The sequence below is a fragment of the Centipeda flueggei ATCC 43531 genome (assembly GCF_000160695.1).
GTDB classification, from domain to species: Bacteria; Bacillota; Negativicutes; order Selenomonadales; family Selenomonadaceae; genus Centipeda; species Centipeda flueggei.
Window position 1 is genome coordinate 200,329 of the sequence record NZ_GG694006.1, and the last position, 57,671, is coordinate 257,999.

Genomic DNA, 57,671 nt, shown 5'->3' on the forward strand with positions numbered 1-57,671 from the left:
AAGCTGGATGGCGATCATCAGATAGCCCTGATCCTCATCAGGGACAAACGTCGACGGGAGGTTGCGGTAGATGATAGCAATCAGACCGCAGACGATGAGCAGGAACACGACGGCAATACGCGCCTTGCGGATGAATCTTGAGACAATACCTACATAGCCCTTGCGCGTACGGTCAAAGACACGGTTAAACCAAGCAAAGAAGCGGTCGAGTACGCCCCCTGAATTGCTCTCCTTCTTTGGCTTCAGCATCATCGCACAGAGTGCGGGCGTCAGTGTCAGGGCAACGAAGGCAGAGAGTGCCATCGCGATCGCAATGGTTAGAGCGAACTGCTTATAGAGCACGCCCATCATGCCGCCCAGGAATGCGACGGGGACAAAGACAGCCGCAAGGACGAAGGCAATCGCCACAACCGGCCCCTGCACCTCCGCCATGGCACGCTCCGTTGCGTCCACAGGCGAGAGTCCACTCTCCATGTGATGCTCTACGTTCTCGATAACGACAATGGCATCATCGACGACGAGGCCGATGGCAAGCACCATCGCAAAGAGCGTCAGGGTATTGATGGAAAAATCCAATAGGACGAATGTGCCGAATGTACCGATGAGCGAGACCGGCACGGCGAGCAGCGGGATAATCGTTGCTCGCCAGCTCTGCAAAAAGACGAAGATGACGAGCACAACGAGCAGCAGTGCTTCGACGAAAGTGTGAACCACCTCTTTGATGGAGGCATTGATGTAGTCCGTACTGTCAAAGACAGACTGCATCTTGAGTCCGGGCGGGAAACTCTTCTCTGCCTCCGCGAGCACCTTGCGCACCTCGGCGAGGGTAATCATTGCATTCGCATCCGAGGTGAGCTGTATGCCGAAGCCGACAGCAGGATAGCCGTTGAACTTCGCAACGATGTTATTGTTGCGCGCTCCCGTCTCGATGCGTGCAACATCCTTCAGGCGGACAAACGAGCCGTCCTTGCCCGAGGCGATGATAACATTGCCGAACTCCTCAGGCGTTGTAAGACGTCCCTGCACCTTGCCCGTAAACTGTTTTTCCTGCCCGTTGACCGTGGGCATGCCGCCCACGGTACCGGCAGGAGCCTGTACGTTCTGCTCCTTGATCGCCGCCGTGATGTCTGCGACGGTCAGACCGAGCTCTGCAAGGCGGTCGGGATTCAGCCAGACGCGCATCGCATAGTCTGAGCCAAAGACCTGCACGTCGCCGACACCGTTGATGCGCTTTATCGCATCGAGGAAGTAGAGCGTCGCATAGTTCTTCATAAAGGTGCGGTCATACGTGCCGTCCTCGGAGTACATCGAGACAAAGTAGGCCATCTGCCCCGATGACTTACGCGTTGTGACCCCCGCAGACTGCACTGAGGAGGGCAGGCTTGCGTTGGCTCCGGCGGCATTGTTCTGCACCTTGACTGCGTCCATATCGCCGTCCGTACCGACATCAAAGGTGACAGAGAGACTGTAGCGTCCGGTATCATCGGAGGTGGAGCTCATGTAGTCCATTCCCTGCGTACCGTTGATCTGTTCCTCGATGACCTGTGCAACCGTCTCATTGACAACGGCAGCACTCGCGCCCGTATAGGATGCCGACACCGAAACCGTTGGCGGAGAAATCTGCGGATACTGCGCAATTGGCAGCGAAAACCCGGCCAGCGTTCCGACGATAACAATGATCAGTGCGATAACAATCGCAAAGATCGGTCGGTGAATGAAAAATTTTGCCAACGGATTTCCTCCTTACTGCGCGGGCGTCGGTGCGCTCGCATTAAAGTCAGAGGAATCTCCCTCAAGCGTGAATCCCATATCGTCCGACGTCACCATCGTCACCGCGAGATCGCCGCCCTCCTGGAGCGTCGTGAGCCCTTCGACGACGACCGTGTCCGAGGCATCCAGACCGTCCTTCACGACATAGTAGCTGCCGATCTTGTCCCCGAGGGTGATCGTGCGAGCTTCTGCCTTGTTGTTTGCGCCGACGACCATCACAAAGGATTTGCCGAGGAGCTGCTGCACGGCACGCTCTGGAACGAGGAGTGCATTCGGAATCGTATCGCCGATCAGCGTGACGCGCGCGAACATACCCGGCAGGAGGAGTCCGTCCGGATTGTCAAAGAGTGCCTTGACCGTCAGCGTGCCCGTCTGTGCCGTCAGTGCGCGGTCAGACGTAACGATATGCCCTGTGATCGGATACTTCGAGCCGTTCGAGAGAGTCAGCGTCACTACGACAGAGCCGATACCGCCCTGCTGTACCGCCTGCTCAACAAAATTCAGGTACTCGTTCTCTGAGAGACTAAACTTCGCATAGATGGGGTTCGACGTGCCCATGGAGACCAGCGTTGTCGAACCTGCCGACACAAAGGTGCCGACGGCAACATCATCGACGGAGAGCTGCCCCGACATCGGTGCGTAGATCGTCGTATCGTCGAGGTTCTCCTGCGCCTGCTGCACCATTGCCTGGTGCGCCGCAACTGCAGCCTCGTAGGCATTCACCTGCGCCTGCTGGTTGCTCACGGTCTGCTCTGAGATCGCCGCGTTCGCATAGAGCTGTTGGTAACGGTCGAGATCCATACGCGCATTGGCAAGGGTAGCCTCCGCCTGCGCGAGGTTCGCCTTTGCCTGCAGAAGTGCACTCTCATACTGGCGCGAGTCGATGCGATAGAGTGCCTGTCCCGCATGCACAGGCTGCCCGCCCGTCACGTATTTCTCGACGATATTGCCGGAGACACGCGACTGTATCTTTACCTCATCTGTACCCATGATCTGTCCGGCGTAGACGTGTGTCAGCGGCGCATCCTGCCGCAGAACATTCATCGCCTTGACGGCAGTGGGACGTGCGCCACCCTGCTTTTCCCCGCCGCAGCCTGTGAATACCACGCTGAGTGCCAATGCAGCGGCAGCAAGTGCGCCAAGTCCTTTCCTCGTCTCAAACAAATCAATAACCTCCTCTTCCCATTTTCCGTAACAGGAGATAATTGTCAAAATGCTCCCATAGAAGAAGGGCAGGTATCCATATAGTCGGAATCCCTGCCATAGTATGTTTATCTTATCGAAATGCATGGCAAAAGTCAAGAAATGATACATGGCTTCGCCGCATTTTTACCTCGTCCCCAAACGTGCAAGTGCCGCTGCAGCAGCGTGCTGCTCCGCCTCTTTTTTGCTGCGTCCTATTCCTTCGCCCAGGACCTCCATCCCAATGCGAACGCGCATGGTAAACCGCTTATCATGGTCGGGACCACTCTCAGCGACCTGCTCGTAGGCAATACATTCATGCCTGTGACCTTGTACGTATTCCTGTAACATCGTCTTGTAGTCCTGTACAGCGTGTTCCTGTCTCAGGCGCGTCACTTCTTCGGTGAACTGCCGCTGCACATAGCTATACGCCGCATCCCATCCTCGATCGAGATAAACCGCTCCGATCACAGCCTCAAAGACATTCTCGAGGTTGTTCTGCCGCTCTGCTCCGCCGCCGAGCATCTCGCCGCGCCCCATGCGCAGATGTGCTCCGAGGTGCAGCCGGCGCGCCAGCCGTGCGAGTGTCTCACTCTGCACGAGGCTCGCGCGCATCTTCGTCAGCTCTCCCTCCGAGCAATGTGGATAGGCAACGTAGAGATATGTACTGATGGCAAGCTCGAGGACGGCATCACCCAAGAACTCCAAACGCTCGTTATGTGTCGCACGTTCTCGCGCCTCATTAACATAGGAGGGATGTGTCAATGCCTCTTCGAGGAGGGAGAGATCGGCAAAGTCCACGTCAAGAAAGGCCGAAAGACGCACGAGTTCCGCGCGCCTTGTTTCCGTCATGTGATGACTCATAATTCCTTCGCATATTTCTTGACGACGAGGCAGGCATTGTGTCCGCCGAAGCCAAACGAGTTGGAGATCGCCGCACGCACGGTCTTAGCACGTGCCTTGTTTGGCACATAGTCCAAATCAAGCCCCTCATCCGGCGTCTCATAGTTAATCGTCGGGGGGAGCATATCGTTCTCCACAGAAAGGGCACTTGCAATCAGCTCTACGCTGCCCGCCGCACCAAGGAGATGCCCTGTCATAGACTTGATTGAGGAAACAGCGACATTCTTTGCCGCCTCACCCCAGACTGTCTTGATTGCCTCAGTCTCGCAGAGGTCGTTCATATGGGTTGACGTACCATGTGCGTTGATGTAGTCGACCTCCTCCGGGCGCAATCCTGCATCATCGAGCGCCAGCTTCATGCACTTTGCCTGATATTCACCATGTGGTGCCGGACTCGTAATATGATAGCCGTCCGAGTTCGAGCCGTAGCCGACGAGCTCCGCATAGATATGCGCGCCACGTTTCTCGGCGTGTTCAAGCGTCTCGAGCACAACCAGTCCTGCCCCCTCACCCATAACGAAGCCCGAACGGTTCTTGTCAAAGGGGCGCGAAGCGTGCGCAGGATCATCGTTATGATCCGTACAGAGGGCTTTCATCGCCGCAAATCCCGCGCTCGCCGCCTCGGAGATGCTTGCCTCTGTGCCGCCCGCGACCATGATGTCCGCCTCTCCGCGCTGCATAACGCGATATGCGTCACCGACACAATTCGCACCCGTAGCGCACGCCGTAACAATACAGGACACAGGACCATGGAGGCCGTAGCTGATCGCGACCTGCCCCGCTGCCATATTGGCAATCATCATGGGAATGAAAAAGGGACTGACGCGCTCCGGTCCTTTTTCAAAGAGACGTTCATAGGTGCTGTGCATCGTCTCAATGCCGCCGATACCCGCGCCGACATAGGCCCCGATACGGTCGCGGTTCTCCTTGTCGAGATCGAGCCCCGCATCCTTGAGTGCCATGCCTGCTGAAACGACGGCAAACTGCGCATAGCGATCCATGCGCTTGGCTTCCTTCTTGTCGATATAACCATCAATGGAAAAGTCCTTGACCTCGCCGGCAATCTGCGCGGCATAGCGTGTCGCGTCGAAGCGGGTAATATGACCGATGCCGTTTTTTCCTGCGAGAAGCGCATCCCAGAACGCTTTTTTGCCAATGCCGATCGGTGTGATCGGGCCGACCCCCGTAACGACAATCCTCTGTTTCAAACCAACCGACTCCTTTCCGCTAGTCCGCTGCTGCGAGCTGCTGTTTCAGCTCCTCAAATATCTCATGAACACTCATAATCCGATCGATACGCGGCATAAACTCACCGGTAAAGACAAGCCCCGTCTCCACATCCCCCTGCTGTGCGCGTGAGAGTGCACGGATGATGCAGAAGTGGTGATCGCACTGCTTGAGGCAGTGGTCGCAGACCTTTGGCGGTACGGGTCCCGCCATAATCCGTGCGGAGAACGGGGTTCGCACAGCACGCCCAGGAAGTCCCACGGGACTATGGATGATAACTACATCTTCCTTCTTCGTCTTCAAATAGTATTCTTTCAGCGATGGTGCCGCATTGGATTCGACGCTTGCGGCAAAGCGCGAGCCGAGCTGTACGCCATCCGCGCCCATTTTATGCAAATCGGCGATATCTTGTCCCGTCAGAACGCCGCCAGCAGCAAACACAGGAATTTTTACCGCCGCACGCACATCAGAGATAATGCTGCGCACCGACTGGTCTGTACCGAGATGTCCGCCAGCCTCCTTGCCCTCGACCACGACGGCAGCTGCACCGAGTTTTTCGGAAATCTTCGCCAGTTTTGCCGAGGAGACGATCGGAACGATCGGGGTCCCCGATTCCTTGCCGTACTGGAACATATCGCGGGAGAATCCCGCACCAGCAACGACGAGATCGATGCCCTCGTCGATGGCAATTTTAACGGCATCGGCAAAGTCATTCGCCGCGACCATTTCGTTGATGCCGATAATACCATGGGGAGAAAGTGAGCGTGCAAGCCGGATCTCATAGCGAAGCTCCTTCGGCTTCATGCCGGATGCTGCGATAAGCCCGATCCCTCCCTCGTTTGCAGCGGCAGCAGCGAGACGCGCCGTCGTAATACGAATCGCCATGCCGCCCTGAATGATGGGGATCGTAGCCACTTTCTTGCCGATCCTCACCTCGGGTAGTCTCATATAAGCCCTCCAATCGGGAAAGTGCACTGCCTCCGGCAGGTCTCTCCGTAGAAGTTTTGGCTCCCCCCTCCACCCATTGTTCTTCACTGTTCCGCCGGATGGAAGTCGGATCTATTCATGCAGGGAACACAGAAGCCCTGGTTTTATGCAAAGTGAATTGAGCCTTTTGAGAAAAATCCCGTGCGCCTCAGCTGTCACGGGATTTCCCAAAAAGACCGATATGGTACAGAACCGCAATACGGCCGCTGTCCATTACTTGTTCTGGTCGATGTAATTGACGACATCCTGAACTGTCTTGATCTTTTCAGCAGCCTCGTCAGGGATCTCTACGTTAAATTCTTCCTCAAAAGCCATGATGAGCTCAACGATGTCGAGTGAATCAGCACCAAGATCGTCAATAAACGTCGACTCCAAGGTGACCTCATCAGCCTCCGAGCCAAGCTGCTCTACGACAATGTCGCGAACCTTGTCAAACGTTGCCATGTGTTTTCACCTCCTTTAAATAGAATATTTTATATGCTACATCACCATGCCGCCATCTACGTTGAGTACCTGGCCGGTAATATACGATGCCGCATCGCTTACAAGAAAGAGAACGGCATCGGCAACATGCTCTGGTTTGCCAAGCGCACCGAGAGGAACTTCCTCAATGAGCTTCTCACGTATGCTGTCCTTCAGGACAGCCGTCATATCAGTATCGATGAAGCCCGGTGCAACAACGTTGACCGTCACATTCCGTGAAGCAAACTCCTTCGCCGCCGCCTTCGAAAAACCGATAACGCCTGCCTTAGCAGCAGCGTAGTTCGTTTGACCGACGTTTCCGATCTCACCGACAACGGAGGAAAGATTCACGATACGCCCGCTACGTTGCTTTGTCATGAACTTTGCAGCAGCCTTGGTGCAGGCGTATATGCCTTTAAGGTTCGTGTTGATGACCGCATCAAAGTCCTCGTCCTTCATACGAAGGAGAAGTGTATCACGCGTAATGCCCGCATTGTTGACGAGGATGTCCAAGCCGCCGAGTTCCTCATGCACATGTGCAACCATCTCGGTTGCAGCCGCACTGTCGGAGACATCGGTTTGGACGATCATCGCTGTGCCGCCGTGCTGCTCGATGATCGCCTTGACCTCCTCGGCAGCAGTCTGATTGCCTGCATAGTTGACGGCGACTTTCGCTCCCTCTTCGGCTAGACGAAGTGCGATGGCACGTCCGATCCCGCGGGATCCGCCCGTGACAAGAGCAATTTTCCCATCAAGAAGCATGAAAGCCCTCCTTCATAACGAATTTATTTAATCATTACTTGTTAAGTGTGTCAAGTGTTTTTTGCAGAGATGCATCATCCTCGACATTCAGGCTCGTCAGAGTCTTGTCAATGCGCTTGTTAAACCCCGCAAGCGTCTTACCTGGGCCACACTCGATGTATATGTCTGCACCAAAGTCACGCATCGCAGAAACACACGCAATCCAACGTACGGGATGATCCGCCTGTGCGACAAGATTCGCCTTGATCTCCGCCGCCGTCTGCTGCAGTCCGCCCGTATAATTCGAGACGACGGGGAACGCCGCGTCATGGAGAGCTACCTTGTCGAGCTCTGCAGCGAGTTTCTTGGCTGCTGGAGCCATGAGCGTCGAGTGGAACGGTGCAGAGACGGGGAGAATGACCGCCTTCTTTGCCCCCTTTTCTTTGAGCAGTTCCACCGCTGTGGAAACGCCCTTCTCTGCCCCTGCGATGACCGTCTGTCCCGGGCAGTTAAAGTTGACCGCCTGTACCGCCCCCTGTGCACTTGCCGCAGCACAGGCATCAATGATTGTCGCATCATCCAGACCAATGATTGCCGCCATCGCTCCCTCGCCCACGGGCACAGCCTCCTGCATATAGGCACCGCGCTTATGCACGAGCACGACGGCGTCACGGAAGGAAAGTGCCCCCGCAAGAACGAGCGCCGCATACTCGCCGAGGCTGTGTCCGCCGGCGATTGCAGGGGCAACACCGCGTGCCTGCAGCAACTGTGCCGCAATCACAGAGACAGTAAGGATAGCAGGCTGAGTATTCTCCGTCAGCTGAAGCTGATCTGCAGGTCCCTCAAAGCAGAGTTTGCTGATGGAGTAGCCGAGTGCATCATCTGCCTCGGCAAAACGATCCTTCGCAAGGTCATAGGCATCATAGAAATCTCTGCCCATGCCGACAATTTGTGCGCCCTGTCCCGGGAACAAAAATGCAAGTTTTCCCATTGTGGTACTCCTTAGTCGCAGATCTTACGTGCAGCATCCATCGCACCCGGCAGATCCCGCACAATGTCCTCGATGATCTCCTTGACCGACTTGATATCCGAGAGCATGCCCGAAATCTCACCGATCATGACAGAACCGTTCTCAACATCGCCTTCATGTGTGGCGCGGTGCAGACTGCCGACACCAAGCTGTTCGAGCTCCTCATGCGACGCACCCGCAGCCTCCATCTCCTCGTACTTGCGCGAGAGCTTGTTGTGGAGGACGCGCGCGGGATGCCCAAGCGAGCGACCCGTGACGACCGTCGAGCGGTCCTTTGCCTTGAGAACGGCATTCTTGTAGTTGGGATGAGCAATACACTCCGTGCTCAGGACGAAGCGCGACCCCATCTGGATCGCCTGTGCCCCAAGGGCAAATGCTGCCGCCATACCGCGTGCATCGCCGATGCCGCCTGCCCCAATGACGGGAACGTGGAGTGCATCTACCACCTGCGGCAGAAGTGCCATGGTCGTAATTTCGCCGATGTGACCGCCGGACTCCGTTCCCTCAGCGATCACGGCATCAACGCCCGTGCGCTCCAGGCGGCGTGCGAGTGCCACGGAAGCGACGACGGGGATGACCTTCGAGCCGATTTCCTTGAGTGCAGGGACGTATTCACCGGGATTGCCTGCGCCCGTCGTGATGACCGGCACGCGCTCCTCAAGGACGACCTGCATGACCTCTTTCACAAACGGACTCATAAGCATCACATTGACACCAAAGGGCTTATCCGTCCATCCCTTGACCTTATGGATCTCGGCGCGGAGTGCGTCGGGCGGCATGTGACCTGCGCCGATGAGCCCAAGCCCGCCGGCATTGGAGACGGCAGAGGCAAGCTCCGCTGTGCCGATCCACGCCATGCCGCCCTGAAAAATAGGATACTTGATGCCAAGCATCTGACAGATCGGATTATGTTCAAACATTAACCGTTCTCCTCCTTCGCCCACTTCATAATACACGATGCCCATGTGAGTCCCGCACCGAACCCCGCGAGGGCAATATTGTCTCCCTTTTTAAATTGATGTGCGTGCGCCGCCTCCGCGAGGGCGACAGGGATGGACGCGGCAGACATATTGCCGTAATGATGAATATTTATAATAACTTTTTCCATCGGCATCGCCAGTCGCTTGGCTGCCGCCTGGATAATACGGATATTCGCCTGATGCGGAACGAGATAGTCCAGCGCCTCCCGCTCCATCCCTGCACGATGCAGCGATGTCTCGACGGTCTTTCCCATAACCTTGGCGGCAAAGCGGAACACCGCCTTGCCGTCCATGTGAACGAAGTTGAGTCGCTGCGCAATCGTCTCCGGGGTGACAGGGCAAAGGCTGCCGCTCGACGGGATATCGAGTGCATCCGCACCTGAACCGTCGCTGCCAAGGTCGAACGCGCACATGCCGTAGCCATCCTCAACCGCACCGAACACTGCCGCCCCCGCCCCGTCGCCAAAGAGAATACAGGTGTTGCGGTCCGTCCAGTCAATAACCTTCGAGAGTGTCTCACCGCCGATCACGAGGACGTGACGATAGACACTGCTCTCGATGAACTGCGCTGCTATCGACGCAGCATAGACGAATCCGGAGCACGCCGCCGATAGATCAAATGCCGCCGCATGCTTCGCACCGAGGCGATCCTGCAGGACGCACGCCGTCGATGGAATGATGCGGTCGGAGGTGAGCGTCGCCATGATGATGAGATCGAGGTCCTCTGCCGCAACACCGGCATCGGCGAGTGCCATCTCTGCAGCGCGCTGTGCGAGAACTGAAACCGGTTCATCCGCAGCAGCGATGCGCCTCTCGTGAATTCCCGTTCGTTCGACGATCCAGGCATCATTCGTCTGCACCATCTTCTCCAGATCAAAGTTCGTCAGCACCCTCTCGGGGACATAGTACCCTGTTCCGAGGATGCCTGCACTAAGCTTAGACACGACCTGTTTCCTCCTCCTCCTTTGCAAGAGCATCACGAATCTGATCGAGCACCTTGCCGTTGACATAGCTGACAGTCACGCCGATCGCACTCGCAATGGATTTTGCGTCCGAAGAACCATGCCCGATCACGCAGCAGCCGTTCACGCCGAGGAGCGGTGCACCGCCGTACTCCCGGACATCAAGCCGCTTCCCCAGATGGCGCAGCGTCGGCATGAGGAGCAGCGCGCCGAGTTTTGCCATCAGGCCTGCACCGCGAATCTCCTCGCGGATCAGCCCCAGTATTGTCTTGGCAAGCCCCTCGGCGAACTTCAAAACGACATTTCCAACGAAGCCGTCGCAGACAACCACATCAAAATTCCCCTTCGGAACATCGCGCCCCTCGGCATTACCACAAAAATATATATTTGGATCCGTCTTCAAAAGAGGATAAGTTTCCTTTGCCTGTTCATTTCCCTTTGTCTCCTCCTCGCCGATATTGAGCAGGCCGACGCGTGGACGCTCGATACCGAAGACATACTGGGCGTAGAGCGAGCCCATCACCGCACTCTGTACCAGATGCTCAGGCTTAGAGTCTACATTGGCGCCAGAGTCCAGCATCAGAGTCACACCATCTGGTGTCGGCATCGGTGTCGCGATCGTGGGTCGACTGACTCCACGAATGCGATGAAGGATGAGCTGTGCCGCTGCGACTGCAGCGCCCGTCGATCCAGCAGAGAAAACCGCGTCACAGGTTCCTTCCTTCACCATTCGCGTAGCAACGACGATCGATGCCTCCTTTTTGGAGCGTACTGCCTCCGCCGGAGCCTCGTTCATGCCGATGACATCCGCCGCGTGGACGATGGAGATATGCAATGTGTCCATATCCGCACCGCCCAGCTCCGCACGAATTTTCCTCTCATCACCGACCAGTACAATCTCACAGTCGTATTTCTTCGCTGCATCAATTGCCCCGCGGACAATCTCTTTCGGCGCGAAATCTCCACCCATCGCATCAATCGCTATACGCATCCTGCACTCCCTTCTCCCCTGTCGTCACAATTCTCATTTCCCGAGAGAAACTACGATGAATTTGGCACGGAAAACCTCCTGCCCATCACGGTAGGTCTTGACCCAGACAAAAATTTTATTGCCGCGTACCTTCACGATCTCCGCCTGTGCAATAACTGTATCCCCCTTGTAGATTGGTGTTTTATATTTGACGTTGGCGACCCCAGTAATCGCCAGCGGTGCATCGACAATTGCAAGAGCGAGTGAGTTCGCCTGTGAAAAGAGTGCCGTCCCGCGCGCGATATCCGAATCAGCAAAGAGGTGATCGTCCATCACCTTCAGTGCTGACGTACCACGTATGCCAAGCTCGAGTGAGAGCAGATCACCGACTACCTCTGCATGGGGAATAGCGCGCACTTTCTCACGCGCATTCTCAGCAAGTGTCCGCACACGTGCACGCAGCTCCGGAATCCCCAACTCCGTCCGATCAAGCCGCACCGTCTGCACACTCACAGCAAGTTTTCGCGCCAGCGCTTCATCAGTGAGGAACGGTTCCTTACGTACAGCAAGAACAAGTGTCTCTTGACGCCGTCGCTTCTTTTCCGTCATCGTGCCGTTCCCTCCTCTCACACGGCTGTCACGCGAATCACGCCGATAACCTTTTTAGCACCTACTGCTATCAGTATGGGAGTATTATACTAGGTGCTAAAAAAAAAGCAAGAGAAAACAGAAAAAAGAGCCGTTGCAAAAGATCAAAAGATTTCTTGCAACGACTCAGATAATTCTCATTCAGCTGCCTCGGCTACAGGTTTTCCGTCATAGTAGCCGCATTCCATGCATACATGGTGCGGAAGCTTCGGCTCATGACACTGCGGGCACGATACATAGTGCGGCGCTTCGAGCTTCCAGTTCGCGCGACGACGATCGCGGCGTGCTTTCGAGGTTTTTCTCTTTGGTACTGCCACTTTGGTTACACCTCCTTAATCATTCTTACGCAGGCTCTCTAAAGCCGCCAGTCGGGGATCCGGAACGAACGTATCGCAACCGCATGTCCCTTCATTCAGGTTATACCCACAGACTGGGCATAAACCCTTACAGTCAGACTTACAAAGCTCACGCAGCGGCTCAGCCATAAGGAGGGTATCGCGCACAAGATCGTCAAGAACGATGGTTTCACCATCACAACTTCCCGTCCCATCTGCTTCCCCCGGGGTCTTCGCATAGTCCTCAGAAAAATCACACGTACTCTCCCGTTTGCCTTCAGCAAGACAACGGTCACAGATGAAATTGCGAACTGCCCATATTGTACCGATAACACGGTAAACGGCTCCCGTATCCACAACAGCACCTTCAACCCGAACTTTTCCACGATAAGAGGAAATATCTTCCCCCAAATCCAAGCTGTCCGCTGTGACTGTGAATGAAAACTTCCGAGCCTCTCCAGGCAATAAATCCGCCGAAGCGACATCAATCATCATCATGACGCATGACCTTTCACATTATAACGGCGGTTTACAACATTGTCAAGGATGGTTTTCACTCGGGGGCTTAGAGTTCCTGCTCCTCCCCCTGAGGCGCATTCATCTGTGCCTTTGCTGTACGCAGGACGTTCAATGCTTGATTTAGCCCCGCCTCTGCCTGTTGAACCCCCTTGAACGTACTGCCGACATGAGCAATCAACTGCTCGAACACCTGATTCGCATAAGCATCTGCATCCCCTTGAAGGCGCGCTGCATTTGCCTGGGACTGCTCCATCAATTCACGAGATTGTTCCTGCGCCTGCTGCATAATCGTCCGTGCACGCTCTTTTGCCTGAATGACAATCTCGCTCTCCTCAAGCAACTGATTGGCACGCAGCTCTGCAGCATCGACAATATTTTTCGCCTGTTCGTTAGCACGCGTGATGATGCTATCCTGCTCCTTCACGATCTCTGCCGCACGACCAAGCTCCTTGGGGAGATCCATGCGCAGCTCCTCCACGAGGTGCACAATCTCATCATCATTCACCAGTGCCTTATCGCTAAAAGGAAGATGCGAGGCATCCGCAACGAGGTCTTCCAATTTCTTCAGTGTATCCGTTACCGCCATAAATCTAACTCCTTTTTCTGCGCACCATATAACATATTATCCCCGATGGGGTTTTTCATACAGTTTCAAAATTGCCTGCTCTACAGGCAACGGAACAATCCCCTTCACCGGCCCGCGAAAACGGATCAGTTCGCGCACACCCGAGGAACTGATAAACGTCAGATCCGGGCGCGTGAGCAAAAAAATCGTGTCGCTCTCAGGCATGAGGTGACGCACCATTGCCGCATGATTCTCCTCATATTCGAAATCCTTCACCGAGCGCAGGCCACGCACAACAACGTTAGCCTTCTTCTGCTTCATATAGTCCGTGAGCAGACCAGAGAAAACATCTACTCGCACATTCGGCACATGCGCCGTCGCCTCACGAAGGAAGTCAATGCGCTGCTGCAGTGGGAAGCACCCTTCTTTGCATACATTGTGGAAAATGCAGACAATGAGTTCATCAAACATGGACGCTGCGCGCTCTACGATGTCAATGTGTCCCGTCGTTACGGGATCGAAACTCCCGGCAAAAATCGCCCGTCTCATCCCTGCTCCTCCTGTGTATAAAGGCATACACGCGCTGCACCATAGCGTCGTTCACGTTGTAAATGAAGCGCTCCAACCTGCAGAAGGACCTCCTCCCCCGCCCCCTGTTCAAGCACGAAGATACCATTCTCGGCAAGCAGGGCACCACGATCCACCGCCGTCAGCACACGAGCGTTATCGCCATGTGCATAGGGGGGATCGGCAAAGATGAGGTCAAAGCGCTGTCCTTCGTGCGAAAGTGCTGCCGCTGTAGCATAGACATCACTACAACGGATTTCTGCCTGCGCTGCGAGTTTTGTGCGCACTGCATTCTCCATGATAATCGTTTGTGTCATACAGTCAACGAGCACAGCAGATGCCGCCCCACGTGAAAGTGCCTCAAGGGCAAGAGCTCCCGTACCCGCAAAAAGATCAAGTACGCACGCATCGATCACGCGGTTTCCGAGCATACTGAAGAGTGCCTCACGAGTACGGTCAGCAGTCGGACGCGTCCTGTCTCCCAGAGGAGACTTCAGACGTGTGCCGCGCGCACTACCCGTAATGATCCGCATCACATTCCTCCCACCCTGCCATTTAGACCTTCCTATTCTACCACAATTCACATTCGCATTTCAAGGAATCACTGATAAAATGAAGTTCTGAGAAAATTATTCTTGCAATCCACCAAAGTTCAGAGAAAAGACGCGGTTTAGTGTATCTGTGGCATGATGGCGATATCGTTCTTTGCCCCAACCTCTTCGACACATCCACTGTAGCTATGCATGTACCACGCAGCAAGATTCAATTCATGAGTAGGGAACCCAAGTTAAATTACAAATCATTCACAAAAAAGCACGAATCGCACTGTTTACCCTTCCACTCCCTGCGAGGCGCCTATCTTGCAAGACAGGCAATGACAGCGTAAGTTTCAATCCACGCGCCCCATGCGGGGCGCGACAAAATCCGCGAGCTTCTTCCGATTACGATTGCCGTTTCAATCCACGCGCCCCATACGGGGCGCGACCCTGTGCGGTCATGTCAATCACCTTCCTTATTTGTGTTTCAATCCACGCGCCCCGTGTGGGGCGCGACCCGCTTGCATCAGACACGAACAACCAAGACGGGCTGTTTCAATCCACGCGCCCCGTGTGGGGCGCGACATGTGCTGGCGGCAGATGGCGAGCACTTTATCTGTTTCAATCCACGCGCCCCGTGTGGGGCGCGACTGTACGCCAATGCCTTTATCTATCCGCAGTTTGGCGTTTCAATCCACGCGCCCCGTGTGGGGCGCGACATTTCTGGTGTTGGGATTGCGTTCTCAGACAGATGTTTCAATCCACGCGCCCCGTGTGGGGCGCGACATACTATATCACAGGTCATATAGGCAATTCTAGGCGTTTCAATCCACGCGCCCCGTGTGGGGCGCGACCGTGGCAACATCATCAAGTACGCATCGCGGTGCGGTTTCAATCCACGCGCCCCGTGTGGGGCGCGACTTGCAGCGTTACTTCATGGAGTGGTTCAGGAAGGGTTTCAATCCACGCGCCCCGTGTGGGGCGCGACGAGGAAGTACGTTATCTTGCGGGCACCATGGAAGGTTTCAATCCACGCGCCCCGTGTGGGGCGCGACTCACGGTCACGCTCCGCATCGTCGCTGCCGGAATGTTTCAATCCACGCGCCCCGTGTGGGGCGCGACGGAGGCGTGCTGATGGTTGTATGCGAGCGAGGCGTTTCAATCCACGCGCCCCGTGTGGGGCGCGACACATCGAGATAGATCGCACGGATAAGGTCGTAATCGTTTCAATCCACGCGCCCCGTGTGGGGCGCGACGTGGACGGGACGAAATTCCCGAACCTCGTCCTCATGTTTCAATCCACGCGCCCCGTGTGGGGCGCGACTCCCACGCCTTCGCGTCCATTTCACAGCGACAATGTTTCAATCCACGCGCCCCGTGTGGGGCGCGACTACACAGGGATTGGACGCGCGGCTCTTGACGGCGGTTTCAATCCACGCGCCCCGTGTGGGGCGCGACCCAAGGCTGCTCTCTATCGCTTCGTCGTCACAGGTTTCAATCCACGCGCCCCGTGTGGGGCGCGACTCCCACGGATAGACGTGGTTGCGGTCGGCTTCGACGTTTCAATCCACGCGCCCCGTGTGGGGCGCGACCATTCAGAATCTCCAATGCAGTCTCTTGTTGATCGTTTCAATCCACGCGCCCCGTGTGGGGCGCGACTCACGAATGTTATGCGTGCGGTGATATTTGACAAGTTTCAATCCACGCGCCCCGTGTGGGGCGCGACAGTACGTCCAAGAGTATGTTGATCTGTGCATTGAGTTTCAATCCACGCGCCCCGTGTGGGGCGCGACCATTCAGAATCTCCAATGCAGTCTCTTGTTGATCGTTTCAATCCACGCGCCCCGTGTGGGGCGCGACTCTGATTGGTCTTGGAAGAGACTCTTATACAGATGTTTCAATCCACGCGCCCCGTGTGGGGCGCGACTCGTTGGTCTTGGCGCAACTGTATGGGAGGAGATGTTTCAATCCACGCGCCCCGTGTGGGGCGCGACTCCGAATAAGTATGCCAACGAGCGGTTTACGTCATGTTTCAATCCACGCGCCCCGTGTGGGGCGCGACCTATAGACAGCTCTCCTTTCCAGCCCTTTTCGTGTTTCAATCCACGCGCCCCGTGTGGGGCGCGACGACGTTGTAATGCTTCAAAACATCCGCCCCGTCGTTTCAATCCACGCGCCCCGTGTGGGGCGCGACATCGTCGCATCCGAGCCCGCATAGCCCATGATGTTGTTTCAATCCACGCGCCCCGTGTGGGGCGCGACCAAGGCTGCCAACGCTGCCGTAGAGCACGCTTGCGTTTCAATCCACGCGCCCCGTGTGGGGCGCGACTTCTCCCGTAAAGCCTGCGTCCAAAGAAAAACCGTTTCAATCCACGCGCCCCGTGTGGGGCGCGACACGTTGGGATCGGATGCGGTCTCGGCAACATCCAGTTTCAATCCACGCGCCCCGTGTGGGGCGCGACCGTGTACAGCTACGATCTGCGTCCCGGTGCAGACGTTTCAATCCACGCGCCCCGTGTGAGGCGCGACACATAAGGCGTGGTGACGTGTCACGAAAAATCATGTTTCAATCCACGCGCCCCGTGTGGGGCGCGACGAAGCCGACAGGCGTTACTACAGCTAAGACAAACGTTTCAATCCACGCGCCCCGTGTGGGGCGCGACTTCGTCGTCACAGGAAACTTTCGGGCATGGTATGTTTCAATCCACGCGCCCCGTGTGGGGCGCGACACATCTATCCAGACTATTCACTCTATGGGGACACGTTTCAATCCACGCGCCCCGTGTGGGGCGCGACTACGCTCCTTGCGGGGTTCGTGGACAACACGGGGTTTCAATCCACGCGCCCCGTGTGGGGCGCGACACACATCGGCGCGGAGATACCCGAATGCCGACCAGTTTCAATCCACGCGCCCCGTGTGGGGCGCGACGGCGAACTATTCGACGCTCAAATCCTGCTGGAAGGTTTCAATCCACGCGCCCCGTGTGGGGCGCGACCACTCGATTTCCATGAGGGCGACGTTGTGCAGGCGTTTCAATCCACGCGCCCCGTGTGGGGCGCGACACTTCCTGCGTGACCGAATCAACACGTAGAGGTAGTTTCAATCCACGCGCCCCGTGTGGGGCGCGACATTCCCGTCTTTAACGACAATCCCGCCTTGTGTGTTTCAATCCACGCGCCCCGTGTGGGGCGCGACCTGCGCCGCAGGAGTGCCAACCCCCTCTTTGTTCTGTTTCAATCCACGCGCCCCGTGTGGGGCGCGACCATCAGTTTTGCCGACTACCTCGACATTTGGTATGTTTCAATCCACGCGCCCCGTGTGGGGCGCGACTGCCCCCTCCTTACTCCACCGTGCACTTGACGGGTTTCAATCCACGCGCCCCGTGTGGGGCGCGACGCCCGTGCCCCGCACTCTGCGGATGCACTAGGAGTTTCAATCCACGCGCCCCGTGTGGGGCGCGACTTCGCCTCCTGCGCCATGCGAAGCGGCAAAATGTTTCAATCCACGCGCCCCGTGTGGGGCGCGACCTCAACATTGATGGAAATAACGTCTATGTGTTGGGTTTCAATCCACGCGCCCCGTGTGGGGCGCGACCAGCGCAGGGCTATCAGACCACCGCCGAAATGACGTTTCAATCCACGCGCCCCGTGTGGGGCGCGACGTGCTGTCATTCCCGGGGCGCAGCTGATCGAGCGGTTTCAATCCACGCGCCCCGTGTGGGGCGCGACGAGATGGATTTGAAATGGATAACGCAGATGGCAGTTTCAATCCACGCGCCCCGTGTGGGGCGCGACTGGCGCATGAAAGGAGCGTGCTGAGATGGGGCTTGTTTCAATCCACGCGCCCCGTGTGGGGCGCGACGGCAAAAGAGGTCACGACTTCCCTCCTCTGCCACGTATTTATGGGTATTCCCCTCCACAAATACGATTTTCTCGGCACCTAAGCCCCACGCCCCTCCTGCGGCATGATTCTCGCACCTATATTTTTACATTCTATTTTCTGTTCACTTCACCTTCGCACTCAGTAATAAATGCTCAGATGATGATGACCGCCTCCAAGTCATAGGACTCTTTAACACCATAATGTGTTACTTTCGGGCCTTTATCCTTTCCAAGGTAGTAAAATCGCAGGCTGTCTTCCTGCAAGTCAATGATATCCAGCAGCGCAAGTTCCAATTGCTTGCATTGGGTTGGATTCACCTTACACTCAAAGACAGAGTTCTGCACGCGCTGACCATAGGCTCTGCATTTTCGTGCGACCTGGCGCAGCCTCCTGCGCCCATCAGCGTCAACTGTACTGATATCATAGGTGATCAAAACATACATAGCAAGTACCTACTTCCACAAAAATGGCGGGTAGGCATCAAGATCCCCACGCAGATGGCGTGCAAGCAACATTGCCTGCACATGAGGAACAAGCCCCCATTTGATTTTTTCCTCCAAAAAAGGATGTGTCATCATCCCCTCTTTGTGTGCATGCCATGCCTCCAGAATCTTTTTACGCCCATCATCGGTCAGATATACGGCGCCGCCCTCTTCTAGGCGAAAATCCTTGCCGCTGATCTTCTTGGTATTAACCATGGAAAATGCCGTACGATCCGCCATTGGGCGCAGTTCCTCCATGAGATCAAGTGCGAGTGACTGTCTGCCCGGGCGATCACGATGCAGAAAACCGACATAGGAGTCCAATCCCACCCCTTCAAGTGCCGCCCCTACATCATTCATGAGGAGGGCATAGAGGAAAGATAAGAGACAGTTCATATTGTCGAGCGGTGGTCTGCGATTACGCTCAGTAAAAAAGAACTCTCCTTTTTGTTTGAGTATCATATCATCAAACACAGAGAAATAGCTGACGGCAGCCTTACCCTCGACGCCGCGGAGTTCCTCCAAATCAGATGCACACGTTGCCTCATGACAGGATGTCTGGAGGAAGTCACTGACACTCTGAAATTCCTCCTCATCAATTCGCATGGCATAGTCTCTGCGCGTCCGCTCGATTATCCAGCGCGCATTATAGATCTTGCCAAGGATGAAGTTCTTCGCAAGTGCAAGACTGGCAGTCTCATCATCTGCACGACGATACTGCTCCCTGCGCAGGAGGACATTGCCGTTCATCTTACCGATAACGCGCGCCTGAAATCTTCCCTCCGGACTCATAAAGGTCAGTGCAATATTCTCCTCAGCGCATTTCCGCATGAGAGCGGGGCTCGCTCCCGTGTAGCCAAAGGTTGTAATCTGCTCAAAGTTATGAAGCGGAAAACGAGCTAGTTCCTTCTCCTCCCGAACGACCACGACATTGCCGCCGTCCAACGCCAAGTACGCCTCATCCTTATTGACAAAAAGTGTGTTCAAAAGAGGCTTCATCCCTCTGCCAGCCTCCTCTCAAGATAATGTTTGGCAGATCCGAGCCGATTCAATTTCGGCATACAGATATTGTTGAGAGAGCAGTTCTTGCAGCCTTTTCGGCGCTTCACGCGCGGGGTATGTCCACTCCGGATATACTGCCGCATTTCCTGCACCAGAACCGGGATCCGCGCTTTCAGTTCGTCCGAAAATATGAACTTAACCCGACGGCGAATCTCCCCATAATACAAATAGCCGAAGGGAATATCTGTCATGAGCATATCCTCGAGGCAGAGTGCCTGCAGGGTCAGTTGGAGTACATCCTCCGCCCCCTCCTTGGGCCTTCCTCTCTTATACTCTATTGGGACGACGCGATAACTGCCCTGATAGGAGGGAATACTTACTCCTGTAGGATCCGCCTGGAATTCGACAACATCGCAGGCCCCGGAAATTCCAATCCGAGGGGATGCTACGCGCATTCCACGTACAATGATCTTATTGCCGCGCTTCTCCTTGATGTTCTCATCGTGCGCCCTTTCGTGCAGGGCATTCCCCTCGACGGTCAGAATATTTTCCTGCCAATGCTGCTCGAGATGAATCAGCCCCCATTGACGAGGACAAAAGACATAGTGCTGAATCTCCGAGAGCATGAGATACTCTTCCTCAGCATACCCCATATCAATCGACCAAGCTTCCCTCAACATATTTCTCAATGTGAATGCCGTCAATAGCGTAGAGCGCACTATCGTCAATGATGTAGTCATCCAAATGTGATGGTGTCTCTACTCCATCCTTTTTCTGTGCCGAAACGCTGCGGTGGATCTTCGCACTCGGTGCGCAGCCGGTTTTATTGGCATGCTCAATCCAATAGAAACGGCTCATCTCCATGCTTCCCTCAGGGCGGGCGGACGATGCATCATTCTCGAAAATTGTATAGAGAGCCTCCTTGATCTTTTCGGCATCCCCCTCGCTGAACCCCGTCTTTTCCGCCAGCTGGACGTTAATACTGCCCTGGAATTTATACACGCCAAAGTCTACGCGATACTTCATGCCCATCGTATCCGAGCCTTTCTTATCGCCTGGCTCATTGTTGACACTCTTCGTGATCTGTATACCCGTGATGGTTACAGGATCGAGGCTGACTGCCGTATGGAGAGTTACGGGGCCCCGCACGCCGACGGATACGCCATCAGTATCTGTTGATTCAGATTCCTCTTCTTTGTTTTTTCTCTTATCCTGCTTTTTTAACGCAAAAACCTGACCAAAAGTTCGAACATCTATCCATGCTCTGCATACTTCTCTTTCAAATTCCAGCCGCATTTCTCTTTTGTTTTCCACACCTTGACCTTTTCCTTTGCCCTTATTCATCTGCGCCAATATCAATCCAACTTTTGGATGTTTTTCTACACGAGAACGAATACTATCACAGCCATCGTCAGAACGTTCATCTGCCTGGATAAGAATTCTCTCTCCTGCATCCTGCAGGCGATTCCGTATTTTACGCTTAATGCATACATCGGACATTTCCCCATAGCCATCGTAGTCTGTACGAGGCTGATTCCCATTCAACGGATCTCCATTCGGATTCGAGTGATCCACAATGATAAATCCAATAAAATCAATTTTCTTTTCCAAAGTAGCCATCATTTATTCTCCTCTCTCATTGCATCCTTCTTATTCTCTTCTCGCTCTTTTCTCAACGCATGACGTTGGCAGGATAATCCCAAAAGGAATTCAACCTCTAACGGTGCATTCGAGCAAAAGTCCCCATCATCAAACATAGAGATAATTTCATCGATAAGCGCTATTTCTTTTCCTCCATACTTTTCCCGTTTTGCCTGATAAGGAAGAAGCTTTTTTTGTATGGTTTCCCATGTCGAAACCGGCCGCGAGGAAAAGATATTCATATAACGCATTGCGTTGGTGATACGACTCCCCTTTTCCTCTGCAGTGAATGTTTCACGCTCCATCTGATCGGCAACAGCCAACAGCCTGCCAAACAGATATGATCGATTCGTCTTTCTCTCATTCAATGCCACAGTATATACCTCCTTTTTACGATTCAACCGATTGCAGATAATAGAGCAAGCAGGTTCTAAAATCAGATGCTCCCATTTTTCCAATGGATCACATATTGCCCTTTTTACCACTCGGCTAAACGCCATTCGCTCCATATCTGCAGGCAATGGAACGCCTTGGACAATAGAGAAGAATATTCTATGAAGTTCCATCTTCATCTGCTTATCACTGATGTTATCACCACGATATGCATAAACCAGCTTTCGTGGACTAGGAACTCCAAAGTAAGGTGGATACCAACCTGGATTTTTCTTGTCCCTTGTATCTTGATTTCGCTGATACCACTGACCAGCTGTATGCCATTTTTCGATTCGTTCGATAAAGTCCTCGCCCGCCATCTCGCCGTAATAGCAGATAGAAAGCCGCCCCTTATCAGTCACTGCGTCTAGGATTATGACATTAACCTGACTCGTCTTTGCACGCCGAAAATCATGCCGATAGCCATCCAACGCTTTATGCAGATTCTGAGCCCACATTTTCAGAGTATCCGGCTGCGCCGCCTCCATAGGTCTGCGCTTGTGTATCAATCCCTCCGTATCATCAAAGACCGAAGGAATCGACACGGAGTTTCTACCCCATACAAGGAACACACGCCCATCAACGTTTTTTCCTTGATTCTCAACAAGCCATCGCAATGCATTCATAGACTTTTGAACGGTTTCTTCTCCAATTGAAAGACATTCCTTTCCTAAAACAAACCGTCCACGAAAAGTAAAATTATCTTCATCATTGGAAGAAATAAGCCTTGTCCCATCTCCATGCGTTCGAATTCCTCTGGTATCAGGTTTCTCAATAGTTACCATCATCTTGCCTGATCCATAACAAAGAGACTTGGATGCATTCTCATAGAATAAACTACTATATATTTTTTTATAGGAGTCTTGTACCTCTTTGTCTCGCCAAGGATCAATACGCCCCTCTATCCTAAAACGAACGACCGATGATAACTTTGATGTTATTTTTCCTTTTGTCGCAATCTTCCTTTCAAGCAAATCATGAATTAGGTCATGCTGACTGATATATGCATAAACTGCTCGCACAATCAATGGAGAATCTTCTTGCTGCACCCACTTTGTGAGAAGCTTTTTATATGCCCTATAAGACTCCATATCTTTCTTTTTTGGGTTTTCAATAAATTTATGGTAATCTTTAGATACATATGCTATTTTATCAAATAACGGATGCGGCACTGCTTTTGATGTTCTTGGGTATGGCGTACAAGGCATAGGGGTCGCCCGTTCTTCCTTAGGAAGTTCAAATGCATCAATAAATTCTCCGTTTTCTCTCAATACTACTTCGAGCCATGCATCATGTATGCTATACCCTATCGGAGATAAAGCAACCTTCATACCCTCAACATCATCCCTGCCGGCAAAGCGCTCGTTCTCATCATAGGTCTGCACCAGCTGTTCCATCCAGCTCATAATCTCCCCCCTTCCAATTCCTCCCATTCATCTGCAGCAAAGGTAACGCTGTTCTTATCGAAGAGCTTGCTCTTCACCTTGCGAATGTCGCGCACAAGACGGCATTCCTCCGGGCGCGGGAAACGAATCACACCGTCTTCCATTACCGGCTGCCAAAGGCGCACCTGTAGCATATTTCCACCCGTTTCATCAACGTAGTTGAATCCGTGGAACATCGTGCCGAGCGGCATCTCACCTGCTTTATCGTAGTATCCGACGCCCTCTCCGTAGTTCACAGGCTCGACATAGCCCTGACACTCGCGCGTGCCGAGGAAGATGTCGCGCCGTCCGCCGCGTTCCACCATCCTCTTTGCGATATTGTGATGCTTATGCTCATCCCTGTCCGCTGCCAGCTCCTTTCGATGCAGATTGAACTCGAAATGCGCACGCACCTGATAGCACACATCACTCAGATATGTATAGATGGAGAGTTCGTTGCGACCACCGCTATACTTCATCGGCTTCACACCACGCGACTGCGTTGTGATTCGATTCATGACACGCACCTCGTCAACCACCCAATATATTGTGGGTTTCCAGTAGATGCTTTCGGTAATCCCCTTCAGTACCTGATACGTCGGCACAGAATAGGAGGACCGCTCGCCACCAATCTTCGTAATCGGATCGGTAAAAAGTGCCATCCTCCCATAGACCTGAAACTCAATCGTATTTCTCATATGTTCACCTCCTTAAATCATGCAGTAAGCATTCCCCTGCTCTTCTGTCTGCACACCGAATGCCTCATTGTAGTATTCCTCGCGCAGTGCCATCACCCCGCTCTCCGTCCGCCAGACTGCACCAAGTCCTGCGAGTTCTTTTATCTCATACGAAAAGAGGTTAACCATATATTGCTGCGCTGATTTCATCTGCTTTCCGATTGATTTCCTGTCGAAAATCCTGTCATCAAACGCGACAATCATATCCTTCCCGCCCGCATAGGGAACAAGTACGGCTTCGCTATGTGAATCAATGACAGTAAAGGAACGCCCCGCATCCCGAAATGCCTGCCTAAAATAAGAAGAGATCCTATCCCCGCGCCCCATACGAGCCTGCACACCTGCGCTATTGCCGCTTAATAAGTCAAATATTGTATTTTGAGTGCTCAGAGGATATCTCATTTCTTTCCCAGTACGTCCAGCATAAAACCTGCGAAAGTACTCCTGCATGATTGAGGGGCTTAAAATTGTATTTGCCGCTCGATCATAAAGCATAACGCGGGCAATATTTTTCCCGTGACGAATGTCTTTCAAGTGATCAAGATTTTCATCGGCACATTCAAAAACCCGAACTATCCCCTTCTCCATTTCCCCGTGCCGATTACACCGCCCTGCAGCCTGCGCGATGGAGGAGAATCCTGCCAATGCACGATAAACCACGGGAAAAGACACATCAACCCCCGCTTCAATCAGCTGTGTACTGATGCAAACAAGTCTTTTCTCCGGATGATTTTTACGCTCAGCAAGCGCCCTTCGAAGTTCTTTTAAGGTTGCTTTACGATGTGCCGAGCACATCTTCGTGCTAAGGTGCACAATTTGTATCTCTTTATCTGAAAGCTGTATCTTTTCCGAAACAGCCTGATAGATTTCCTTCGCTTTTTTCGTGAGATTCACAATACAGAGTACATCCCCGATTTCTTCCACGCTTTTGCAGATTTCTGAGGCAATCTCCTCCGCAGACCACCCACCATCACGATAACAATTTTCAACATCTACCCTTTCGAATCCTTCAAATGTCTTTTCAATATCCGAGGTCATGGCTGCGTTGTCACTGAGATTGATTGAAACATCTAGCTTCTCCAAAGGTGGCTGGGTTGCCGTACACAGAACCGCTGTAATGCGGCAGAAATCTTTAAGAAAATTCATAGCTGCATTGAAAAGAAAAGTACATCGTACAGGAAGAGTCTGTATCTCGTCAAAGATTACAATGCTGTCCTGCAGAGAATTCATCCTGCGAATGGAACTGTTCCCGCCAGCAAAAAGTGTGTTGAGAAACTGCACCTGTGTTGTAAAGATGATGGGCACATCCCATCGTTCTGTCAGGATACGACGCCAGTCCATACTCTCTGTGTCTTCTCCGTCCGCCTCGGTAATGACATTGGAATGATGCTCCAGAATTGCTTCATCCACGCGGAAAATATCGCGAATTTCTTTGACGTTCTGGTCGATGATCGAGGTGTAGGGTATGACGACAATGATTCGTTTCTTTTGATATCTCTGTGCATGCTGTAGGGCAAAACGCATGCTTGCCAGCGTTTTCCCTCCGCCCGTGGGAACACAAAGCCTGAAAATTCCCGGTTCCTCCTCCGCAGCTTTCAAACAATCATCGCTGATTTTTTTGCGCAGCTGTGCAATCTTCTTTGCTTTTGGTTCCTTCGGCAGAGAAAACCCCGCAAGTTTACACTCCAATTTATCAGAGAAACTCGCCCATATCTCAGCAGTTTCCCATTCATCCGTCAGTGGTCTATCCAACTCAAATTCCGCGCTGTCCAGGCGATCTGCGTCAATCAGCATACTAAGCAGGAGTTTGTGTACCATGCCCCAGTAAAAACAATATGCTTCACTCATCTCGTCATCCGAACAATGTACGGCACACGCAATTTTCGCATCCAAATCGACAATCTCATAAATCGACTGTTCAAATATTCTATTAAGTTCTTCCTCCGCAATCACTTCACTGAAAAAATATTTGAGATCGACCCGAGAGAGTATATCCGCCTTATCGTTACGGCGAAGAAAATCAGAAGATTCATCTTTTCCATCTTGTCCATAATAATTCAGTAAGCCAGTATGATGTGAAAAAATCACAAGCGATGCGATTTCTGCAACAAACCTATAATCTGCATTCTTTCTTCCATACTGTACCAACAGCAACTGTCCGCCCGCCGTCGCGTGGTCGACCTCACCCCTGCGGCTGTAATCTCCCGGATGCTTACGGCACCAGTCAAGATACTCTGCAAACTCCGCCGTACACTTGCCGAGATCATGCAGCACGCCGATCAGATAAGCAAGCGACGAGAGTCCGAGCCTCGCCGCATCTTCTTTCATTAAATTGCCCACACGAAGAAGATGATCCTCCATCGACTGTTCTTTCGAGCCATCGCGCCGAATATGTGCAAGATACTGTTTCATCTTCATCTCACTCCTAAGGTCATAATTCTATTTTATTTTATTAATTCCTTTAACTATTTATTCTAATCAAAAAATTTTATACCCTTTCATGTATAGACATGACATTAAAAAATCCCCTCGTCCGAAAATCATCAGATGAGAGGATATATTGTTCATTTGGTGGCGGCACAGAGATTTGAACTCCGGACACTGCGGGTATGAACCGCATGCTCTAGCCAACTGAGCTATGCCGCCGATGGTGGGCAGGGATGGATTCGAACCATCGTAATCCGAAGATGACAGATTTACAGTCTGTTGCCTTTAACCACTCGGCCACCTACCCAAAAACTTTGACAAGTATATGCGATAAGGCGCTCCTTTGTCAAGGAGTTTTTCCCGTTATTCAGCAAGCGGTTTCATCGTCGGGAACAGCAGCACATCGCGGATGGACGGGCTGTCCGTCAGGAGCATGACGAGGCGGTCGATGCCGATGCCAAGTCCGCCTGTCGGCGGAAGTCCGTACTCAAGTGCCGTCACATAGTCATGATCCATGACATGTGCCTCGGCATCCCCTGCCTCGCGCTGTGCGAGCTGATCCAGGAAGCGCTGTTCCTGATCGATGGGATCGTTCAGCTCCGTAAAGCCATTGGCGAGCTCACGCCCATAGATGAAGAACTCAAAGCGATCTGTGATGCGCGGGTCGTCCGCGTTGCGCTTGGCGAGCGGCGAGATCTCCGTCGGATGTCCCGTAATGAAGGTCGGCTGCATCAGAGACTCCTCGACCTTCTCCTCAAATGCCGCATTGAGAATTCCGCCGATGCCATGACGCTCCTCGAACGGGACGTGAATCTCGCGCGCCATGGCGCGTGCCTCGTCCACTGTACGGCAGGAGAGGAAGTCCTTCCCCGTCGCCTCACGGACAGCATCATTCATACTGATGGTACGCACCTGTCCAAGGTCGATCTCAACCCCCTGATACGTGATCTTCGTCGTCCCCAGTACATCCTCTGCCGCCTGACGGACAATACCCTCCGTGATCGCCATGAGATCGTAATGATCAGCAAATGCCTGATAGATCTCAATGGAGGTAAACTCAGGGTTATGCCGTACGTCCATCCCCTCGTTGCGGAAGACGCGCCCCATCTCGTAGACGCGATCCAGTCCGCCGACGATCAGACGCTTTAGACTGAGCTCGGTCGCAATACGCAGATAGAGGTCGATGTCGAGCGCGTTGTGATGTGTGACAAAGGGACGCGCCGCTGCCCCACCCGCGAGTGTGGAAAGCACGGGCGTCTCAACCTCTAGGAAGTCGCGCGCATCGAGATAGCGGCGAATCGATTGGAGGATTGCCGTGCGCTTACGGAATGTCTCACGCACCTCCTGATTGACCATGAGATCAAGATAGCGCTGACGATAGCGTGTATCCACGTCCTTCAGTCCGTGGAACTTCTCAGGCAGAGGACGAAGCGCCTTGGCGAGGAGGTCAAAGTCCTCGACACGCACAGTCACCTCACCGCGCCGCGTCTTAAAGACGACACCGCGAATGCCGATGATGTCGCCGATATCGAGCCGTTTGAACTCCTCTTTGTACTTCTGCTCGCCGAGCACGTCAAGCTTAAAGTACACTTGAATGTTCCCCGTGCGGTCATTCAGCGTGGAGAAGGACGCCTTGCCATGTCCGCGAATCGCCATCAGACGCCCTGCGATGTGAACTTCCTTTCCCTCCTCATCCTCGGCGAGATGCACGTATTCCTTTTTCAGATTTTCCGCATAGTCCGTGACCTCATAGCGATGTCCGAACGGCGCGATACCCATGGAACGGAATGCATCCATCTTTTCCCGACGGACGCGCATCATTTCATTCAGATCCTGTTCCTGAGCAACGGATGCATGTTCTTCAGCCATCAATGTTCCTTTCACTTCTTGATATCGATAATCTTGTACTGGATGACACCCGCGGGGGCATTCACATTGATGGTGCGCCCGATTTTCTGTCCGAGGAGCGCCTCGCCGAGCGGGGACTCATTCGAGATCTTTCCCTCATCGGGATCCGCCTCCGTCGAACCGACGATGAGGAACGTCTCCTCCTCGTCAAACTCCAAATCCTTAACCGTCACACGGCTGCCCATCGTCACAGTCTTGCCGTCGCCCGCCTTGATGATGTCGGAGTTGCGAATCTTGTTCTCGAGCTCCTGAATCTCGCCCTCGAGAAATGCCTGCTCATTCTTCGCGTCATCGTACTCAGAGTTCTCGGAGAGGTCACCGAGAGCAATGGCGGCCTTTAAACGCTCTGCGATCTCGATGCGTCGAACGCTTTTGAGATAGTTGAGTTTCTCAACGAGCTTGTTGTACCCATCTTCGGTCAGCATGACCTTTTTCTCTGCCATGAAATGATCTCCTTCACTCTATGTGTACTTTTTTATTGATTTCATCCAGCAGTGCGGTGAGTTCCTCACCGCCTGACAGGACTAATGCTTCTCTTTGTGCATGCCGGAGTTTTTTGATCTGACATTCCCTCCGCTGCGCCTCCTCCTTCGTCGAAAAGGACTCGACATAGGCGAGGAAAACGGGGCGGTGCGCACGCGTGTACTTTGCCCCGCTGCCGTCGTTATGCGCACGAAGACGCCGCTCAAGGTCGTTGCCAGCCCGCGTAAAGGCTCCCGTCCGCGCACCGCAGGAGGTAGGTGTAGTTCATTCGTCCGCAGACTTGATCGTGATCTTCTCGATCACGACATCATGCACGGGGCGGTCTGCATAACCGGTCTGCGTGTGTCCAATGTCGCGTACGACATCCATCCCCTTGATCACCTTTCCGAAAACGGCATGATGATCGTCCAGCCACGGCGTCGCGGCAAGCGTGATGAAGAACTGACTTCCGCCCGTATTGGGCCCCGCATTTGCCATAGAGAGGATGCCCTCATCATCATGACGGAGTGACGGGTCGAACTCATCGGGAATACTGTAGCCCGGTCCCCCCGTGCCATTCCCGTTCGGATCTCCGCCCTGAATCATGAATCCGTCAATGACGCGGTGGAAAATCAGCCCGTCATAGAACCCCTTCTCCACGAGATCAGTGAAATTTTTCGTCGTGATCGGCGCCTTGTCCTCAAACAGCTCGACCTCAAATGTTCCCTTATTCGTTGTAAAAACTGCGATGTGATTTGCCACGGTGTGTTGTTCTCCTTTTTGATTCTGTGACGGCATATTGAGTGACATCCCTGCGTTCCCGCTGTGCACGATACAAAGCACGGCAGCCACAACGAAAAAAACGAGCGCAAGGACAGAAAATTTCTTTCCCATTCTACCGAATGCTCTCCTATATTTCAACCAAAATTGGAAAATTTATGCCGCTCTCCCGCCGTGCAGGGGGACCACACAGGAATTTCACGCCCCTTGGCAAAGAAATCTGCGGAGGGCTGCCATGCGGGATAGCCAACGGAATGCATCGCAACGAGTGCGCGCGGGTTCGTCTCGGCGCAGAACACCTTAGCTCCGCGTTCCATGGATGGACCAAGACGCCCGTCCACAGGGAAAAATGCGACGTCACACGAAAGCCCCGCCAGCCGTTTCATCTGTTTCCGAAAGCCGTTCTCGGCAAACTTACGGTTCACCTCGGTGTCCCCTGTCCAATCCCACCAGTTAAAATCGCCGGCATGGAAGATACGCTTTCCGTCCGCCTCGACGAGGAACGATGTTCCCTCGTCCGTAGAGGAGAACGATGTCACGGATATGCACTCATCCTGCCATGCATCGTAGCAGCCGATCCACGTGGTCTTATCCTGCGGAATCCGTGCTGCTCCTGCATTTTCACGAATGTCCTCACTGAGAATATAGCGTGTGGTGTGTGCCGAAAAATCGGCAATCATCGGGTTAAAGTGGTCAAAATGTGCATGTGACGCAAAAAAATACAACGGCGCATCCCCATGCGCCCCAATTTGCTTCGGCAGCACGCCGGCAGGATCATCAAACGCATCAAACACGAGCAGAATCTCTCCCACACGGATGAGAAATCCGCTGTTCAGCAAATAGGTCGCTTCCACGAACACTCATCTCCTTTCGTTTTCATCTTCGGTATTTTCATCGGATGCTGCGGCATCGTTTTGATTGATTCGCCCGAATCCGCGCCCCATAACCTCATTGGCCGACATAATGATGACGAAGGCATGAGGATCGACATTATGGACGATAAATTTCAGTTTTCCGACCTGCGTTGTCCCGACGCAAACGAAGACAACGTTGCGCTCACGGCGCGTATATGCTCCCTGTCCATGCAGAAATGTGACACCGCGGTGCATGTTGTCGATGATACTCTCCGCGATTTCCCGATGACGATCGGAGACGATCAGCACGGCCTTGCGCTGATTGAATCCAGCGACGATCTTATCCACCATCGTCGCATTGATGAACATATAGATCAGCGTGAACATCGCCGGCGCCATGCCAAACAGGAATGCGGCAATCAGCATGATGAGACAGTTGAGCGAGAAAAGCACGCCGCCCATGTGCAGATCATAGTACTTTCGCACGATCGCCGCAAGAATGTCGAATCCGCCCGTGCTGCCGTTCATGCGGAATACAATGCCGTAGCCTAGTCCTGCGAATACACCGCCGTACACCGTCGTCAGCATCATATCGTTCACCGGCGCATAGGCATTGAACGGGCGTGTGAGATCAAGCAGAAAGGAAAAAATCGCCGTACCGATGATAATATCAACCGTATACGCACGCCCCATCAGCTTCCATGCCATGAAGAGCAGCGGAATGTTATAGACGAACGTCTGCAGACCGATCGGCAGTCCAAACAGATAGTAGACAATCATCGCAATTCCGGTTGCACCGCCCGTGAGCAGATGAGCCGGAACGAGGAAGAGATTGATCGCACTGCTCGCGATGAGACATCCCAGCGCAATGCCGGCATAGCGCATGACGCGATGCCCCAGTATACGCATGTGCAGATGATGCGTCATGTTCCGTATCCTCCCAGACGAACAGGAGCAGCAGACGGCAAGGCAGTCACATCTATCTCCTTCTGTTCAATGAAATCACGCGCAAAATCCTGCACACAAAAGGGGCTGTATGGAGAACGTGCAAGTTCCTCTGTCTCCTCCTCCGTCAGCGGCAGCATGGTCATTCGCACGGAAAGCAGCGCTCCGTGCTCGGCATCCAAATTCAATACGAGACGGCGGTGCGCATTCATCGGCTCGTCATAAACATAGCAGGTATGATCGTCCATGAACTGCCGCTGTGCTTTTCCAAACACACGAAAGATATAGCTGCTCGTCGCACCATAGCGTACATCCTGCCGCAGACGGTACGCCCCCCCCATGAGGCTGATGTCCACCACTTTCTTTCCCCCGGCAGTAGTCGAGACAACAACATCACCGTAAGTGAACGTGCGGAGATGAATTCCATGGACCATCTGCGTCCCCTCTGTATCCTCCTCGCCCCATGCCTGTTTAAGTGTCTGCTCTGCATCCCCGAGGGCAATGCCGCGATAGGAAAAGTCTGCGTCTTGTATCTGCCCCGCCGCTTCTCCTCTTGCAAAGAGAACACAGAATGCCAGCATACAGGAAAGAAAAAAGAGGGTACACTGCATATCGTTCCGCATATTCTTCACCTCAACCATCGGAAGCAATCAGATAGGGGCGTTCTCAAAAGGAAAAGCTGCCATGCTCCATGATCGTGATCTCCTGCCCCGTCCGCGTCCTGCCGACGACGGACAGATCTGCCGTCCCGATCATAAAGTCCTCGTGAACAAGAGAATGATTGACTCCATGACGGAGAAGCTCCTCCTCCGTCATGCCATCTCCTCCCCTGATGCACGTCGGATATGCCTTACCAAGTGCCAAGTGGCAGGATGCATTCTCGTCAAAGAGCGTATTGTAGAAGAGGATACCGCTCGCTGAGATGGGCGACGCGTGCGGCACGAGAGCCGCCTCGCCAAGGAAGGATGCCCCCTCATCCGTCTGCAGGAGCTCGCGCAGATACTCCTCCCCGTTCTCCGCGTGGTAGTCCGTCACCTTCCCTGCACGGAATGTCAGCGAAAAACCTGAGATCAGATTTCCGTTATAGTGCAGGGGCTTCGACGCAACAACAACACCGTTCACACCGTCTCGCTTCGGCAGTGTGTAGACTTCCTCCGTGGGAATATTCGCGACAAACATCGTCCCCGATGCCGCCCGTTCCGCACCGCCCATCCAGATATGCCCCTTGGGCAGCTCCACATGGAGATCCGTGCCCAGACCGTTCCGATAGTGAAGTTCCGAAAAATCATGTGCATTCAGAAAATCTGCCGTCTTCTGCAGAGCGGACACGTGCTCCTTCCACGCCGCAACGGGGTCAGACTCCTCCGACACGCGCACGGCACGCAGAATCTCCGTCCAGAGCCGCGCTGCCGCTGTCTCTTCTGTCTCGTGTGGGAACACCTTGCACGCCCACGCAGCCGTGGGGACAGAGACAACGCACCACGTATTCTGATTGCTCATCAGTCGTGCACGATAGCCCTGCAGTGCCTTGCCTGCTGTCTGCCCTGCCTCCGTCAGACGTTTCGGGTCGACATCGGAGAAAAGATCCGGGTGTTCCGCCGCAATGGAGATAAACGCCGCTCCCTGCGCCGCACTTTCATCGTAGAATGCCTTCCGCCACGCAGGGAACTCACGGAATCGTGCAGCAGGCGCCTGACGAAAGCGGATATGTGAGAACTCCTCATCACTCCAGTTCACAGTGACATCATGCGCACCTGCACAGTAGCCCTCCTCCGCGAGCGCATGGACAAAATCTGCACAGGCAATCGGCGCATGAATAACGAGCGGTTGGTCTTCCTGAAGATTCACACCGACACGTACCACAAGAGCGGCATATTTACGAAGCAAATTCGTATTCATTCTACACCTCATCTGTATCAAAGAGGAGTGTCACTGGACCGTCGTTGACTGATGCCACCTGCATATCCGCACCGAATTCTCCATGTGCGACAGAGACGCCGTGTTCCCTCAGATGCGTCATAAACGCTTCATACATAGGAATCGCCACATCCGGCTTTGCCGCCTTGGAAAAGCCCGGGCGGCGCTTTTTGAGATCTGCAAAGAGCGTAAACTGTGAGATCACCAATACCGCACCGTTCACCTCAGAGAGCGCACGGTTCATCTTTCCCGCATCATCGGAGAACACGCGCAGATGAACGATCTTTTCCGCCAGATGCGCTGCAGCGGCATCCGTATCCTCCGGTGCAATACCAAGCAGAATGAGATAGCCCGTCCCGATCTGTCCATGCAGGACCCCATCAATATGGACGGATGCCTCCTTGACACGCGTGACCACTGCTCGCAACATATCACCCCGTTGTATTCTCCGTATTTTCTCTACATAATGTGCTCTATTATAACACGCCTTGCCGCAGATGTCTTTCTTATGCGGAGAAAAAAGCCGAAAGAAGCTGCGTAAGTGCCGCCTGATCCTCCGCTCCCATGGTCTCGCGTGCAGAGTGCATCCCGAGAACAGGGACGCCGATGTCCACTGTCCGCATCGGCAACTGCGCCGAGAGAATCGAGCCTAGTGTCGCCCCGCCCGGCGCATCCGAGTGATTCGTAAACACCTGATAGGGAATCCCCTCGTCCTCACACAGTGCCCTTATGACAGCACGCCCGAGCGCATCCCCGGCATAGGATTGATTTGCCGCCACCTTCAGCACGACACCTCCGTTCAGCACGGGCCGATTGGTCGGATCTGCCTTCTCCGGCACATTGGGATGGAGCGCGTGAGCAACATCCACCGAGAGACAGAATCCTTGCAGAATCGTCTCAAGATACTCCTCACGCGAGCATCCGAGCGCCGTATAGACCTGCTCCAAGATCATCCCAAGCACAGCTGAACCCGCGCCCTGCTTCGTGCGGCTGCCGACCTCCTCATTGTCAAAGAGCGCTGCAACACGGATGCCCGCCATGCCATCCCAGCCATTCACTGCATCGAGACATGCCTTGACCGAAGATAAATTATCGAGGCGCGGTGCCGACAGAACCGCATTGTCCGCCCCCAGCAGACAGCCGCACTCACAGGGATAGGCATTCAGATCATAGGACAGGATCTCCTCTGGGGGCGCGTTCAGCTCCTCAGCGAGAAGTGAGGTCAGTCTATCCTCGTCAGCGTCTTCTTCATGACCGTCGAGGAAGAGCAGCGGCAGGAGATCTTTCTGCGGCTTCAGCTCCACCCCCTCATTCACCTTGCGGTTCATATGAATCGCGAGATTCGGAACGATCATCAGCGGGCGGCGGAAATCGACACAGTGCATCTGCGGGGCAAGAGAATCTGCGCTGCGCACGGCCACAGCCCCTGCGAGTGAGAGAGGACGATCCATCCACGTACTGCGGATCATTCCGCCGTATACCTCCACATTGAGCTTGCCATATCCGTGCTCATGCATCACAGCATGCGGCTTGACGCGCAGACATGGAAAATCCGTATGGGCACAGACAATGCGAAGCGGTCCGTGCACATCTTCGCCAACCGAAACAACAACGCCGCCCGTATCAAACAAAGGAAAATAATAACTGTGCCCCGCAGAAATCCCTTCCTCAGGAGACAGATGCGCCCCGAGCAGTGCGTTGCACGTCCTGCCTGCCACATGATACGGCGATGTCGCCGTATCAATAAAGTCAATCAATTCCTCGGCACATTTCGTCTCTTCGTAGGTCACGAGAAAGCCCTCCGCTCCATAAACAGAAAAAGACCCGCCCACCGGCTGGTCTTCACTAAGCAAAAAATGGTCGGGATGACAGGGTTCGAACCTGCGGCCTCATCGTCCCGAACGATGCGCGCTACCAAACTGCGCCACATCCCGACAACGATATGTATTCTAGCAAGTTTCGTGGGAAAATGCAAGCATTATTTTTGTATAGAGGGATCGCTGATGCATGCACTGACTCTCAAAAAAAGGAAGTATTGTTTACCCGCGTACGGCTTTCAGCACCACAGAGAGGAGCATATCCTCTGAGGGAACTTCGGTAAATGACAGGCCTGCACCGCTTGACGGTACACTCCTCTTGCGGCGATTGAACCAAACGGCACTCCACCCCGCTTCTGTAGAGCCTGCAACATCCAGATCAAAGGAATCACCAACATAGAGGAGCTGTGCCCCATTCAGTTCCAGCCGCTCTTCCATCAGCTGAAAAATGCGCTGATCTGGCTTACGGAACTTGAGATCTCCCGAGACGATGATCGCTTCTTCCGGCATCCACTTGGACATGCCGAGGGATGCGATTTTTTTGCGCTGATGAGTTGATTCGCCGTTTGTGATGATACCGATCTTCGCACGTGTGCGGAGATCATTCAGCATCCGCACTATGGTAGGTGACAACTGAATCTGATACTGGAGCCCCATGTAGACACGTTGGAATGCCAATGCCTGTGCATCTGTTGTCTGAACATCTGCCTCCTCGAGCGTCTTGCGAATGCGGTAGATGTAAAACTCATCCATGCTGATCTTTCCTGTCTGTGACTCCTCAAATCGCTCGTCACTGTAACGGCGAAATGACAGGAAAAGTGCGGGCAGATCAAATGCCGAACGCTCCCCATAAAGTCTTCGGAGCGCATTATAAAAAGGCTGTGCCATATCGTACAGCGTATCGTCAACGTCGAATACTACTCCTCGTATGCTCATAATCCCCTCGTTTCATGTGCATATAATACCCACTTACATTATTATAAAGGAAAGGTCTGCTATATGCAATCTGTCATTTTTCCTTAATTATGTAATATCTTCCCATCTGCAAATGTCTCCACAAAGAGATGGTGTCCGTCGGTACGAAAGACAATCGCGCCGTCCTCATCCGTACGGAGGGTTTTTACCTGCATCTGCTTATACCGTTCCACTACGTCAGCATGCGGATGCCCGAAGCTGTTCCCCGCACCGACACAGTAGACAGCATACATGGGATGAACGGCACGGATAAACTCCTCCGAACTGGATGTATGCGAGCCGTGATGCGGGATTTTTAGAACGGTTGCAGAGGCGTCCGTGCCCGCTGCGAGCATCCTCTGCTCATGTTCCCGAATGAGATCGCCCGTAAAGAGGAAGGACGCATCACCATAGCGGATACGGTAAACATTCGATACCTCGTTGCCTGTCGCATTGTCCAATGGATCAAGTGCCGGCGCATAGAGCACCTCCACGGTAACCCCGTCCAGAACAAAGGTATCCCCCGCCGCCGCCCGACTAAGCTTCGACAGCAGCGGATTTGCATCACCGAGGCGCATGCTCATGGCGTAGGCATGACGTCCCTCATCCGCCGTATAGACGTGTTTTACGGGAAGGCGGGAGAGAATCGCCCCCGCGCCCGCCGCATGGTCTTCGTGAGCATGCGAGAGAAAGATGTAGTCCACCTCGCGCACTCCGTAGTGGAGGAGATATGGTACATCGACACGCGCGCCAATATCAAATGCACTGTCCCTCGTTCCGCCTGTATCAAATAGCATCGCATGGCCGTGCGGTGTCACAACGAGGGCACAGTCCCCCTGCCCCACATCGATGAAGTGTACAGCCATCTCGCGCGGCATGACCATACGCCACGCACACACACCGACAAGGAGGGCAAGGCACAGTACTGCCGCAATGCGGCGATATGCCAAGAAGCGCGATAGGATCTTCCTGCGCATCTCGGTCGGCGCACAGAGCATTAGGATCACCGCATAGTAGCAAACAGACGGAACAATCCCTATCGACGGCAGCCATACCTTAGACAGGGGAAAAGCTGCTAAGGCACGTGTCAGCTCAAACGATATGCCGAGCAGGACGCTGTCAGCGGCAAAGAGAATTCCGCCGAAGAGCGGCAGGAGATAGGCAACAATGCCGGCAAAGAGCCCCATGATGATGATGAGTTCAACGATGGGCACGACGACGAGATTGGCGAGAAGCGCGGAGATCGACACCTGATTGAAATACCATGCCAATACGGGAAGCACCATGAGCTGCGCGGCAATTGTAATGGAAAATGCCATAGAAACGAGGCGCGGCAGACGATGCATCTTCGCGGCGAGTACAGGGGCGAGGAAGAGAAGCCCTGCTGTCGCCAAAAAAGACAGCTGAAAGCTGATGTGAAAGAGGAGCAGCGGCGACACCATAAGCATGAACAGGCCCGTCAGAAGGAGCAGGTACTTCGCGTCGCGTTCGCGCCCGAGCACCAGCCCGAGAAAGGCGGCCCCGCCCATCATACCGGAGCGTACAGCAGGCGGCACCATGCCCGCCAGCAGAACATAGAAGAAAATCGCAGAAATCACAACGGCGGCACCGAACCATCGGGGCAGGCGCAGGATAACAGCAATCCACGCAATCACGGCGGCAATCAGACTGATATGGGAACCCGACACCGATAAAATATGAACGATCCCCGTTGTCGTATATGCTTCCAGCAGGGCCGGGTCGATTCCCTCATAGCCTCCGAACAGCATCGCAAAGATTGCCGCCGCATCTGTACGCGGCATGACCGCTCGCATACGCTCAAGATAATGCGTACGAATCTCTGCCGCGCGGCGCATCCACTGCTCCCACAGAGAAATATCATCACGGGACTCGATGGATACACTGCCCCGACGTGCCGACAGAGATGCCGTGATCCCCTGCGTGCGCAGGAGGAGTGCAGTGTCAATCTGTCCCGGATTTTGATACCCATGCGGACGGCGAATCTTCCCCTCTGCCGTGATCCTGTCTCCAATGCGCCCCACATCCTGCGGCATGTCCGCATCCACACGTTCGTAGAGGAGCAGCTGTCCGCTTGCCGCACGCTCTGTACTGCCTCGCCCCAGAGTATGCACCACAACCGTATAGCGAATCTGCCGCGTTCCGTCTGTACGCTCCGTGACACGCGGCATCTCGGTGATGATGCCCGAGACATGAGTCTCCTCTCCTGCCGCATGGGATATGTCCTGCACCGGCAGCTCATACGCCCCTGCAAAGCGAAACATTCCCGCAACGAAAAAAAGCCCCACAAACGTTATCCATGTCCGTTCGTGCTGTTTCAGAACAAGGATAACGGAGGCTGAAAAAAGAATCAGTACGGCAGAGATAAGATAGATGAGATGCACGGAAAGAGAAATACCACCGCAGGCACCACAGATAATGCCGAGACAAAACGCCGCCAACAGCCCCATGAGGAAGCGCAGCGGGTGCTGTCCCGTTTTCATAGCGTCACACGGTCTTTCAGTTTCTCAAATTTAGCCGCGCCAATCCCGCGCACCTTCTTGATATCGTCGATGGTCTGAAATGCACCGTTGCTCTCTCGGTACTCCACGATACGCGCAGACATGGCGGGACCGATGCCGGGCAGCTCCTGCAGTTCCTTCTCGGTCGCTGTATTGAGATTGATCTTTCCGTCCGCCTGCCTGCCGGAGGATGTCGCCGCCCCCTTTTCTTCCGCATCATGCAGACGCACGGGCACACGAATCTGCATCCCATCCTCAAGATGTGCTGCCATATTGATGTGGTCAACGTCCGCTGTCTCGATCACACCGCCGGCAGCGTTCACCGCATCGGCGACACGTTTGTCCTCATCCAGCGTGACGAGTCCGGGCTTCTTTACCTCACCCGAGACATAGACCGTGACTTTGCGCAGGGGCTCGACATGCTCGGTCGTTGCTGTGTCAAGCGCGATGGCATTCTGCTCTGTATAGTAGCCATAAGACGCACCAATCAGTACAGCACCAAGCAGCACCAGGAGAATCAAAAGTGATTTTTTATAGAGCGGCATCAGATCATCTCCTAGTACACGTTCCTCCCGCTGAAGATCTCGATCATCTCACGGCGCAGACTCGTACTGATGAGCAAGCGCGTTTTTGGTGGAATTTCATCAACGTCTGTATTGAAGAGGTAGTTTTGGAGCTGTGGTTCCTTGATCAGCATCCGGGTATGGAAAAGACTTGCCTGATAGAGATTGATGTCCACGGCATCATACTCGTCCAATGTCTCCTGCTTGATAAACTCCTGGATGGAGGTCATCTTAGTATCCATGAACAGCTTGCGTCCCTGTAGATCGCGCGTAAAACCACGCACACGGTAATCCATCGTAATAATATCCGAATCAAACTGACTGATGAGGTAGTCCAGCGTCTGCAGCGGCGTGATCTCTCCACAGGTCGCAACGTCGATATCTACACGGAAGGTCGCAATACTTGTATCAGGATGAAACTCAGGATAAGTATGAACGGTGACATGACTCTTGTCCAGATGGGCGAGCATCATCTCCCCCGTGAGAGGCGTCCCATTGAGGGGTTTCTTCCTGCCCGATATGACCGCCGCCTCCTCTGCAATAAGCATCGTCACACTCGCTCCCTGCGGATCATAGTCCTGTTTGGCGATATTCAGAATCCGCGCACCAATCATATCGGTCACCTGCGAGAGGATCTTCGTGAGACGGTCGGAGTTGTACTGTTCATCAATGTACTTGATATAGTCCCGCTGCTCACGCGCCGACTTTGCATAACAAATATCATAAATATTGAAACTCAGCGCCTTTGTCAAATTGTTAAATCCGTACAGTTTCAGCTTCCCATCCAACGCAGGAGCTCCTTCCTCTCTTCACATGACCACACATTCGATATCTATATATGATCTTACTTCTCGTTCTTCTTAGGGGTATGCTCCGCCTTCCACACCTTGATCCACTCCAGACGTTCCCGAAAACGGCTCTCCATCCCCTGCTCACTTGGACGATAGTACGTACGTCCCACTAGTGAATCAGGAAGGCACTGCATATTGGTGATATGCTCCTCGGCATCATGCGCATACTGATAGCCCTTGCCGTAATCCAGATCCTTCATCAGCCGCGTCGGTGCATTCCGTATCACCAGCGGCACGGGCTCGGCAAGCATCGTGCGCGCATCCGCAGCTGCCGTAAGATATGCTGTCTCCATGGCATTGGACTTTGGTGCGAGCGAGAGATAGATAACAGCCTCCGCCAGATGCACATTGCACTCGGGATACCCGATGTAGTGACACGCCTGGTAGACAGCGACGGCAAGTTCCAGCGCGCGAGGGTCGGCAAGTCCGACATCCTCAGCGGCAAAACGAACCACACGGCGTGCCACATAGAGCGGATCCTCTCCCGACTCAAGCATCCGCGCAAGCCAGTAGACTGCTGCATCGGGGTCCGAGTTACGCATGGATTTATGAAGTGCTGAAATGAGATTATAGTGTTCCTCGCCGTTCTTGTCATAGAGCAGAGTTTTCCGCGTGATGCACTGCGCGAGATTTTCCTCCGTGACGTACAGCTCGCCATCCCGCTCATCCGCATTGAGGAGGAGCATCTCGAGCGTCGAGAGTGCACTGCGTGCGTCACCGTTGGCAAAGGCAGCGACGGCAGTGATCCCATCATTGGACAGATGGATGTGCATCTGCGACAGCTCTCTGTCCGTTGCAATCGCATGGCGGAGGAGGCGTTCGATGTCGGCCTCAGTCAGCCCCTGCAGGACAAAGACGCGGCAGCGCGAGAGCAGAGCGTTGTTGATCTCAAAGGAGGGATTTTCCGTCGTTGCTCCGATGAGAACAATGCTTCCCTTCTCCACAAACGGCAGAAACGCATCCTGCTGCGCCTTATTAAAGCGATGAATCTCATCGACAAAGACGACGATGCGCTCTCCGTACATACGGCGGCGATCCGCCTCCTGCATCACCGTGCGGATTTCCTTAATCCCGCTTGTCACGGCGGAGAACGTGATGAACTCGGCCTTCGTACGAGCGGCGATGATCTGCGCCAGTGTCGTCTTGCCGACGCCCGGCGGTCCCCAAAAGATCATCGATGTGATGCGGTCACTCTCAATGAGACGGCGCAGTATCTTCCCCTGCCCAAGGAGATGCTCCTGCCCGACGAAGTCGTCAAGCGTGCGTGGACGAACGCGCTCCGCGAGCGGCTGATACGCAGCACGCGCAAAGAGCCTGCCCTGTTCGTCCATAGCCATACCTCCTGTACAGAGTTTTTCACTCTGAATTATCTCATAAAATTCACACTTAGGCAATAGAAAAACGGCTCGAACTCATCCAAACCGTTCTTCATCCTTATATTCTATCGTCAGAGAATAAAGCGCGATACATCGTGGTCGCCGGCAATGTCTGCAAGACAGCGGTCAACATACGCCGCATCGATGACGACCTCCTTCTCCGTGAGATCGGGCGCGTCAAAGGAAAGTTCCTCCAAAAGTTTTTCGAGCAGAGTATAGAGACGTCGTGCGCCGATGTCCTCCGTCTGCTCGTTGACGGTCTCCGCCAGCTGCGCAAGGCGGCTGACGGCATCATCTGCAAAGCGCAGAGAGACGCCCTCCGCGCCGAGCAGCGCACTGTACTGCTTGATGAGCGCGTTGCGCGGCTCGATGAGGATGCGCTCGAAGTCCTCCTTGACAAGCGACTTCAGCTCGACGCGAATCGGAAAACGCCCCTGCAGCTCGGGGATAAGGTCCGACGGTTTTGCCGTATGAAATGCCCCCGCCGCGATGAAGAGCACATGATCGGTCTTGACAGGGCCATACTTCGTAACGACCGTAGAGCCCTCCACAATCGGCAGGATGTCACGCTGAACGCCCTCACGCGAGATGTCGGCACCCGCACTGCGTCCATTACTCACGGCGACCTTATCAATCTCATCGAGGAAGACGATGCCGCTGTATTCGGCAGCGCGCACCGCCTCCTCGGCGACGACATCCATATCGACAAGTTTGTCCGCCTCTTCTGCCGCGAAGATCTTGCGTGCCTGTGCGACTGTCACCTTGCGCTTGCGGCGGTTTTTCGGCACGAGTTTCCCGATCATGGACTGAAGATTGTCGCTCATCCCCTCTAAGGAAGAGCCGGCAAACATATTACCCATCGGCCGCGCGGATTCCTCCACCTCGACTTCGATGACATCATTCTCTAGCTCACCGGAGCGCAGTCGTTTGCGCATCCACTCACGCCCTGCCTGATACTTCGGCGGCTCTTCCTTTTTTCCCTCCGGCTCATCTGCCTGCGAGGAGAACAGGCTGCCGAGCGGATTCGTTGACTTCTTCGGCGGCGGAACAAAGACATCGATGAGACGCTCCTCTGCGTTCTCCTTTGCCTTGTCCTCCACTTCCTCAATCTTCTGCTGGCGCACCATCCGCACGGAAGTCTCGACGAGATCGCGCACAATAGACTCCACGTCGCGTCCGACGTAGCCGACCTCGGTAAACTTGGTCGCCTCCACCTTCAGAAAGGGTGCGCGCACAAGGCGCGCCAGACGGCGGGCAATCTCCGTCTTGCCGACGCCGGTCGAGCCGATCATGAGGATGTTTTTCGGAATGATGTCCTCGCGCATATCCGCATCGAGCTGACGGCTTCGCCAGCGGTTGCGAAGAGCGATCGCAACCGAGCGCTTTGCCTCGTGCTGACCGACAATATACTTGTCGAGCTCGGCGACAATCTCGCGCGGCGTCTGTTCGTTGACTCCGATCTGACTCATGATTCCAGTACCTCCACCGTGATGTGATGATTCGTATAGACGCAGATGTCCGCAGCAATCGAGAGGGACTCTTTGGCAATCGCGGGCGCATCCAGTGCCGAATGTGCCACGAGAGCGCGTGCCGCTGCAAGGGCAAAGAATCCGCCCGAACCGATCGCCGTGCAGTCGCCATCAGGCTCGATGACCTCGCCGTTGCCGGAGATCATGAGGATACTGTCCTGGTCCGCAACGAGGAGAAGTGCCTCCAATTTGCGCAGTACTTTGTCCGTACGCCAGTCTTTTGCCAACTCCACGGCAGCGCGTTGGAGGTTGCCGCTGTACGACTCCAGCTTGACCTCGAATTTTTCAAAAAGGGTAAATGCGTCCGCAACCGAGCCTGCGAATCCTGCAAGGATTTTCCCATGATAGAGCCGCCGCACCTTGCGTGCGTTCGCCTTCATGATCGCACGCTCGCCGAAGGTCACCTGCCCGTCACCCGCGACAGCAACCTTTCCATCCTTTTTGACCGCCACAATGGTCGTTGCGTGAAATGTCACAGTGTCTCTCCTTCCAGAAAATGCTTCAAATTCTCCAATGCACGCTCTGCCAGCATCTTTTTTTTCTCCGGCTTTCGCGTGCGGCGCGGCAAGTCCGCGAGCGGCGGCAGCAGCCCGAAGTTAATGTTCATGGGCTGAAAATGTTCTGGCTCACAGGTCGTGATATAGTGTGCAAGTGCTCCGTGGCAGGTACTGGTGGGAAATAGGACAGGCGATTCCCCCCGTGCCAGCCGCGCGGCATTTTTCCCCGCGACAAGCCCCGATGCAGCGGACTCGACATACCCCTCCACACCGGTCATCTGTCCCGCGAACAACAGACGGTCATTCCCTGCATACTGGAATGTCGGACGCAAATGACGCGGTGCACTGATAAAGCTGTTGCGGTGCATCACGCCGTAGCGCAGAAACTCCGCCGCTGCCAGTCCCGGAATCATTCGAAAAACACGCCGCTGCTCCGGCCACTTGAGATGGGTCTGAAATCCGACGATGTTGTAGATCGACCCCGCTGCGTTGTCCTGCCGCAGCTGTACCACAGCATATGGACGCTCCCCTGTTATGGGATGCTCAAGCCCGACAGGCTTCAACGGACCATAGAGAAGCGTATCTCGCCCGCGCGAAGCCATGACCTCGACCGGCATGCAGCCCTCGAAGAAAATCGCTTTCTCAAAATCATGCGTCTCCGCCGCCTCTGCCGTCGTCAATGCCTGCCAGAATGCGTCATACTCCGCTTCGTTCAAGGGGCAGTTGATATAGGCAGGCTCGCCCTTCCCATAACGCGAGGCCCGGTACGCCACATTCATATCAATGCTGGAGAAGCTGATGAGCGGCGCCGCCGCATCGTAGAAATACAGTCCATCATCACCGAGCAGGCGGCGGATCGCATCCACAAGCCGCCCATCCGTTAGTGGTCCGGAGGCGACGATGAGGACACTGTCATCCGTGGACGGCAGCTCCGTGATCTCTTCGTGATGCACATGAATGAGCGGATGCTGCGTAATGCGCTCCGTCACATAGGAACTGAACGCCTCACGATCCACCGCCAGTGCACCGCCGGCAGGGACAGCCGTATGGTCTGCCGCCTGCATGATGATGGAGTTCATGCGGCGCATCTCCTCTTTGAGTACGCCGACGGCATTCATCAGCCCTGCCGCCCGCAGTGAGTTGCTGCAGACGAGTTCGGCAAAGGCATCCGTCTTGTGTGCCGGCGAATGGCGCAGCGGACGCATCTCAAAAAGCTCCACAGCAATTCCTGCTTCAGCCGCCTGCCATGCTGCCTCGGCACCGGCAAGCCCGGCACCGATGATGCGTACGCCACTCACGAGTGCGTCCCCTTGCGCGCACCTTTCTTTCGTTTCGTTGTCGGCTTCTTCGCCGCAGCGTCCGTCTCCTTCGTCTTTTCAAGGGCTTCCTGTGCACGCTTTTTCTGGCGTGCCAGCTCCTTTTCGATGGGGCTGCCGATGCGCGAAGGGCACGCCTCGTTGCTGCAGTACAGGATAGCACGCCCCGTACGGTAGCGATGCTTCTGCATAAATGCGCCGCAGGTTTTGCAGGTCTCCTTCTGGGGCTCATCCCACGTCGTATAGTCACATTCAGGATAGCGGTCGCAGCCGAAGAATGCGCGCCCGCGGCGGCTCTTTCGCTCGACGATCCGCCCGCCGCACTTAGGACACAGAACCCCCGTGTCACGCAGAAGAGGTTTTGCATTACGGCACTCAGGGAAACCGGGACAGGCAAGAAATTTGCCAAAACGTCCCTGCTTGACCACCATCATGCGGCCGCACTTATCGCAAGGAATATCGGTGACCTCCTCGGGGAGCTCCACCGTGCCGATGGCATCCTCCGCTTTTTTCAGCGTCTGTTCGAATGGTGTATAAAAGCTGCCGAGCAACTCATTCTTGTCAAGTGATCCGTCAGCGACGCCATCAAGTTCTCCCTCCAGATTTGCCGTGAACTTGACATCGACGATGTTCTTGAAATGCTCCTCAAGCATATCTGTGACGATAAAGCCCAACTCCGTCGGACGGAACTGCTTTTCCCGCCGCTCTACGTAGCCACGCTTCTGGATGGTCTCGATGATGGGCGCGTACGTACTCGGACGACCGATCCCTAATTCCTCAAGGGCCTTGACAATCGACGCATCATTGTAGCGCGGCGGCGGCTCGGTAAAGTGCTGCTCAGGATTCAATGCTCCCAGCGTCAGGGGATCACCGTCCACGAGGTCGGGCAGGAGCGTGTCCTTCTCCTTCTTTGCCGTTTCCGCTCCAACATAGACAGCAGTGAAGCCCTTGAACTTCAGCTTCGAGCCATGCGCGCGAAGACGATAGTCCCCCGCCGCAATCTGCGCCGCGATGGTGTCGTAGAGGGCGGCGGACATCTGACTGGCGGAGAATCGCTGCCAGATGAGCGTATAGAGACGGAGCTGATCTCGGTTCAGATAGCTCTCCACCTCTGCGGGCGTACGCAGGATACTCGTCGGTCTTATTGCTTCGTGTGCATCCTGCGCCTTCTTCCCCATCGCGTAGACATTCGGACGGGGCGGAACATACTCTTTTCCGTACTCTTCACTGAGGAAACTGCGCGCCTCGTCCACGGCAAGATTCGAAATGCGCGTCGAGTCGGTACGCATATACGTGATGAGGCCGGTCGCACCGTGACGACCAAGAACAACGCCCTCGTAGAGCTGCTGAGCGATCATCATCGTGCGCCCCGACGTAAACCCGAGCTTGCGTGCCGCATCCTGCTGCAGAGAACTGGTCGTAAAAGGCGGCGCGGCTTTCTTCCTGCGCTCACTGCGCTTGACCTCTTGTACGGAAAAGCTACGCTGTGCCAGATCGTCCGTCAAAGTCTTTGTTTCCGCTTCGTTATGGAGGGAAAGTTTTTTCCCGTATGCATGGGTCACCTCGGCGGTAAATGCATGCTTCCCCTTTTTCAGCTTTGCCTCGACCGTCCAGTACTCTTCGGATTGAAACGCCTCAATCTCGCGCTCACGGTCGCAGATCAGACGCACGGTAACCGACTGGACGCGCCCTGCGGACAGCCCCTTACGTACCTTGCGCCAGAGGAGGGGCGACAGCTGATAGCCAACGATGCGGTCCAGCATACGGCGTGCCTGCTGAGCATCCACCTGGGCCATGTGAATTGGCCGCGGGTGATGCACCGCCTCCTCAATCGCAGGTTTTGTGATTTCGTGAAAGACGATGCGGCAGTCCGTCGCAGGATCAACGCCAAGGATATGCGCAAGATGCCATGCAATTGCCTCCCCCTCACGGTCAGGATCGCTCGCCAGATAGATTTTATCGGCATCCTTTGCCTCTTTTTTGAGTGTACGGATCAGATCGCCTTTCCCACGCACATTAATGTATTTCGGCTCAAAGTTATGTTCCACATCAATGCCAAATTGACTTTTGGGCAAATCGCGCAAATGTCCCATCGATGCACGAACAGTATACTGTTTGCCGAGGTGCCTCTCGATGGTCTTTGCCTTTGCAGGAGACTCCACGATCACCAGAATTTTTTTCTGTGACTTTTTTTCCGCCGTTTTCACTGTCTTCGTTTTTTTCGCTGTGCCGGCTTTTGCCTTTCGGGCAGATGCTTGCGTCGCCAATCCGTCAGTTCCTTTCGGCACGCCGATAGGCGTGCATGTCATTTTCTATGATAACTCCCTTTAGCTGCATCTGCAGGAGAAGGAGCGGGAGACTCGTTGTCGTGCTCACAGGCAGACTGTCGATAATTTCATCCATGGTCAGCGCGTGGTCGAAGGAGAGCACCTGATAGATATGGGCCTCTTCCGGCGTCAACTGGGTACGGACAGAGCGGCGCGGCGATTCAACGAGGTGCATCTCTTCGAGAATTTCACGCGGAGATTCCACAAGGCGTGCCCCTGCACGGATGAGGTTATGGCAGCCGCCGCTCTGCGGCGAATAGATGCTGCCGGGAATCGCATAGACCTCGCGACCCTCGCTGAGTGCCATCTCAGCGGTGATCAAGGAGCCGCTGCGTCGTGCCGCCTCAACGACAAGCACTCCCTCCGCGAGTCCGCTGATGATGCGATTGCGCGCAGGAAAGAACATGGGCAGCGGCTGCGTCCCGGGGGCATACTCTGAGAGGACTGCCCCGCCGGAAGTGCAAATCTCCGCCAACAAGCGTCGATTCTCCGACGGATAGGCAACATCCACCCCGCAGCCGAGCACCGCGACCGTCCGACCGCTGCGCAGCGCACCGCGATGTGCACGGGTATCAATCCCGCGTGCCGCCCCGCTGACCACGGTGACACCTGCGGCGGCAAGATGCTCCGCGAACTCCAGCGCGGCGGCCTCCCCATATCCCGAAAACTTACGTGCACCGACAATACTGATGCGTCGTACATCAGGCAGCAATGTGCCGCGGCAGTATAGTACAAGCGGCGGATCAAAGATCTCACGCAGAACGATCGGATAGCGTTTATCCTCCATCGTTACCACAGCAACATCAAGGCGCCGACAGCTTTCTTCAAGTCGTTCCGGAAGATGCGGATCCGATTGAATGTGCTGTGCCAGTACATCAGCAACAACATCCGTGAGTACCCCCGCCGCACGCAGCGCATGGGCAGACATGGACCAGATCTCCTTCGCCGAAGAATACACTGCCAGCAGCTTCCGCATACGAACACTGCCCACCTGCGGACAGCGCAGAAGTGCCGCCAGATACCACCGATCACCCATTCTATACACGCTCCCCATCTTACCTAAATTCAGGAAAGAATGCAACTAGCTGCCGCTGTTTTGTTCTATATTATTATCTGGGAAACAACTTATCTCCAAAAGCATAATAAACCATCAAAAAGATGAGAAGGAGTAAAAAAATATCAGCCATCAAGACAGCTCCTATAAAAAAAGAGGGGCTGAGCCCCTCCCAGATTCTGCATCATCACATCACGCGACGTGCACCGATATAGCATGCGCCCCAATAACCGCCGTACAGATTGTCAATTGCGACACCACGGCTCGACGAGGCATTAATAAAGTTGCCATCACCAAGGTAGATGCCGACGTGTGACGGTCCGTAATCATATGTGGAGAAAAATACGAGATCGCCAGGAACCATCTCTGCCGACGAAACTGGATAGCCGACCTCATACTGAGCATCCGCTGTGCGCGGCAGGTAAATCCCCGCGTTCGCAAAAACGTAGCGGACGAAACCGGAGCAGTCAAACCCCGCCGGTGTCGTTCCACCGAACGAGTACGGCACGCCAATATACTGCATGGAGTCTGAAACAATGCGGCGGACAAAGTAGTTTGACCCGCGGCTGACCTGCGGCATTGACTTGCCAAGGAGTGCCTCATATGTTGCCGGCCCAACAAGTCCATCCGCATCCAGTCCGTGTGCTGCTTGGAATTCCTTGACAGCCTCCGCCGTCGCTGGGCCGAAATCACCATCAGCGGCAACATCATAACCATAATTAGAAAGCTGTCCTTGAATCTCGGCAACATCCGTTCCTTGATCACCAATCTGGAATGACTCTGCGCTCGCAATGGAGGCGAAGCAGAGAAGCATTGCGGATAATGCAAGAATCTTGATTTTCTTTCGCAAGCAAACACTTCCTTCCATAAGTGCACAATAACATTGGCTACGAGAAACCAATAAGCCGAGTTCTGTTCCGCCAAAAGGAGGCGGTGACAATCATTTATCTGGGGCGCCTGTTGCCAAGCGTCTCAAGCGACACTACCCGGAAGGCCGACGGGCCGCCGGAGATCCTTCCCTATTTGGTCTTGCTCCATGTGGGGTTTACCAAAGCCAGCCGATCACCCGACTGCTGGTGCGCTCTTACCGCACCTTTCCACCCTTACCGACAGAATCGGCGGTCTAAATTTCTATGGCACTGTCCCTAAGGTTACCCTCGCTGGACGTTATCCAGCACACTGCCCTGTGGAGCTCGGACTTTCCTCATCTGCCGCATGACAGACGCGATTGTCTCGGCCTCTCGTACCAACGGTAAAGATTATACCATATATGGTATGTAGGTGTCAAAAACAGTCCTGTGCCATGTAGTACATGCCATAAAGCGACTCTATAGGAACAGAATATCTATTTTTACTCAATTTTTTTTAAATTTTTTGGAAAACACATCAATTAAATTGAATCCTTCCACGCTTTTCCGACAAGATCCTGTATAGCCAACAGTTTTTTACCGTGAAGATACTGTCCAAGTCCATCACAGATTTTCATTGTAATCTTGGGATCAGCGAAATTTGCCGTGCCGACAGCAACAGCAGATGCTCCGGCAAGGAAGAATTCCACTGCATCCTGCCACGAGGCAATCCCGCCCATGCCGATCACTGGAATGTGAACGACGTGCGCCACCTCCCACACCATACGCACAGCAATGGGTTTCACAGCGGGGCCTGAAAGCCCTCCCGTTCTGTTCCCGAGTACAGGCTGCCAGCGATGTATGTCAATCTGCATTCCTACAAGCGTATTAATGAGCGATACGGCGTCTGCGCCTGCATCCTCCACGGCAAGAGCCATCTCCGTAATACTGGTTACATTCGGAGACAGCTTAGCCATGACGGGATGATTGCTCTTTGCACGTACTGCACGCACGACCTCTGCCGCCGCACGCGGGTCCGTGCCAAAGACAATCCCTCCTTCCCTGACATTCGGACAGGAAATATTGACTTCAAGCGCCGCCACACCAGGAACGTTCAGACGATCAGCAACCTCCGCATACTCCTCAACAGAACTTCCGGAGATATTGACAATAACGTTCATTCCATAGTCTTGAATACGCGGCAGAGTCTCGTGGAGGAAGACCTCTACCCCTGGATTCTCGAGACCGATGCAGTTAAGCATTCCCTGTGGAGTCTCTGCAATCCGCACACCGTCATTGCCGCGCCGTGGTCGGAGCGTTGTCCCTTTAACCATCACGCCGCCAAGGCGTGAGAGATCAACGAAGTCCGCATACTCCTCGCCGAAACCGAACGTACCTGATGCCGTGAGCACGGGGGTCCTCATCTCAATGCCCGCAATATTGGTGCGAAGCAGTGCATCATAAGAAGTGTCCATGCTATAAGACATTGCTGTACACCTCCTCAGCAGAGAACACGGGGCCATCCTTGCAGACCTTGCGCCGCCCGCTGCGCGTATCTACGGCACAGGAAAGGCACGCCCCGAGTCCGCACGCCATACGGCGCTCCAACGACACCTCACAGGGCAGACTGAAGGACGCCGTCATCTGGGCGACGCGCTCCATCATGATCGGCGGGCCGCAGACGGCGACCGCATCATAATCCCCCTCCTGCAGGAGCTTCGGCAGAAGCGCTGTCACAAAGCCTTCTATACCGTACGAACCATCATCTGTTGTCGCGTGAACAGCGCGGACATGGGGACGAAACAGAGCCTCCCAGAAGAGTTCCGCCTTCGTGCGCCCCCCCATCAGTATGGAGGAACTGCCATGCGCCGCCGCAAAAAAGAGAAGGGGCGCCAGCCCCATCCCTCCTCCAACAAGCAGTGGATGTCGATACGTGACGTTAAAGCCATGCCCCAGAGGGCCGAGCACGGAGATCATCTCCCCCGCACCCGCCGCAGCGAGGAGCTCTGTCCCACGCCCGACAACGCGATAGATGATGCGGATCGCCCCCTCCTCTGCAGAGGTCTCTGCGATGCCGAGCGGACGCCGCAGTAGTGCTCCGCCATGCGGGACGGTGACTTCAACGAACTGTCCCGGCCGTGCACTGCGGGCAATCGTCGGGGCAGACAGCGTCAGATCATAGATCCCCGCCATCGGGCTCCGCTGATGCAGGACGCGGGCATCCTCACATATCTTAGGCAAGATCATCCCCTCCGCCGACATAGTCCTGCAGTGCGAGTGCATAGACAAGACGCCGCTTCTGCATAAACTCGAGGACGCGGAGTACCTCCCAAGCCGTATCGAGAGAAGTGAGACACGCAATCCCGTGTTCAACCGTGGCGCGGCGAATCTTAAAGCCGTCGCGTGCCGAGTGCTTTCCCTGCGTCAACGTGTTGATGACCATGCTGATGCGCCCGCTCTTGATCATCTCGATGATGTCCGTGCTGCGCTCATGCACCTTGCCGACGATCTCAACGTCGATGCCGAGCGACGCGATGACCTTCGCCGTCCCCTCTGTCGCCGCGATCTCAAAATCGAACTCAGAGAACGCCTTTGCAAGCTGCTTGAGCTCGTCCTTATCCTTATCCGCCACCGTAAAGAGCAGGCACCCCTTGGTCGGCACATTGAGCCCCGACCCGATAATCGCCTTGTAGAGCGCACGGGCATAGTGATAGTCAATGCCCATGACCTCACCCGTGGACTTCATCTCAGGGCCAAGCGAGATATCGACATCCGTCATCTTGGCAAAGGAGAATACGGGGGCTTTGACAGCGACATAGGGACGCGGCGGAACGAGCCCCGAGTGGAAGCCGAGTTCCTTCAGCGTATGCCCCATCGCAACCTGCGTCGCAACGTGAACCATATTGACGTTCGTGATCTTCGAAAGGAATGGAACGGTACGGCTCGAACGCGGATTCACTTCGATGATGAACACCTCGTCATGCGCCACGACGAATTGAATGTTGAGCAGCCCTTTGACATGCAGGGCAACGGCAAGACGCTTCGTATAGTCGATGATCGTGTAGATCACGCGTGCAGACAGCGTCTGCGGCGGATAGACCGCGATACTGTCGCCCGAGTGGACGCCGGCGCGCTCGATGTGCTCCATGATGCCCGGAATCACAACATCCACACCATCGGAAATGGCATCAACCTCGACCTCGGTGCCCTGCATATAGCGATCCACGAGCACGGGATGATCCGGCGTCACCTTGACGGCACGGCCCATATAGTCGCGCAGCTCATCCTCATTGTAGACGATCTCCATCGCACGGCCGCCGAGGACATAGGAGGGGCGAACCATGACGGGATAGCCGATGCGCGCAGCACCTGTGACAGCATCGTCGAGATTTGTCACGCTGATGCCTTCAGGACGTGAAATCTCCGTCTCTGTCAGCACCTCTTCGAACCGCTCACGATCCTCGGAGCGGTCAATATCGTCAACGGACGTGCCATAGACATGCAGGCCGGCGCGTTCAAGTTCAGCCGCGAGGTTGATGGCCGTCTGTCCGCCGAACTGGACAATGATGCCGTCCGGTTTCTCCTTGTCGGCAATGTTCAGCACATCCTCCACCGTCAGCGGCTCAAAATAGAGACGGTCGGAGATGTCAAAGTCCGTGCTGACCGTCTCCGGATTGTTGTTGATGATGATGGCTTCGATACCCATCTCGCGCAGCGCCCATACAGAATGCACCGAGCAATAATCAAACTCCACGCCCTGACCGATGCGGATCGGCCCCGAGCCGAGCACAATCACCTTTCTCTTGTTCGATACGGCGACCTCGTCCTCCGTCCCGCGGAAGGTGGAGTAGTAGTACGGCGTCATCGCCTCGAACTCAGCAGCACAGGTATCCACCATCTTATAGCACGGCAGAATATTGTTGCTGCGGCGCATCGTGCGGATTTCATCGCGCGTCTTATGGGTGATCTCGGCAATGGAAACATCGGCAAGACCGACCCACTTTGCAGCAGCGAGAAGATCTGGCGTGAGCGGCTCCTCCGCGAGCTGACGCTCAACATCCGCGATATGCTTCAGCTTATGGATGAACCACTTGTCCACCTTTGTGATGCGCGAGATGTCGTCCACGGACAGCTTGCCGCGGCGCAGCACCTCCGCCATGACAAAGATGCGCTCATCGTTGATGAGGGCAAGCTGTTTTTCCAGACGTTCATCATCCCAGTCGGCAAAACGTTCCAGATAGAGACGGTTCACGCCGATCTCGAGGGAACGAGCCGCCTTGAGAATAGCCCCCTCAAAACTGCGGTCAATGGACATGACCTCGCCCGTCGCCTTCATCTGCGTGCCAAGGGTATGATCCGCATAGACGAACTTGTCGAACGGCCAGCGCGGGAACTTCACCACGCAGTAGTCAATGGCAGGCTCAAAGCACGCCTTCGTCTTCTTCGTTACCGAGTTGACGATTTCATCCAGCGTATAGCCTATGGCGATCTTCGACGATACCTTCGCAATCGGGTAGCCCGTTGCCTTCGACGCGAGTGCCGAAGAACGGCTGACGCGCGGGTTCACCTCGATGACGTAGTACTGATCGCTCTTCGTATCGAGCGCGTACTGTGCGTTGCAGCCGCCTTCAATGCCGAGTTCGCGGATGATCCGTAGACTGGCACTGCGCAGCATCTGATACTCGTGGTCGGTCAGGGTCTGCGCGGGCGCAACAACGATACTGTCTCCCGTATGGACACCGACAGGGTCAAAATTCTCCATACTGCAGACGGTAATGCAGTTGTCGTTCCCGTCACGGATGACTTCGAACTCGATCTCCTTCCATCCCGCGACACTGCGCTCGATGAGCACCTGCCCGATCATGGAGTAGTTCAGCCCCTTGATGACGATGGCGATGAGTTCTTCCTCATTCTCAGCAATGCCGCCGCCCGTACCTCCCATGGTATAGGCAGGGCGAACGATGACAGGGTAGCCGATCGTGTTGGCAAAATCCACAGCTGCGTGGACATCCTCGACAATCAGGCTCTCGGGGATCGGCTCCCCGAGTTTCTCCATCGTCTCCTTAAAGCGCTCGCGATCCTCCGCCTTCTCGATGGCATCAAGAGACGTACCGAGGAGCTCCACACCGTACTCCGCCAGGATCCCCTTCTCTGCAAGCTGAACGGCAAGGTTTAGCCCCGCCTGTCCGCCGAGCGTGGCGAGAAGACCATCTGGCTTCTCCTTGGCAATAATCTCCGTCAGGAACTCCACCGTCAGCGGCTCGATGTAAACACGGTCGGCGATATTGGTGTCCGTCATGATGGTGGCGGGATTGCTGTTGACGAGGACGACCTCCAGCCCGTCTTCCTTCAATGCACGGCAGGCCTGTGAGCCGGCATAGTCAAACTCTGCGGCTTGCCCGATAATGATGGGGCCGGAGCCGATCACCATGACTTTATTGAGATTTTCCTTACGCGGCATCCTCTCACTCCCCCTTCATCAGTGCCCAGAACTCATCAAAGAGATACATGTTATCGTCGGGTCCCGGCGCGGCCTCGGGATGATACTGCACCGAGAAGATTGGCAGCGACGTGTGCCGCAGTCCCTCGACGGTATCATCGTTGACGTTCGTATGCGTAATGACGAGCGGTGTCCCCTCAAGCGAGGCGGGGTCAACCGCATAGCCGTGATTCTGCGCCGAGATATGCACGCGGTTCATCCGCAGATTCTTGACAGGCTGATTGCCGCCGCGATGGCCAAACTTCATCTTATAAGTCTTTGCGCCAAAGGCGAGCGCGAGCAGCTGATGCCCGAGGCAGATGCCGAAGATCGGCTTCTTTCCCGCCATCTTCTGAATCTCCGCAACGATCTCAGGCACATCCTGCGGGTCTCCCGGTCCGTTGGACAGAAAGATGCCGTCGGGATTCAGCGCAAGCACCTCCTCGGCACTCGTATACGCAGGCAGTACCGTGATCTTCGCACCAAGGCGGTTGATATTTTCCAAAATGCTGCGCTTGACACCGAAGTCCAGCGCGGCAATATGCGGCGCGTCCTCCTGATCCGTCTCCATAATATAGACTTCGGGCGTTGTGACCATCGCCACGAGATCGCGCGGCAGCTCCTCCGCCTGCAGTGCAGCGATCTCATCCGGCTCCGTGCCGTCGGGGACGATCACTCCCTTCATCGAGCCCGCAGCGCGAATATGGCGTGTCACCGCTCGCGTGTCTACGTTATAAAGGCATGGAACCTTGCTCTGCGTGAGAAAGTCAATCAAGCTCTTCTCAGACTGCCAATTATTCGGTGCATCGCAGAGCTCACCGATGACAAAGCCGCGCACAAAGGGGCGGCGGGACTGCATAAATTTCTCTGCCGTACCATAGTTCCCAATCAGCGGGTAGGTCATCGTGAGAATCTGTCCACAGAACGACGGGTCGGTCAGACTTTCCTGATACCCCGTCATGGTCGTCGTAAAGACAACCTCCCCCACCGTCTTTGCGCTGCCGTCCAGCAGCTCTCCCGTATAGGACGAACCGTCCTCCAAAATCAGTTTTCCTCTCATATTGTTATGACTCCGTCCTTCATCACAATATTCCCGTCCACGACCGTCAGCACAGCCTTTCCTCGAAGTTCCCGTCCGACAAACGGCGAGTGGCTTCCCCGCGTGTAAAACTTTTTCTCGTCCACCGTCCAGACGCAGTTCGGATCAATGACCGTCACATCCGCCGGTGCCCCCTCGCGCAGCGTCCCCGCATCGAGATGAAAGATGCGCGCAGGCGCATAGGTCATACGCTCGATCAGCGTCTCAAGCGGGAGCTTCCCCGTGTGGACCAGCTCCGTCATGAGCACGCCGAGTGCCGTCTCAAGCCCCGGGAAGCCGCTCGGCGCATAGATGTACTCGCGATCCTTCTCCTCACGTGCGTGCGGTGAATGATCTGTTACGACCATATCAATCGTCCCATCGAGCAGACCCGCCAGCATGGCCGCTGTGTCTTTTTTCGTCCGCAGCGGCGGATTGACCTTTGTCGAGCTGTCCGTTGGATCGACGCAGTCCTCCGTCATCGTGAGATGATGCGGCGTAACCTCCGTCGTCACGTGCACACCGCGCGCCTTCGCCTCACGTACCAGCTGGACGGCACGTGCCGAACTGATGTGGGCGACGTGAACATGCGCCCCCGCGTACTCGGCGAGCATGATGTCGCGCGCAACGGCAATATCCTCGGCGACAATCGGGCGCCCCTTGATGCCGAGCATCGCACTGCGATGCCCCTCATTCATTGCTCCCTCCTCTACGAGAGAGGTATCTTCCTCATGATTGATGATTGCCTTATCAAACGGCGCAAGATAGTCGTATGCACTGAGGAGAACCTTTGCCGACGGATCGAAATGACCATCGTCTGAGAAGGCGACCGCTCCCGCCTCAACCATATCGCCGAGCTCTGCCAGCTCCTTGCCCTCCTGGTTCTTCGTCACGGCACCGATGATGCGGATGTGCATGACCGCCGTCTCTTCGGCGCGCTTCTGCAGGCTCTTCACCAGTGCCGCCGTATCGACGACAGGACGCGTGTTCGGCATCGTCGCAATCGTCGTATATCCTCCTGCCGCTGCGGCGCGCGAACCGGAGGCAAAATCCTCCTTTGCCTCCTGACCGGGCTCGCGGAAATGCGTGTGCATATCGATCAGACCGGGCACAACTACCTTTCCCGCAGCATCGTAAATCTCTGCGCCGTCGGCGGCAAGATTTGCGCCAACGGCGCGGATCACACCGTCCTCGACGAGGACATCGGCAACTTCATTTCGTTTGGAGGCGGGATCAATCACCCGTCCCCCTTTCAGCAGCAACGCACGCATTCAGGCCTTCCCTCCCATCAGTACCAGTGTAAAGAGCGCCATCCGCACGGCGACCCCGTTTTTAACCTCCTCCTGGATCCGCGACTGCACACCGTAGGCGACGGACTCGGAGATTTCCCATCCCTTATTCATCGGACCGGGATGCAGCACGAGAGCATCCGCCTTCGCCAGTGCGAGCCGCTCCTCACTGAGCCCGTAGATGCGCGCGTATTCACGCGTCGACGGGAATAGCCCGCCCTTCATGCGCTCGAGCTGTATGCGGAGCACCTCTACTACGTCAGCCCCCTCAAGAGCATCCTCCACGCGGTCATGGATCGTGACGCCCTCCTCCTCACACAGAAAGCGCGGGAGAAGTGTGCGCGGTCCCGCGATATGGACATCCATCCCCATCTTTCGCATGCCCTGAATGTCAGAACGCGCCACGCGGCTGTGCAGAACGTCACCGAGAATGGCAACCTTCAGCCCCGCGAGTTTCCCCTTGTTTTCCTCAATCGTATAGAGGTTAAGCAGCCCCTGTGAGGGATGCGCATGCGCGCCGTCCCCCGCATTGATGATGACAGGAGAGACCGCCTTGGCAGCGTAGGCAGCCGCGCCCTCAGCTTTATGCCGCATGACAATGGCATCCACGCCCATCGCCTCGATCGTATAAAGCGTGTCGCGCAGGCTCTCCCCCTTCACGATGCTCGATGCGCTCGCCGTGATGTTCACCACATCGGCGCCCAGATACTTTCCTGCCAGTTCAAATGACGTCCGCGTCCGCGTGCTCGGCTCGTAAAAAAGCGTCACTATCGCCTTGCCGCGCAGCGCAGGCACCTTCTTGATGTCGCGTCCGACGATATTCTTCATTTCTCGTGCCGTACTGAGAACCAGACGGATCTCCTCGGCGGAAAAATCCCCCAGACCAAGCACATCCC

At 54.8% G+C, this 57,671-nt stretch carries 50 protein-coding genes, 3 tRNA genes, 1 other RNA gene, 1 pseudogene and 1 CRISPR repeat array (1 of these 56 running past the window's edge); all 55 genes and pseudogenes read right to left on the bottom strand.

Annotation, left to right across the window (positions count from 1 at the left end; translation table 11 throughout):
* A partial coding sequence (locus HMPREF0908_RS11140) for an efflux RND transporter permease subunit (RefSeq protein WP_006689538.1) occupies window positions 1–1,731 on the bottom strand: 1,731 nt, incomplete at its 3' end.
* Between the two features lie 12 nt (window positions 1,732–1,743).
* The gene (locus HMPREF0908_RS00980) at window positions 1,744–2,934 is read right to left on the bottom strand and encodes an efflux RND transporter periplasmic adaptor subunit (protein WP_040572293.1); all 1,191 of its coding nucleotides are present in this window, start codon (window positions 2,932–2,934) and stop codon (window positions 1,744–1,746) included.
* A 165-nt stretch (window positions 2,935–3,099) separates the two neighbouring features.
* Window positions 3,100–3,816, bottom strand: a complete 717-nt coding sequence (gene rnc, locus HMPREF0908_RS00985; protein WP_006689540.1) for a ribonuclease III — start codon at window positions 3,814–3,816, stop codon at window positions 3,100–3,102.
* Window positions 3,813–5,063: a beta-ketoacyl-ACP synthase II gene (gene fabF / locus HMPREF0908_RS00990; protein WP_006689541.1), complete on the bottom strand. Its 1,251-nt coding sequence runs from the start codon at window positions 5,061–5,063 to the stop codon at window positions 3,813–3,815. The genes rnc and fabF overlap by 4 nt, the downstream gene beginning before the upstream one ends.
* A gap of 19 nt (window positions 5,064–5,082) precedes the next feature.
* Window positions 5,083–6,030 (bottom strand): NAD(P)H-dependent flavin oxidoreductase, encoded by a 948-nt coding sequence (locus HMPREF0908_RS00995; protein ID WP_040572294.1) that lies wholly within the window; start codon window positions 6,028–6,030, stop codon window positions 5,083–5,085.
* Between the two features lie 252 nt (window positions 6,031–6,282).
* Complete coding sequence (locus HMPREF0908_RS01000) at window positions 6,283–6,513, bottom strand: acyl carrier protein (protein ID WP_006689543.1); 231 nt, start codon at window positions 6,511–6,513, stop codon at window positions 6,283–6,285.
* 36 nt (window positions 6,514–6,549) lie between these two features.
* Window positions 6,550–7,293 carry a 3-oxoacyl-[acyl-carrier-protein] reductase gene (gene fabG, locus HMPREF0908_RS01005; RefSeq protein ID WP_006689544.1) on the bottom strand — a complete coding sequence of 248 codons (744 nt, stop codon included), beginning with the start codon at window positions 7,291–7,293 and terminating at the stop codon, window positions 6,550–6,552.
* A gap of 34 nt (window positions 7,294–7,327) precedes the next feature.
* Window positions 7,328–8,263: an ACP S-malonyltransferase gene (fabD, locus tag HMPREF0908_RS01010; RefSeq protein WP_006689545.1), complete on the bottom strand. Its 936-nt coding sequence runs from the start codon at window positions 8,261–8,263 to the stop codon at window positions 7,328–7,330.
* Between the two features lie 11 nt (window positions 8,264–8,274).
* Window positions 8,275–9,222: an enoyl-[acyl-carrier-protein] reductase FabK gene (fabK, locus tag HMPREF0908_RS01015; protein WP_006689546.1), complete on the bottom strand. Its 948-nt coding sequence runs from the start codon at window positions 9,220–9,222 to the stop codon at window positions 8,275–8,277.
* A complete protein-coding gene (locus HMPREF0908_RS01020; RefSeq protein WP_040572295.1) occupies window positions 9,222–10,226 on the bottom strand; it encodes a beta-ketoacyl-ACP synthase III in 1,005 nt (334 codons plus the stop codon). The genes fabK and HMPREF0908_RS01020 overlap by 1 nt, the downstream gene beginning before the upstream one ends.
* The gene (plsX, locus tag HMPREF0908_RS01025; protein ID WP_006689548.1) at window positions 10,219–11,235 is read right to left on the bottom strand and encodes a phosphate acyltransferase PlsX; all 1,017 of its coding nucleotides are present in this window, start codon (window positions 11,233–11,235) and stop codon (window positions 10,219–10,221) included. The genes HMPREF0908_RS01020 and plsX overlap by 8 nt, the downstream gene beginning before the upstream one ends.
* A gap of 33 nt (window positions 11,236–11,268) precedes the next feature.
* Window positions 11,269–11,823, bottom strand: a complete 555-nt coding sequence (gene fapR, locus HMPREF0908_RS01030; RefSeq protein ID WP_006689549.1) for a transcription factor FapR — start codon at window positions 11,821–11,823, stop codon at window positions 11,269–11,271.
* A gap of 176 nt (window positions 11,824–11,999) precedes the next feature.
* Complete coding sequence (gene rpmF / locus HMPREF0908_RS10465) at window positions 12,000–12,179, bottom strand: 50S ribosomal protein L32 (RefSeq protein WP_006306287.1); 180 nt, start codon at window positions 12,177–12,179, stop codon at window positions 12,000–12,002.
* A gap of 15 nt (window positions 12,180–12,194) precedes the next feature.
* Window positions 12,195–12,695, bottom strand: coding sequence for a YceD family protein (locus HMPREF0908_RS01035; protein WP_006689550.1), 501 nt, complete (start codon window positions 12,693–12,695; stop codon window positions 12,195–12,197).
* A 67-nt stretch (window positions 12,696–12,762) separates the two neighbouring features.
* Window positions 12,763–13,302, bottom strand: a complete 540-nt coding sequence (locus HMPREF0908_RS01040; protein ID WP_006689551.1) for a hypothetical protein — start codon at window positions 13,300–13,302, stop codon at window positions 12,763–12,765.
* A gap of 36 nt (window positions 13,303–13,338) precedes the next feature.
* Window positions 13,339–13,830, bottom strand: coding sequence for a pantetheine-phosphate adenylyltransferase (coaD, locus tag HMPREF0908_RS01045; RefSeq protein WP_006689552.1), 492 nt, complete (start codon window positions 13,828–13,830; stop codon window positions 13,339–13,341).
* Entirely contained in the window at window positions 13,827–14,381 is a 555-nt protein-coding gene (gene rsmD, locus HMPREF0908_RS01050; protein WP_006689553.1) for a 16S rRNA (guanine(966)-N(2))-methyltransferase RsmD, read from the bottom strand. The genes coaD and rsmD overlap by 4 nt, the downstream gene beginning before the upstream one ends.
* Before the next feature lie 353 nt (window positions 14,382–14,734).
* Window positions 14,735–18,246: a CRISPR direct-repeat array (repeat unit 33 nt; unit sequence GTTTCAATCCACGCGCCCCGTGTGGGGCGCGAC).
* 173 nt (window positions 18,247–18,419) lie between these two features.
* Entirely contained in the window at window positions 18,420–18,710 is a 291-nt protein-coding gene (gene cas2 / locus HMPREF0908_RS01055; RefSeq protein ID WP_006689557.1) for a CRISPR-associated endonuclease Cas2, read from the bottom strand.
* 9 nt (window positions 18,711–18,719) lie between these two features.
* Window positions 18,720–19,748 (bottom strand): type I-C CRISPR-associated endonuclease Cas1c, encoded by a 1,029-nt coding sequence (gene cas1c / locus HMPREF0908_RS01060; protein WP_006689558.1) that lies wholly within the window; start codon window positions 19,746–19,748, stop codon window positions 18,720–18,722.
* Window positions 19,745–20,404, bottom strand: a complete 660-nt coding sequence (gene cas4, locus HMPREF0908_RS01065) for a CRISPR-associated protein Cas4 (protein WP_040572296.1) — start codon at window positions 20,402–20,404, stop codon at window positions 19,745–19,747. Before cas4 ends, cas1c begins: the two co-directional genes overlap by 4 nt.
* A gap of 1 nt (window position 20,405) precedes the next feature.
* On the bottom strand, window positions 20,406–21,371 hold the full coding sequence (cas7c, locus tag HMPREF0908_RS01070; RefSeq protein WP_040572297.1) for a type I-C CRISPR-associated protein Cas7/Csd2: 966 nt from the start codon (window positions 21,369–21,371) through the stop codon (window positions 20,406–20,408).
* Entirely contained in the window at window positions 21,371–23,230 is a 1,860-nt protein-coding gene (gene cas8c, locus HMPREF0908_RS01075) for a type I-C CRISPR-associated protein Cas8c/Csd1 (RefSeq protein WP_006689561.1), read from the bottom strand. The genes cas7c and cas8c overlap by 1 nt, the downstream gene beginning before the upstream one ends.
* Complete coding sequence (gene cas5c, locus HMPREF0908_RS01080) at window positions 23,227–23,946, bottom strand: type I-C CRISPR-associated protein Cas5c (protein WP_006689562.1); 720 nt, start codon at window positions 23,944–23,946, stop codon at window positions 23,227–23,229. The genes cas8c and cas5c overlap by 4 nt, the downstream gene beginning before the upstream one ends.
* A 12-nt stretch (window positions 23,947–23,958) precedes the next feature.
* The gene (locus HMPREF0908_RS01085; protein WP_040572298.1) at window positions 23,959–26,397 is read right to left on the bottom strand and encodes a CRISPR-associated helicase/endonuclease Cas3; all 2,439 of its coding nucleotides are present in this window, start codon (window positions 26,395–26,397) and stop codon (window positions 23,959–23,961) included.
* A gap of 157 nt (window positions 26,398–26,554) precedes the next feature.
* Window positions 26,555–26,631 (bottom strand) — tRNA-Met (locus tag HMPREF0908_RS01090).
* Between the two features lie 2 nt (window positions 26,632–26,633).
* Window positions 26,634–26,719 (bottom strand) — tRNA-Tyr (locus HMPREF0908_RS01095).
* A gap of 56 nt (window positions 26,720–26,775) precedes the next feature.
* Entirely contained in the window at window positions 26,776–28,281 is a 1,506-nt protein-coding gene (lysS, locus tag HMPREF0908_RS01100; RefSeq protein ID WP_006689564.1) for a lysine--tRNA ligase, read from the bottom strand.
* Window positions 28,282–28,292: 11 nt separating this feature from the next.
* On the bottom strand, window positions 28,293–28,763 hold the full coding sequence (gene greA / locus HMPREF0908_RS01105; protein WP_006689565.1) for a transcription elongation factor GreA: 471 nt from the start codon (window positions 28,761–28,763) through the stop codon (window positions 28,293–28,295).
* A gap of 13 nt (window positions 28,764–28,776) precedes the next feature.
* Window positions 28,777–29,071, bottom strand: a pseudogene (locus HMPREF0908_RS10470) (GIY-YIG nuclease family protein).
* On the bottom strand, window positions 29,068–29,676 hold the full coding sequence (locus tag HMPREF0908_RS01110) for a peptidylprolyl isomerase (RefSeq protein ID WP_006689566.1): 609 nt from the start codon (window positions 29,674–29,676) through the stop codon (window positions 29,068–29,070). Before HMPREF0908_RS01110 ends, HMPREF0908_RS10470 begins: the two are co-directional and overlap by 4 nt.
* 23 nt (window positions 29,677–29,699) lie before the next feature.
* Window positions 29,700–30,416 (bottom strand): MBL fold metallo-hydrolase, encoded by a 717-nt coding sequence (locus tag HMPREF0908_RS01115; RefSeq protein WP_211204774.1) that lies wholly within the window; start codon window positions 30,414–30,416, stop codon window positions 29,700–29,702.
* 6 nt (window positions 30,417–30,422) lie between these two features.
* Window positions 30,423–31,343, bottom strand: coding sequence for a YitT family protein (locus HMPREF0908_RS01120; protein ID WP_006689568.1), 921 nt, complete (start codon window positions 31,341–31,343; stop codon window positions 30,423–30,425).
* Window positions 31,340–32,002 carry a hypothetical protein gene (locus HMPREF0908_RS01125; RefSeq protein WP_006689569.1) on the bottom strand — a complete coding sequence of 221 codons (663 nt, stop codon included), beginning with the start codon at window positions 32,000–32,002 and terminating at the stop codon, window positions 31,340–31,342. Before HMPREF0908_RS01125 ends, HMPREF0908_RS01120 begins: the two co-directional genes overlap by 4 nt.
* A gap of 25 nt (window positions 32,003–32,027) precedes the next feature.
* On the bottom strand, window positions 32,028–33,260 hold the full coding sequence (locus tag HMPREF0908_RS01130) for an aminopeptidase (protein WP_006689570.1): 1,233 nt from the start codon (window positions 33,258–33,260) through the stop codon (window positions 32,028–32,030).
* 1 nt (window position 33,261) lies between these two features.
* Window positions 33,262–33,705: a D-aminoacyl-tRNA deacylase gene (dtd, locus tag HMPREF0908_RS01135; protein ID WP_040572463.1), complete on the bottom strand. Its 444-nt coding sequence runs from the start codon at window positions 33,703–33,705 to the stop codon at window positions 33,262–33,264.
* Between the two features lie 79 nt (window positions 33,706–33,784).
* A complete protein-coding gene (locus HMPREF0908_RS01140; protein ID WP_040572464.1) occupies window positions 33,785–35,068 on the bottom strand; it encodes a M18 family aminopeptidase in 1,284 nt (427 codons plus the stop codon).
* 67 nt (window positions 35,069–35,135) lie between these two features.
* Window positions 35,136–35,212 (bottom strand) — tRNA-Pro (locus HMPREF0908_RS01145).
* A 105-nt stretch (window positions 35,213–35,317) separates the two neighbouring features.
* Window positions 35,318–36,031 carry an HAD family hydrolase gene (locus tag HMPREF0908_RS01150; protein WP_006689573.1) on the bottom strand — a complete coding sequence of 238 codons (714 nt, stop codon included), beginning with the start codon at window positions 36,029–36,031 and terminating at the stop codon, window positions 35,318–35,320.
* Between the two features lie 83 nt (window positions 36,032–36,114).
* Entirely contained in the window at window positions 36,115–38,550 is a 2,436-nt protein-coding gene (locus tag HMPREF0908_RS01155; RefSeq protein ID WP_006689574.1) for a DNA internalization-related competence protein ComEC/Rec2, read from the bottom strand.
* Window positions 38,547–39,113, bottom strand: a complete 567-nt coding sequence (locus HMPREF0908_RS01160; protein ID WP_006689575.1) for a helix-hairpin-helix domain-containing protein — start codon at window positions 39,111–39,113, stop codon at window positions 38,547–38,549. Before HMPREF0908_RS01160 ends, HMPREF0908_RS01155 begins: the two co-directional genes overlap by 4 nt.
* 11 nt (window positions 39,114–39,124) lie before the next feature.
* A complete protein-coding gene (gene speD / locus HMPREF0908_RS01165; RefSeq protein WP_006689576.1) occupies window positions 39,125–39,919 on the bottom strand; it encodes an adenosylmethionine decarboxylase in 795 nt (264 codons plus the stop codon).
* A 56-nt stretch (window positions 39,920–39,975) separates the two neighbouring features.
* Window positions 39,976–41,313, bottom strand: a complete 1,338-nt coding sequence (locus HMPREF0908_RS01170) for a replication-associated recombination protein A (protein WP_040572299.1) — start codon at window positions 41,311–41,313, stop codon at window positions 39,976–39,978.
* 116 nt (window positions 41,314–41,429) lie between these two features.
* Window positions 41,430–42,827 carry an ATP-dependent protease ATPase subunit HslU gene (gene hslU / locus HMPREF0908_RS01175; RefSeq protein WP_006689578.1) on the bottom strand — a complete coding sequence of 466 codons (1,398 nt, stop codon included), beginning with the start codon at window positions 42,825–42,827 and terminating at the stop codon, window positions 41,430–41,432.
* Window positions 42,824–43,363: an ATP-dependent protease subunit HslV gene (hslV, locus tag HMPREF0908_RS01180; protein ID WP_006689579.1), complete on the bottom strand. Its 540-nt coding sequence runs from the start codon at window positions 43,361–43,363 to the stop codon at window positions 42,824–42,826. The genes hslU and hslV overlap by 4 nt, the downstream gene beginning before the upstream one ends.
* Window positions 43,360–44,682 (bottom strand): methylenetetrahydrofolate--tRNA-(uracil(54)-C(5))-methyltransferase (FADH(2)-oxidizing) TrmFO, encoded by a 1,323-nt coding sequence (gene trmFO, locus HMPREF0908_RS01185; RefSeq protein ID WP_006689580.1) that lies wholly within the window; start codon window positions 44,680–44,682, stop codon window positions 43,360–43,362. The genes hslV and trmFO overlap by 4 nt, the downstream gene beginning before the upstream one ends.
* Entirely contained in the window at window positions 44,679–47,009 is a 2,331-nt protein-coding gene (gene topA, locus HMPREF0908_RS01190) for a type I DNA topoisomerase (protein ID WP_006689581.1), read from the bottom strand. Before topA ends, trmFO begins: the two co-directional genes overlap by 4 nt.
* The gene (dprA, locus tag HMPREF0908_RS01195) at window positions 46,972–48,063 is read right to left on the bottom strand and encodes a DNA-processing protein DprA (protein ID WP_040572301.1); all 1,092 of its coding nucleotides are present in this window, start codon (window positions 48,061–48,063) and stop codon (window positions 46,972–46,974) included. Before dprA ends, topA begins: the two co-directional genes overlap by 38 nt.
* A 205-nt stretch (window positions 48,064–48,268) precedes the next feature.
* A complete protein-coding gene (locus HMPREF0908_RS01200) occupies window positions 48,269–48,931 on the bottom strand; it encodes a C40 family peptidase (RefSeq protein WP_040572302.1) in 663 nt (220 codons plus the stop codon).
* Window positions 48,932–48,967: 36 nt separating this feature from the next.
* An RNA gene (gene rnpB, locus HMPREF0908_RS10395) (RNase P RNA component class A) lies at window positions 48,968–49,325 on the bottom strand.
* Window positions 49,326–49,471: 146 nt separating this feature from the next.
* Window positions 49,472–50,416 carry a dihydroorotate dehydrogenase gene (locus HMPREF0908_RS01205; protein WP_006689584.1) on the bottom strand — a complete coding sequence of 315 codons (945 nt, stop codon included), beginning with the start codon at window positions 50,414–50,416 and terminating at the stop codon, window positions 49,472–49,474.
* A complete protein-coding gene (locus HMPREF0908_RS01210; RefSeq protein ID WP_006689585.1) occupies window positions 50,406–51,191 on the bottom strand; it encodes a dihydroorotate dehydrogenase electron transfer subunit in 786 nt (261 codons plus the stop codon). Before HMPREF0908_RS01210 ends, HMPREF0908_RS01205 begins: the two co-directional genes overlap by 11 nt.
* Window positions 51,163–54,390 carry a carbamoyl-phosphate synthase large subunit gene (carB, locus tag HMPREF0908_RS01215; protein WP_006689586.1) on the bottom strand — a complete coding sequence of 1,076 codons (3,228 nt, stop codon included), beginning with the start codon at window positions 54,388–54,390 and terminating at the stop codon, window positions 51,163–51,165. The genes HMPREF0908_RS01210 and carB overlap by 29 nt, the downstream gene beginning before the upstream one ends.
* 4 nt (window positions 54,391–54,394) lie before the next feature.
* Entirely contained in the window at window positions 54,395–55,468 is a 1,074-nt protein-coding gene (gene carA / locus HMPREF0908_RS01220; RefSeq protein WP_006689587.1) for a glutamine-hydrolyzing carbamoyl-phosphate synthase small subunit, read from the bottom strand.
* On the bottom strand, window positions 55,465–56,757 hold the full coding sequence (locus HMPREF0908_RS01225; protein ID WP_006689588.1) for a dihydroorotase: 1,293 nt from the start codon (window positions 56,755–56,757) through the stop codon (window positions 55,465–55,467). Before HMPREF0908_RS01225 ends, carA begins: the two co-directional genes overlap by 4 nt.
* On the bottom strand, window positions 56,758–57,671 hold the 3' portion of the coding sequence (locus HMPREF0908_RS01230; protein ID WP_006689589.1) for an aspartate carbamoyltransferase catalytic subunit. It continues 34 nt past the right edge of the window; only the last 914 of its 948 coding nucleotides appear in the window; its start codon lies beyond the right edge, outside the window — the gene reads right to left on this strand; the stop codon is at window positions 56,758–56,760.

Bases quoted from the DNA above. Each gene is read 5' to 3' on its own strand.
- rnc (WP_006689540.1), bottom strand. From the start codon at position 3,816: ATGAGTCATCACATGACGGAAACAAGGCGCGCGGAACTCGTGCGTCTT.
- HMPREF0908_RS00995 (WP_040572294.1), bottom strand. From the start codon at position 6,030: ATGAGACTACCCGAGGTGAGGATCGGCAAGAAAGTGGCTACGATCCCC.
- HMPREF0908_RS01000 (WP_006689543.1), bottom strand. From the start codon at position 6,513: ATGGCAACGTTTGACAAGGTTCGCGACATTGTCGTAGAGCAGCTTGGC.
- fabG (WP_006689544.1), bottom strand. From the start codon at position 7,293: ATGCTTCTTGATGGGAAAATTGCTCTTGTCACGGGCGGATCCCGCGGG.
- fabD (WP_006689545.1), bottom strand. From the start codon at position 8,263: ATGGGAAAACTTGCATTTTTGTTCCCGGGACAGGGCGCACAAATTGTC.
- fabK (WP_006689546.1), bottom strand. From the start codon at position 9,222: ATGTTTGAACATAATCCGATCTGTCAGATGCTTGGCATCAAGTATCCT.
- plsX (WP_006689548.1), bottom strand. From the start codon at position 11,235: ATGCGTATAGCGATTGATGCGATGGGTGGAGATTTCGCGCCGAAAGAG.
- fapR (WP_006689549.1), bottom strand. From the start codon at position 11,823: ATGACGGAAAAGAAGCGACGGCGTCAAGAGACACTTGTTCTTGCTGTA.
- HMPREF0908_RS01035 (WP_006689550.1), bottom strand. From the start codon at position 12,695: ATGATGATGATTGATGTCGCTTCGGCGGATTTATTGCCTGGAGAGGCT.
- HMPREF0908_RS01040 (WP_006689551.1), bottom strand. From the start codon at position 13,302: ATGGCGGTAACGGATACACTGAAGAAATTGGAAGACCTCGTTGCGGAT.
- coaD (WP_006689552.1), bottom strand. From the start codon at position 13,830: ATGAGACGGGCGATTTTTGCCGGGAGTTTCGATCCCGTAACGACGGGA.
- rsmD (WP_006689553.1), bottom strand. From the start codon at position 14,381: ATGCGGATCATTACGGGTAGTGCGCGCGGCACACGTCTGAAGTCTCCT.
- cas2 (WP_006689557.1), bottom strand. From the start codon at position 18,710: ATGTATGTTTTGATCACCTATGATATCAGTACAGTTGACGCTGATGGG.
- cas1c (WP_006689558.1), bottom strand. From the start codon at position 19,748: ATGAAGCCTCTTTTGAACACACTTTTTGTCAATAAGGATGAGGCGTAC.
- cas4 (WP_040572296.1), bottom strand. From the start codon at position 20,404: ATGGGGTATGCTGAGGAAGAGTATCTCATGCTCTCGGAGATTCAGCAC.
- cas7c (WP_040572297.1), bottom strand. From the start codon at position 21,371: ATGGCTACTTTGGAAAAGAAAATTGATTTTATTGGATTTATCATTGTG.
- cas8c (WP_006689561.1), bottom strand. From the start codon at position 23,230: ATGAGCTGGATGGAACAGCTGGTGCAGACCTATGATGAGAACGAGCGC.
- cas5c (WP_006689562.1), bottom strand. From the start codon at position 23,946: ATGAGAAATACGATTGAGTTTCAGGTCTATGGGAGGATGGCACTTTTT.
- HMPREF0908_RS01085 (WP_040572298.1), bottom strand. From the start codon at position 26,397: ATGAAACAGTATCTTGCACATATTCGGCGCGATGGCTCGAAAGAACAG.
- lysS (WP_006689564.1), bottom strand. From the start codon at position 28,281: ATGGCTGAAGAACATGCATCCGTTGCTCAGGAACAGGATCTGAATGAA.
- greA (WP_006689565.1), bottom strand. From the start codon at position 28,763: ATGGCAGAGAAAAAGGTCATGCTGACCGAAGATGGGTACAACAAGCTC.
- HMPREF0908_RS01110 (WP_006689566.1), bottom strand. From the start codon at position 29,676: ATGGGAAAGAAATTTTCTGTCCTTGCGCTCGTTTTTTTCGTTGTGGCT.
- HMPREF0908_RS01120 (WP_006689568.1), bottom strand. From the start codon at position 31,343: ATGACGCATCATCTGCACATGCGTATACTGGGGCATCGCGTCATGCGC.
- HMPREF0908_RS01125 (WP_006689569.1), bottom strand. From the start codon at position 32,002: ATGGTTGAGGTGAAGAATATGCGGAACGATATGCAGTGTACCCTCTTT.
- HMPREF0908_RS01130 (WP_006689570.1), bottom strand. From the start codon at position 33,260: ATGAATACGAATTTGCTTCGTAAATATGCCGCTCTTGTGGTACGTGTC.
- HMPREF0908_RS01150 (WP_006689573.1), bottom strand. From the start codon at position 36,031: ATGAGCATACGAGGAGTAGTATTCGACGTTGACGATACGCTGTACGAT.
- HMPREF0908_RS01155 (WP_006689574.1), bottom strand. From the start codon at position 38,550: ATGAAAACGGGACAGCACCCGCTGCGCTTCCTCATGGGGCTGTTGGCG.
- HMPREF0908_RS01160 (WP_006689575.1), bottom strand. From the start codon at position 39,113: ATGCCGCTCTATAAAAAATCACTTTTGATTCTCCTGGTGCTGCTTGGT.
- HMPREF0908_RS01170 (WP_040572299.1), bottom strand. From the start codon at position 41,313: ATGGACGAACAGGGCAGGCTCTTTGCGCGTGCTGCGTATCAGCCGCTC.
- hslU (WP_006689578.1), bottom strand. From the start codon at position 42,827: ATGAGTCAGATCGGAGTCAACGAACAGACGCCGCGCGAGATTGTCGCC.
- topA (WP_006689581.1), bottom strand. From the start codon at position 47,009: ATGACATGCACGCCTATCGGCGTGCCGAAAGGAACTGACGGATTGGCG.
- dprA (WP_040572301.1), bottom strand. From the start codon at position 48,063: ATGGGTGATCGGTGGTATCTGGCGGCACTTCTGCGCTGTCCGCAGGTG.
- HMPREF0908_RS01205 (WP_006689584.1), bottom strand. From the start codon at position 50,416: ATGTCTTATAGCATGGACACTTCTTATGATGCACTGCTTCGCACCAAT.
- HMPREF0908_RS01210 (WP_006689585.1), bottom strand. From the start codon at position 51,191: ATGTCGGCGGAGGGGATGATCTTGCCTAAGATATGTGAGGATGCCCGC.
- carB (WP_006689586.1), bottom strand. From the start codon at position 54,390: ATGCCGCGTAAGGAAAATCTCAATAAAGTCATGGTGATCGGCTCCGGC.
- carA (WP_006689587.1), bottom strand. From the start codon at position 55,468: ATGAGAGGAAAACTGATTTTGGAGGACGGTTCGTCCTATACGGGAGAG.
- HMPREF0908_RS01225 (WP_006689588.1), bottom strand. From the start codon at position 56,757: ATGCGTGCGTTGCTGCTGAAAGGGGGACGGGTGATTGATCCCGCCTCC.